General features: G+C 37.5%; 59 protein-coding genes (2 of these 59 cut by a window edge). 41 read left to right on the top strand and 18 right to left on the bottom strand.

Annotated elements, in window-relative coordinates:
* Window positions 1-790 carry the 5' portion of a sensor histidine kinase gene (locus BQ6100_RS08655; RefSeq protein WP_075981287.1) on the bottom strand. Its footprint begins 716 nt before the window's first position, so the window shows 790 of its 1,506 coding nt (coding positions 1-790); it begins with the start codon at window positions 788-790; the stop codon falls past the left edge of the window.
* On the bottom strand, window positions 787-1,488 hold the full coding sequence (locus tag BQ6100_RS08650; RefSeq protein WP_075981286.1) for a response regulator transcription factor: 702 nt from the start codon (window positions 1,486-1,488) through the stop codon (window positions 787-789). Before BQ6100_RS08650 ends, BQ6100_RS08655 begins: the two co-directional genes overlap by 4 nt.
* Before the next feature lie 254 nt (window positions 1,489-1,742).
* On the opposite strand from BQ6100_RS08650, the gene BQ6100_RS08645 reads away from it, so the two are divergent.
* Window positions 1,743-2,252, top strand: a complete 510-nt coding sequence (locus BQ6100_RS08645; RefSeq protein WP_173719820.1) for a DUF1648 domain-containing protein — start codon at window positions 1,743-1,745, stop codon at window positions 2,250-2,252.
* A 40-nt stretch (window positions 2,253-2,292) separates the two neighbouring features.
* Here BQ6100_RS08645 and BQ6100_RS08640 read toward each other — a convergent pair whose 3' ends face one another.
* A complete protein-coding gene (locus tag BQ6100_RS08640; protein WP_075981285.1) occupies window positions 2,293-2,769 on the bottom strand; it encodes a PaaI family thioesterase in 477 nt (158 codons plus the stop codon).
* A gap of 288 nt (window positions 2,770-3,057) precedes the next feature.
* On the opposite strand from BQ6100_RS08640, the gene BQ6100_RS08635 reads away from it, so the two are divergent.
* On the top strand, window positions 3,058-3,816 hold the full coding sequence (locus BQ6100_RS08635; protein WP_075981284.1) for an SDR family oxidoreductase: 759 nt from the start codon (window positions 3,058-3,060) through the stop codon (window positions 3,814-3,816).
* 102 nt (window positions 3,817-3,918) lie between these two features.
* On the opposite strand, the gene BQ6100_RS08630 is transcribed toward BQ6100_RS08635, so the two are convergent.
* Window positions 3,919-4,677: an SH3 domain-containing protein gene (locus tag BQ6100_RS08630; RefSeq protein WP_075981283.1), complete on the bottom strand. Its 759-nt coding sequence runs from the start codon at window positions 4,675-4,677 to the stop codon at window positions 3,919-3,921.
* A gap of 245 nt (window positions 4,678-4,922) precedes the next feature.
* Here BQ6100_RS08630 and BQ6100_RS08625 point away from each other — a divergent pair, with 245 nt between their 5' ends.
* Window positions 4,923-6,272, top strand: a complete 1,350-nt coding sequence (locus BQ6100_RS08625; protein WP_084780557.1) for an MATE family efflux transporter — start codon at window positions 4,923-4,925, stop codon at window positions 6,270-6,272.
* 70 nt (window positions 6,273-6,342) lie between these two features.
* Here BQ6100_RS08625 and BQ6100_RS08620 read toward each other — a convergent pair whose 3' ends face one another.
* On the bottom strand, window positions 6,343-7,041 hold the full coding sequence (locus tag BQ6100_RS08620) for a pirin family protein (protein ID WP_075981282.1): 699 nt from the start codon (window positions 7,039-7,041) through the stop codon (window positions 6,343-6,345).
* A 305-nt stretch (window positions 7,042-7,346) separates the two neighbouring features.
* On the opposite strand from BQ6100_RS08620, the gene eutL reads away from it, so the two are divergent.
* The 21 genes from eutL (at window position 7,347) to BQ6100_RS08515 (ending at window position 33,760) form a co-directional block, all read left to right on the top strand.
* Window positions 7,347-8,003, top strand: coding sequence for an ethanolamine utilization microcompartment protein EutL (gene eutL, locus BQ6100_RS08615; RefSeq protein WP_075981281.1), 657 nt, complete (start codon window positions 7,347-7,349; stop codon window positions 8,001-8,003).
* Window positions 8,004-8,109: 106 nt separating this feature from the next.
* A complete protein-coding gene (locus BQ6100_RS08610; RefSeq protein WP_075981280.1) occupies window positions 8,110-9,579 on the top strand; it encodes an acetaldehyde dehydrogenase (acetylating) in 1,470 nt (489 codons plus the stop codon).
* A gap of 18 nt (window positions 9,580-9,597) precedes the next feature.
* Complete coding sequence (locus tag BQ6100_RS08605) at window positions 9,598-9,888, top strand: BMC domain-containing protein (protein ID WP_075981279.1); 291 nt, start codon at window positions 9,598-9,600, stop codon at window positions 9,886-9,888.
* Window positions 9,889-10,677, top strand: a complete 789-nt coding sequence (pduL, locus tag BQ6100_RS08600) for a phosphate propanoyltransferase (RefSeq protein WP_075981278.1) — start codon at window positions 9,889-9,891, stop codon at window positions 10,675-10,677.
* Window positions 10,670-11,455: a hypothetical protein gene (locus BQ6100_RS08595; RefSeq protein ID WP_075981277.1), complete on the top strand. Its 786-nt coding sequence runs from the start codon at window positions 10,670-10,672 to the stop codon at window positions 11,453-11,455. Before pduL ends, BQ6100_RS08595 begins: the two co-directional genes overlap by 8 nt.
* The gene (locus tag BQ6100_RS08590) at window positions 11,452-11,727 is read left to right on the top strand and encodes a EutN/CcmL family microcompartment protein (RefSeq protein WP_075981276.1); all 276 of its coding nucleotides are present in this window, start codon (window positions 11,452-11,454) and stop codon (window positions 11,725-11,727) included. The genes BQ6100_RS08595 and BQ6100_RS08590 overlap by 4 nt, the downstream gene beginning before the upstream one ends.
* A 36-nt stretch (window positions 11,728-11,763) precedes the next feature.
* Window positions 11,764-12,105: an ethanolamine utilization microcompartment protein EutS gene (gene eutS / locus BQ6100_RS08585; RefSeq protein WP_075981275.1), complete on the top strand. Its 342-nt coding sequence runs from the start codon at window positions 11,764-11,766 to the stop codon at window positions 12,103-12,105.
* On the top strand, window positions 12,102-12,545 hold the full coding sequence (locus tag BQ6100_RS08580; RefSeq protein WP_075981274.1) for a EutP/PduV family microcompartment system protein: 444 nt from the start codon (window positions 12,102-12,104) through the stop codon (window positions 12,543-12,545). The genes eutS and BQ6100_RS08580 overlap by 4 nt, the downstream gene beginning before the upstream one ends.
* A 148-nt stretch (window positions 12,546-12,693) precedes the next feature.
* Window positions 12,694-14,127: a sensor histidine kinase gene (locus BQ6100_RS08575; RefSeq protein ID WP_075981273.1), complete on the top strand. Its 1,434-nt coding sequence runs from the start codon at window positions 12,694-12,696 to the stop codon at window positions 14,125-14,127.
* Window positions 14,114-14,692 (top strand): ANTAR domain-containing response regulator, encoded by a 579-nt coding sequence (locus tag BQ6100_RS08570; protein WP_084780294.1) that lies wholly within the window; start codon window positions 14,114-14,116, stop codon window positions 14,690-14,692. The genes BQ6100_RS08575 and BQ6100_RS08570 overlap by 14 nt, the downstream gene beginning before the upstream one ends.
* A gap of 32 nt (window positions 14,693-14,724) precedes the next feature.
* Window positions 14,725-16,143: an ethanolamine ammonia-lyase reactivating factor EutA gene (locus BQ6100_RS08565; RefSeq protein WP_075981272.1), complete on the top strand. Its 1,419-nt coding sequence runs from the start codon at window positions 14,725-14,727 to the stop codon at window positions 16,141-16,143.
* 39 nt (window positions 16,144-16,182) lie between these two features.
* On the top strand, window positions 16,183-17,544 hold the full coding sequence (locus BQ6100_RS08560) for an ethanolamine ammonia-lyase subunit EutB (RefSeq protein WP_075981271.1): 1,362 nt from the start codon (window positions 16,183-16,185) through the stop codon (window positions 17,542-17,544).
* 58 nt (window positions 17,545-17,602) lie between these two features.
* Window positions 17,603-18,430, top strand: a complete 828-nt coding sequence (gene eutC, locus BQ6100_RS08555; RefSeq protein ID WP_075983492.1) for an ethanolamine ammonia-lyase subunit EutC — start codon at window positions 17,603-17,605, stop codon at window positions 18,428-18,430.
* A gap of 229 nt (window positions 18,431-18,659) precedes the next feature.
* A complete protein-coding gene (locus BQ6100_RS21225; protein WP_159433140.1) occupies window positions 18,660-18,800 on the top strand; it encodes a hypothetical protein in 141 nt (46 codons plus the stop codon).
* 20 nt (window positions 18,801-18,820) lie between these two features.
* The gene (locus BQ6100_RS08550) at window positions 18,821-20,359 is read left to right on the top strand and encodes an amino acid permease (RefSeq protein WP_075981270.1); all 1,539 of its coding nucleotides are present in this window, start codon (window positions 18,821-18,823) and stop codon (window positions 20,357-20,359) included.
* Window positions 20,360-20,649: 290 nt separating this feature from the next.
* Complete coding sequence (brxF, locus tag BQ6100_RS08545) at window positions 20,650-21,093, top strand: BREX-3 system P-loop-containing protein BrxF (RefSeq protein WP_075981269.1); 444 nt, start codon at window positions 20,650-20,652, stop codon at window positions 21,091-21,093.
* A 13-nt stretch (window positions 21,094-21,106) separates the two neighbouring features.
* Window positions 21,107-24,814: a DUF6079 family protein gene (locus BQ6100_RS08540; protein WP_084780292.1), complete on the top strand. Its 3,708-nt coding sequence runs from the start codon at window positions 21,107-21,109 to the stop codon at window positions 24,812-24,814.
* A 16-nt stretch (window positions 24,815-24,830) separates the two neighbouring features.
* On the top strand, window positions 24,831-27,629 hold the full coding sequence (locus BQ6100_RS08535) for a DNA methyltransferase (protein ID WP_075981268.1): 2,799 nt from the start codon (window positions 24,831-24,833) through the stop codon (window positions 27,627-27,629).
* Window positions 27,630-27,689: 60 nt separating this feature from the next.
* Complete coding sequence (locus BQ6100_RS08530) at window positions 27,690-30,560, top strand: DNA methyltransferase (protein WP_075981267.1); 2,871 nt, start codon at window positions 27,690-27,692, stop codon at window positions 30,558-30,560.
* A 522-nt stretch (window positions 30,561-31,082) separates the two neighbouring features.
* Entirely contained in the window at window positions 31,083-33,026 is a 1,944-nt protein-coding gene (gene pglZ / locus BQ6100_RS08520; RefSeq protein WP_075981266.1) for a BREX-3 system phosphatase PglZ, read from the top strand.
* Between the two features lie 20 nt (window positions 33,027-33,046).
* A complete protein-coding gene (locus BQ6100_RS08515; RefSeq protein ID WP_075981265.1) occupies window positions 33,047-33,760 on the top strand; it encodes a hypothetical protein in 714 nt (237 codons plus the stop codon).
* Between the two features lie 48 nt (window positions 33,761-33,808).
* Here BQ6100_RS08515 and BQ6100_RS08510 read toward each other — a convergent pair whose 3' ends face one another.
* Window positions 33,809-34,210, bottom strand: coding sequence for a YkvA family protein (locus tag BQ6100_RS08510; protein WP_075981264.1), 402 nt, complete (start codon window positions 34,208-34,210; stop codon window positions 33,809-33,811).
* A 143-nt stretch (window positions 34,211-34,353) separates the two neighbouring features.
* On the opposite strand from BQ6100_RS08510, the gene BQ6100_RS08505 reads away from it, so the two are divergent.
* The 3 genes from BQ6100_RS08505 (at window position 34,354) to BQ6100_RS08495 (ending at window position 37,557) form a co-directional block, all read left to right on the top strand.
* Window positions 34,354-35,355, top strand: a complete 1,002-nt coding sequence (locus tag BQ6100_RS08505; protein ID WP_075981263.1) for an LLM class flavin-dependent oxidoreductase — start codon at window positions 34,354-34,356, stop codon at window positions 35,353-35,355.
* Between the two features lie 153 nt (window positions 35,356-35,508).
* Window positions 35,509-36,357 carry a GNAT family N-acetyltransferase gene (locus BQ6100_RS08500; RefSeq protein ID WP_075981262.1) on the top strand — a complete coding sequence of 283 codons (849 nt, stop codon included), beginning with the start codon at window positions 35,509-35,511 and terminating at the stop codon, window positions 36,355-36,357.
* A gap of 408 nt (window positions 36,358-36,765) precedes the next feature.
* On the top strand, window positions 36,766-37,557 hold the full coding sequence (locus BQ6100_RS08495) for a histidinol-phosphatase HisJ family protein (RefSeq protein ID WP_075981261.1): 792 nt from the start codon (window positions 36,766-36,768) through the stop codon (window positions 37,555-37,557).
* Between the two features lie 43 nt (window positions 37,558-37,600).
* On the opposite strand, the gene BQ6100_RS08490 is transcribed toward BQ6100_RS08495, so the two are convergent.
* From BQ6100_RS08490 to BQ6100_RS08480, 3 genes are read right to left on the bottom strand one after another with little or no spacing between them, the layout of a single operon-like run.
* The gene (locus tag BQ6100_RS08490; RefSeq protein ID WP_075981260.1) at window positions 37,601-38,737 is read right to left on the bottom strand and encodes a zinc-dependent alcohol dehydrogenase; all 1,137 of its coding nucleotides are present in this window, start codon (window positions 38,735-38,737) and stop codon (window positions 37,601-37,603) included.
* 16 nt (window positions 38,738-38,753) lie between these two features.
* Window positions 38,754-39,113 carry a spore coat protein gene (locus tag BQ6100_RS08485; protein ID WP_075981259.1) on the bottom strand — a complete coding sequence of 120 codons (360 nt, stop codon included), beginning with the start codon at window positions 39,111-39,113 and terminating at the stop codon, window positions 38,754-38,756.
* A 15-nt stretch (window positions 39,114-39,128) separates the two neighbouring features.
* Window positions 39,129-39,338, bottom strand: coding sequence for a spore coat protein (locus BQ6100_RS08480; RefSeq protein WP_075981258.1), 210 nt, complete (start codon window positions 39,336-39,338; stop codon window positions 39,129-39,131).
* A 152-nt stretch (window positions 39,339-39,490) separates the two neighbouring features.
* On the opposite strand from BQ6100_RS08480, the gene BQ6100_RS08475 reads away from it, so the two are divergent.
* The 3 genes from BQ6100_RS08475 (at window position 39,491) to BQ6100_RS08465 (ending at window position 40,819) form a co-directional block, all read left to right on the top strand.
* Window positions 39,491-39,697, top strand: coding sequence for a hypothetical protein (locus BQ6100_RS08475; protein ID WP_075981257.1), 207 nt, complete (start codon window positions 39,491-39,493; stop codon window positions 39,695-39,697).
* Entirely contained in the window at window positions 39,694-40,002 is a 309-nt protein-coding gene (locus tag BQ6100_RS08470) for a spore coat protein (protein ID WP_075981256.1), read from the top strand. The genes BQ6100_RS08475 and BQ6100_RS08470 overlap by 4 nt, the downstream gene beginning before the upstream one ends.
* Before the next feature lie 295 nt (window positions 40,003-40,297).
* Entirely contained in the window at window positions 40,298-40,819 is a 522-nt protein-coding gene (locus BQ6100_RS08465) for a methylated-DNA--[protein]-cysteine S-methyltransferase (RefSeq protein ID WP_075981255.1), read from the top strand.
* A 66-nt stretch (window positions 40,820-40,885) separates the two neighbouring features.
* Here BQ6100_RS08465 and BQ6100_RS08460 read toward each other — a convergent pair whose 3' ends face one another.
* The gene (locus BQ6100_RS08460) at window positions 40,886-42,616 is read right to left on the bottom strand and encodes a DUF2207 domain-containing protein (RefSeq protein ID WP_075981254.1); all 1,731 of its coding nucleotides are present in this window, start codon (window positions 42,614-42,616) and stop codon (window positions 40,886-40,888) included.
* Window positions 42,617-42,743: 127 nt separating this feature from the next.
* Window positions 42,744-43,682 (bottom strand): DMT family transporter, encoded by a 939-nt coding sequence (locus BQ6100_RS08455; RefSeq protein ID WP_075981253.1) that lies wholly within the window; start codon window positions 43,680-43,682, stop codon window positions 42,744-42,746.
* A 315-nt stretch (window positions 43,683-43,997) separates the two neighbouring features.
* On the opposite strand from BQ6100_RS08455, the gene BQ6100_RS08450 reads away from it, so the two are divergent.
* Window positions 43,998-44,858, top strand: coding sequence for an AraC family transcriptional regulator (locus BQ6100_RS08450; RefSeq protein ID WP_075981252.1), 861 nt, complete (start codon window positions 43,998-44,000; stop codon window positions 44,856-44,858).
* A gap of 371 nt (window positions 44,859-45,229) precedes the next feature.
* Complete coding sequence (locus BQ6100_RS08445; protein WP_075981251.1) at window positions 45,230-45,613, top strand: MGMT family protein; 384 nt, start codon at window positions 45,230-45,232, stop codon at window positions 45,611-45,613.
* An 83-nt stretch (window positions 45,614-45,696) separates the two neighbouring features.
* Here BQ6100_RS08445 and BQ6100_RS08440 read toward each other — a convergent pair whose 3' ends face one another.
* Window positions 45,697-46,062, bottom strand: a complete 366-nt coding sequence (locus BQ6100_RS08440) for a carboxymuconolactone decarboxylase family protein (protein ID WP_075981250.1) — start codon at window positions 46,060-46,062, stop codon at window positions 45,697-45,699.
* A 259-nt stretch (window positions 46,063-46,321) separates the two neighbouring features.
* Here BQ6100_RS08440 and BQ6100_RS21220 point away from each other — a divergent pair, with 259 nt between their 5' ends.
* The 3 genes from BQ6100_RS21220 to splB all read left to right on the top strand — a co-directional run bounded on the left by BQ6100_RS21220 (window position 46,322) and on the right by splB (window position 47,851).
* Window positions 46,322-46,492, top strand: coding sequence for a hypothetical protein (locus BQ6100_RS21220; RefSeq protein WP_159433138.1), 171 nt, complete (start codon window positions 46,322-46,324; stop codon window positions 46,490-46,492).
* Window positions 46,493-46,568: 76 nt separating this feature from the next.
* Window positions 46,569-46,811: a transcriptional regulator SplA domain-containing protein gene (locus tag BQ6100_RS08435; RefSeq protein ID WP_075981249.1), complete on the top strand. Its 243-nt coding sequence runs from the start codon at window positions 46,569-46,571 to the stop codon at window positions 46,809-46,811.
* 11 nt (window positions 46,812-46,822) lie between these two features.
* Complete coding sequence (splB, locus tag BQ6100_RS08430; protein ID WP_075981248.1) at window positions 46,823-47,851, top strand: spore photoproduct lyase; 1,029 nt, start codon at window positions 46,823-46,825, stop codon at window positions 47,849-47,851.
* 96 nt (window positions 47,852-47,947) lie between these two features.
* Here splB and BQ6100_RS08425 read toward each other — a convergent pair whose 3' ends face one another.
* Window positions 47,948-48,514, bottom strand: a complete 567-nt coding sequence (locus BQ6100_RS08425) for an FAD-dependent oxidoreductase (protein WP_075981247.1) — start codon at window positions 48,512-48,514, stop codon at window positions 47,948-47,950.
* A gap of 694 nt (window positions 48,515-49,208) precedes the next feature.
* Here BQ6100_RS08425 and galE point away from each other — a divergent pair.
* The gene (gene galE / locus BQ6100_RS08420; protein WP_075981246.1) at window positions 49,209-50,198 is read left to right on the top strand and encodes a UDP-glucose 4-epimerase GalE; all 990 of its coding nucleotides are present in this window, start codon (window positions 49,209-49,211) and stop codon (window positions 50,196-50,198) included.
* A 119-nt stretch (window positions 50,199-50,317) separates the two neighbouring features.
* Here galE and BQ6100_RS08415 read toward each other — a convergent pair whose 3' ends face one another.
* Window positions 50,318-50,608 (bottom strand): hypothetical protein, encoded by a 291-nt coding sequence (locus BQ6100_RS08415; protein ID WP_075981245.1) that lies wholly within the window; start codon window positions 50,606-50,608, stop codon window positions 50,318-50,320.
* A gap of 194 nt (window positions 50,609-50,802) precedes the next feature.
* Between BQ6100_RS08415 and BQ6100_RS08410 the strand changes: the two genes are divergently transcribed.
* Window positions 50,803-52,470, top strand: a complete 1,668-nt coding sequence (locus tag BQ6100_RS08410) for a ribonuclease J (RefSeq protein WP_075981244.1) — start codon at window positions 50,803-50,805, stop codon at window positions 52,468-52,470.
* 38 nt (window positions 52,471-52,508) lie between these two features.
* Window positions 52,509-52,730 (top strand): DUF2187 family protein, encoded by a 222-nt coding sequence (locus BQ6100_RS08405; protein WP_173719819.1) that lies wholly within the window; start codon window positions 52,509-52,511, stop codon window positions 52,728-52,730.
* Between the two features lie 152 nt (window positions 52,731-52,882).
* On the opposite strand, the gene BQ6100_RS08400 is transcribed toward BQ6100_RS08405, so the two are convergent.
* Window positions 52,883-53,377: a L,D-transpeptidase family protein gene (locus BQ6100_RS08400; protein ID WP_075981243.1), complete on the bottom strand. Its 495-nt coding sequence runs from the start codon at window positions 53,375-53,377 to the stop codon at window positions 52,883-52,885.
* Between the two features lie 114 nt (window positions 53,378-53,491).
* Between BQ6100_RS08400 and BQ6100_RS08395 the strand changes: the two genes are divergently transcribed.
* Entirely contained in the window at window positions 53,492-54,346 is an 855-nt protein-coding gene (locus BQ6100_RS08395; protein ID WP_075983488.1) for a manganese catalase family protein, read from the top strand.
* A gap of 196 nt (window positions 54,347-54,542) precedes the next feature.
* On the opposite strand, the gene BQ6100_RS08390 is transcribed toward BQ6100_RS08395, so the two are convergent.
* The 3 genes from BQ6100_RS08390 to BQ6100_RS08380 all read right to left on the bottom strand — a co-directional run bounded on the left by BQ6100_RS08390 (window position 54,543) and on the right by BQ6100_RS08380 (window position 56,632).
* Window positions 54,543-55,403 carry a manganese catalase gene (locus BQ6100_RS08390; protein ID WP_075981242.1) on the bottom strand — a complete coding sequence of 287 codons (861 nt, stop codon included), beginning with the start codon at window positions 55,401-55,403 and terminating at the stop codon, window positions 54,543-54,545.
* 199 nt (window positions 55,404-55,602) lie between these two features.
* Window positions 55,603-56,115, bottom strand: coding sequence for a DUF3231 family protein (locus BQ6100_RS08385; RefSeq protein WP_075983487.1), 513 nt, complete (start codon window positions 56,113-56,115; stop codon window positions 55,603-55,605).
* A gap of 181 nt (window positions 56,116-56,296) precedes the next feature.
* Window positions 56,297-56,632 carry a hypothetical protein gene (locus tag BQ6100_RS08380; protein ID WP_075981241.1) on the bottom strand — a complete coding sequence of 112 codons (336 nt, stop codon included), beginning with the start codon at window positions 56,630-56,632 and terminating at the stop codon, window positions 56,297-56,299.
* Window positions 56,633-56,829: 197 nt separating this feature from the next.
* Between BQ6100_RS08380 and BQ6100_RS08375 the strand changes: the two genes are divergently transcribed.
* Window positions 56,830-57,453 carry a TetR/AcrR family transcriptional regulator gene (locus tag BQ6100_RS08375; protein WP_075981240.1) on the top strand — a complete coding sequence of 208 codons (624 nt, stop codon included), beginning with the start codon at window positions 56,830-56,832 and terminating at the stop codon, window positions 57,451-57,453.
* Window positions 57,454-57,552: 99 nt separating this feature from the next.
* Window positions 57,553-57,671, top strand: partial view of an acyl-CoA dehydrogenase gene (locus BQ6100_RS08370; protein ID WP_075981239.1) — the start only. 1,024 nt of this gene lie beyond the right edge of the window; only the first 119 of its 1,143 coding nucleotides appear in the window; the start codon lies at window positions 57,553-57,555; its stop codon lies off the right edge, out of view.

Below are 57,671 nucleotides of genomic sequence, written 5' to 3'. Positions count from 1 at the left end.
CTGCAGATGTACGAATTGCTGTTAAAGGAGTTTTAATATCATGTGAAATAGATGCAATCATGTATTGCTTTTGTTCCTGCATGGTTAAAATAGCTGCTTCTTTTTCCTTAATCTCTGCTTGCATCTTCTCAAAATGAGTGATTAAATCACCTATTTCATCCTTTTTTCTTGGCACACTTACGTTTTCTTCACCTTTTGCAAATGCACTCATTGCATTCATTAAGAAACGTAAGGGGGTAAACAGCTTCTTTTTAAGTAGGTAAATAGCGAGTAAATACACGATGATAAAAAAAGCAATGTAAAGGGTAATAGCATAACTTTGTCTCTTCTCCACCCCTCTTAGCCAATCCACACGAAGAAAGGTAATTTCATAGAATCCGACTAATTTTTCATTAGAAAAAACTGGCCTTTTGTATTCAAAAGATTTATAGCTGGGCTTGAGCTCGTAAAGTCCTTGATACACTTCATCCTTCTTTTTCTTCATCTTAATTTCTGAATTGGGACCTGTAGAGAAAAGTATAAATCCATCATTGTCATACAAAGTAAATGTTGTTTGTTCCAATGTATAGCTATTTAATCGATCATATTCAAAATGTTTTCTTCCAGAATAAAGTTCAGGATTATTTAAGAGACGATCATATAAATCCAGTTTTTCTTGAACTTCCATGTAATCCAGCATTTCTTGTTTATTGTCATAGGATTGAACCATAGAAATCAGTAGGAAAAGGAATATAATAGGGAGAAGCATGACGATTAAATAAGAACACATGAGCCAGTATTTAATTTTCATATTGGTTCTCCGATAAATCGATATCCTGTACCCCATACTGTTTGAATAAACTTTGGTTGCTTTAATGAATCGCCGAGCTTTGTTCTAAGGCTTTTCATATGAACGGTGACAGTGTTATTCCCATCCAAATCATTTGCATCCCAAATATGCTCGTAAATTTCCTTTTTAGTAAAGGGGCGCCCAGGATTTTTAGCCAATAGATAAACGATTGAAAATTCCTTAGTTGTTAGAGCAACCTCGTTTCCATGAATCTTAATGATTCTTTTTTCAGAGAAAATGGTTAGCCCGCCTTTAAAGGAGAGTTTTTTTTCAGGAATGTCATCACTATGGTAACGATTAAACCGTCTTAAATGAGACTCTATTCTTGCTTCAAGCTCTCGTAAGCTAAAGGGCTTTGTCAAATAATCATCTGCACCTAATTTAAGACCTCGAACCTTATCATCCTCTTCACTCCGTGCACTGAGGATAAGTAAGGGGATATCGCTCTCCCAACGAATGTTTTGACATAGAGTAAACCCATCCATTTCAGGCAGCATCAAATCGATAATCGCAAGGCTGTAACTTCCATTTCGGAAATCATCCCAGCCCTCTAAACCAGTTGAAGCCCATGTAACTTGAAAATTTCTTTTTAGTAAATATTCGCGAATATTCAAGGCAATTTCTTGATCATCTTCGACAAGTAAAATTGAGTATTCCATTTGTTTCCTCTCCCCAAAAACATCATAGTCTATAAAAAACAAATAGATGGAAATTTAATAAAAACTTTATTTTTAGATAAATTCGAATAAATATATAGTTGGCTAAAGCATTTTATTTTCCTTTTAATATCTTGAAAATTCATCCCAATCTCTCAAAAAGAATGAAATTTATGGTCAATACAAACGTGTGTTAAAATAAACTATACATGGAGTAGTTGGGAATAAACGACCTTTTAAAAGGAGATGGTGGAGAAATGACATCCAATTCTTTGAATCGACCAAAATTAAAAATACCTAAAACAAAGAGTGAACAGGTTTGGGATATTATTGGATATATTTTTTATTTTGGGTCCATCATTCTTTTAATCTATGTATGGAGGATGTTACCTGAAGAAGTCCCAGCTCATTATAATGGATACGGAGAGGTAGACCGACTGGGTTCCAAATTTGAATTAATTATTTTGCCTGTAATAAGTGTAATCATATTGATTACCATGCAACTTTTAGAGAAAAATCCTCATGTCCATAATTATCCTGATAGATTGAATGAATCGAATGCCAGGGAGTTTTACATAAATAGCCGAAAGCAATTAAATCAATTAAAGAATATTTGTGTGATCATCTTTTCCATAATCTTGTTTGATTCGGTGATCGTTGCCTTAGGCTGGGGAGAGGGATTCAATCGGTGGATACTACCAATAATAATTGTTGGAACCATTCTTCCAATTGTCATTGGATTAATAAAACAGAGGAAAATAAAATAAAGCCAAAAGGTTGGGACTTTAGTTAGTCCCAACCTTTTGGCTACTTTGCAAAGTTTTCTGGCATAACAACGGCAATAACCTCTCCGCTAGCTACTTGTATGTCGCCGGCGTAAACAATTGTTTCTACTTTATATTTCTTTGGATGAATTTCGGAAACATTTCCAATTGCCTTTAATGGAAGATTGCTAGGTGTAGGCTTAATAAAATCGACTCTTAATGAACCAGTTACAAATCTTGGAGGCTCAGTTCCATCTCCAATTTCATGTCCATTTTTTCGATGCAAAAATAACGCTGCTGAACCTGTTCCATGACAATCAATTAAGGAAGCAATAGCTCCTCCATAAACAAATCCAGGAACAGCCATATGTTCAGGCTTTGGCTGGAAAAAAGTAACCGTTTTATCGCCATCCCAACCCGTTCGGAAATGATGTCCCCCTTCATTTAAACGACCACATCCATAACACCAAGCAACATCCTCTGGATAAATATCTTGAATCGCATGCAACACTTGCTCCATTCCCAATCCCCTTTCAAAACGATATTTCCTATATAATACCATAATAGGATTCTATTGGAGAGTATCTGCGGATTTTTTGATAGCAAATAGGTGGGCTTTGAGCAAGAAAAATACGTGTGCAAATACTAAATTATCGTATGTTTTCTTCAAAAATGTGAAATATATGGAAAAACAGTTTATATTTATAAACCAATCAAGTATAGTGGAAATTGGAATTAATAGTTATTCTTATGAAAAATTCATTACATGAAATAACGAATTCCAAAATAATGCAACGGAGGAATTACTATGAGATTAGAAGGAAAAGTAGCAATTGTTACAGGGGCAGCTTCTGGTATGGGAAAAGCTATTGCTGAGCTTTATGCCAAAGAAGGAGCAAAGGTTGTTGCTTCAGATTTGAATTTCGAAGGTGTTAAAGCTGTGGTTGAAGGGATAGAAGCAAATGGTGGGACTGCGATTGCAGTTGAGGCCAATGTGGCATCTGAAGAAAGTGTGAATGCTTTAGTAGATAAAACTGTTGAAGTTTATGGAACAGTGGATATATTAGTAAATAATGCTGGAATCATGGATGGAATGGAACCAATCGGGGAAATCAGCACAGAGAGATTTGATAGAGTTCTTGCAGTGAATACAAAGTCAATCATGCTTTCATCTCGTAAAGTTATGCCGCTCTTTTTAGAGAAAGGCTATGGCGTGATTGTAAATAATGTGTCAGTTGCAGGTATTCGTGGGGCACGTGGTGGAGCAGCTTATACTGCTTCCAAACATGCGGCTATCGGTCTTACTAAAAATACTGCCTTTATGTATGCTGATAAAGGAATTCGTGCGAATGCCATTGCTACTGGTGGCGTGGAAACCAATATTGGTTCAACGATGACCAATTTGAGTGAATACGGAATGGGTAGAACAGGCGTTGGTATGCAAACAAATCCACGTATGGGAAAACCAGAAGATATTGCAAGAGTTGCTCTGTTCCTTGCTTCTGATGAATCAAGCTTTGTTAATGGAGCTGTAATTGCTGCAGATTCTGGTTGGACAGCCTATTAATATAATTAAGTTCGACGATTCAAACTTAAGAAGAGCTTGGGATCTCCCAAGCTCTTCTTCCTACCATTCAATTAATCCATTACTAACCTCTAAAGGGATCATTTACTTTTTAATCTTCTTTAAATCTTTCATTGTTAAAGGAGTTTGAAGGTCCCCTACATAAACAAGGCCGTATCCTTTGGCAAAATAATAGCTTAGGATAGTTGATAAAGAATCATATTTGGTATCCACTCTTACAACATTTTTGAATTTTCCTGCTCCCGTTTCAACTGTCGTACCAATTTTCTTAATGGTAAAGGTCATGTCACCGGATTTCCATGTTTTCCCTTCTTTTAGGGGATAGGACAAAAACTTTCTTCCGTCTAAATATAGACCAGACTTGGTCTCTTTTTCTCTTTCAACGGTTACCCATTTGTTTGTATCCGACCAGACATTGTAGCCATCTTTATCTTTTTTTGTGAACTTCGTGGTGTAGTCAATATAATTACTTGGGTAGGAGAAGTACATCTGATAAGTATAGAGATATTTTGTGTTTCGTAGATAACTTCCTGTTGAACTGCTTTGACTTGATGCAAATTTTAAGGATTTGGTTGGAACATAAGCTTTCTTACTCTTGTATCTTATTTCCGACCATCCACTCTTGGTTTTTGCATAAACGGTTACTTTGGTGCCTTTTTTTAATGTCCCAACCGTCTTAGCTTTAGATGACGCCTTATCTTTCACTTTAACACTACTAGAAATAACACTCGCTGAATATTTCTTACTAGCTGCTTCTGCTTCGTTTGACAAGATTGGGGTGAAGACACTAAGGATGAGTGCAATGACTAAGACGATTTTTGTATAAAAAAGCTTCCTATTCAAACGAAACTCCCCCTCTCATAGTAAATTTATCCTAAGTAATGATAACATAATTTTCTGAAAATAAATAGGTGGCAGCTGGTTTTCAAGGGAAACATTCACGAAAAAGACACTTTCACTAAAATGGTATGGTGGTATAATAAATCCTGTTATTTTAAAAAACAGCGTCTCGAAGGCGAAATACACCAAAGAAGTGTCGTAAAGTGAGTAGTATTGAACTAAAATTAAAGACTAAAACAGTTTCATTAATGGACAAATATCTTACTGGGGATTCCATTAATTACAAGCAAATATTTTCGATTATTATTCCGATATTTGTTGATCAGGCTTTCTTAATATTAATGAGTTTATTAAACACAGCGATGATTAGTTCATCAGGGGTCGCCGCAGTGAGTGCGGTGAGTATGGTAGATTCATTGAATATTTTTTTGGTCAATGTATTTATTGCTGTTGCAACGGGTGGAACGGTTATTGTGGCACAATATCAGGGGAAACGGAATGCCCAAATGGTCTCAAAAACAGCAACCCAAGCAATTTCTGCAGTTACCATTTTTTCTTTGCTGATTAGTGTTTTCGTATTAAGTTTTCATGTGCCGGTGTTAAATCTGCTTTTCGGGAAAGTGGAAGTGGATGTATTTCAGAATGCGAAGTTATATTTAATTGGAAGTAGCCTTTCCTACCCATTAATAGCCATCTTTCAAGCTGTTACTGGGTCATTAAGGGGAGTAGGGGAGACGAAGCCTTGCCTGAATTTATCCCTAGTAATGAATTTAACCAATACCGTCTTGAATGTTATTTTCATAACGATGCTTGATATGGGAATCGTTGGTCTTGTCATTTCTACAATTGTAGCCAGATTATTAGGAGTTACAGCTTCAGTCATTTACATAAAAAAATATAATCGTACCATCCAATTTAAATTTAGAAATGCGCTTAAGTTTGATTTCTCCATTTTAAAGAAAATTATGTTTATCGGTCTTCCGTTTGCTGCCGAGCAGCTATTTTTCAATGGAGGGAAGCTATTAACTCAAACCTTTATTGTACAATTAGGTACTTTAGCATTAACGGCAAACGCAATTAGCAATTCCATTACATTATTATTTCAAATGGGGCCTAACGCATTAAGTATTTCTATATTAACGGTTGTTGGCCAGTGTATGGGGCGAAGAAATATCAAGGATGCAAGGAAATTTATTAAATCGTTTATAGGTTTTTCTTCCATCCTTTATGTCATCACCTCAGCCATTTTATTGCCGCTTTTTCCGATGATGATGAGATTATTTTCGGCTCCAGAAACCATAACCCATACAATATTTATCCTAGTACTCATCACGGCAATTGCCCAACCAATCCTATGGTCACCAGCCTTTTTATTGCCATCTGCGTTGCGGGCTGCTGGAGATTCAAACTTTACTTCAATCACATCCCTGTTATCCATGTGGTTGTTCCGGGTAGTAGCTGGATATGTTTTAGGTATTACCTTTGGATTTGGAATTACAGGCGTATGGATCGCTATGATTGGTGAATGGGCTGTTCGAGGATTCATCTTTGAATGGAGATTTAAGGGAAAGAAATGGTATGCCCATAAACTAGTTTAATAATATGAGATTACTATCTAAATGTGTAAATAGAAAAGCCAATTCGATTGAATTGGCTTTTGGTTTTATATTATTGTTTCATCATTTCGACGATTAATATGTGTGATGCATCATCCGCTTTTATATATATTTTCTCCTCAATAATTTCCAAAGCGTCTCTTGCCTCTAATTCAATAGAATTAATCGTAGTGTTTCCTTCGATTTGTACAAGGTAGGCCTGTCTACCATCTTTCACAGGGAATTCAATTTCTTTTCCCTGATCTAGCTCCAATGAGTAAATGTTGGCGTCTTGATTAATTTTTATTGGTGCATTTCCCTCCACACTTGATACTATATGCAACCACTGATTATGGCGGTCATCAAAGTTAAAAAGGTAATCCCCGTAATTAGGAGTGTGCCCGATTTTGTCCGGAAGAATCCAAATTTGTAAGAAGCGCAAGGTTTCATTTCCATGATTAAACTCACTATGAAAAACTCCTGTTCCTGCACTCATATATTGGACATGACCGCGGGTAATTGTGTTATTATTCCCCATACTATCCCCGTGGGTGAGCTGCCCATTGACTACATAAGAAATAATTTCCATGTTTTGATGTGGGTGCTTACTAAATCCAGTATGTGCCTCAACTAAATCGTCATTAATGACCCTTAAAACACCGAAGTTCATATTATCTGGATTATAGTATTCTGCAAAGGAAAAATGAAATTTACTTCTTAGCCAACCAAGATTGCTACTCCCCATATTTTTACTATCAATTTTTCTTAACATATTTTACCTCTCCTTTATTCGCAAAAAGAATCATTCTCTTATTATTAACTATCCCTGTTGTTCTAATTAATTTGAAAAGAAATATCTTGAATTCGAGATAATTATATATCGATTAATAAGAACGTGTCAATTTAATAACTTTACCAATACGTTAGGTTAGTCAATATGTCATAAAAATAAGACAAATACCATAAAGTAATAATAAATAAAAAGTGAATACAAATAGGCAATGGTGCCTTGTCTGCAGGTATTTTACTGTATACAGGGCACCTTTTGCTTTTTTAAAAGCAGGAGGAGGTGACTGGATGAATGTCAAACGGGTACAGGCTCTTGCATTAGCAAGCAGAATCATACCTAATGTGGATGCTGGTCTAAAGGAGAAGCTGAACCTATCCAATCAGATAAAAAGCCTTGCTTTAGTCACAAGTACGAGTGATGATGTCGGATACACTGCATTAGATGAAGCAACTAAAAATGCGGCAGTAGAGGTAGTTTATGCTAAATCATTTTATGCAGGTGCTGCACATTCCTCGGGCCCATTATCAGGTGAGTTTTTAGGAATTCTAGGTGGAGCCACTCCGTCAGAGGTAAAGAGTGGTTTAGAGGTTGCTGTAAGGATGATTAATGAGGGACCATCCTTTTACTCAGTAGATGAAAAAGGGGAACATGCTTATTATGCTCATACAATTTCTAGAACTGGAACCTATTTGTCGAAGATAGCTGGAATTAAAGCTGGGGAGCCGCTAGCGTATTTAATTGCTCCTCCCCTTGAGGCTGTGGTTGGACTGGATGCTGCATTAAAAGCAGCAGATGTTCGGCTATGTGTATTTTATGGACCTCCTACTGAAACCAACTTTGGAGGGGGACTTTTAACAGGAAGCCAATCTGCATGCTCCGCAGCGGCTGAGGCTTTTGCAGAAACTGTTAAGAAGATAGCGTCTTTTCCACATTATACATTTTAGAAAGAGCATCGATAGAATTGGAAAGATAATGAAAAAATCAACTCTATTCGACAAAGAGAGAAACTACTTGGAGACTTGAAAAATTTAAGTCGAGAGGGGGATACGGATGAACATGGATGCTGACCTGTTATCAATTCAAGAGGTTCGCGACAAACTGTCTCTTGCAAAGTTGGCTCAAAGCACGTTGGAGGAAATGACTCAATCAGAAATAGATGACATTGTCTGGAGTATGAGTAACTCGGCAGAGAAGGCAGCAGAGGAATTAGCCAGGATGGCCGTTCGAGAAACTGGATTTGGCAATATACAAGATAAGATTACTAAAAACCTTTTTGCCGCAAAGCAAGTGTATGAAGCAATAAAAGAATTAAAGACGGTCGGGATTATTCAAGAAGATGTGGAAAAAAGGATATGGGAGGTTGCAGAACCAGTAGGTGTTATTGCGGGAATTGTACCTTCTACGAATCCGACCTCCACCATCATCTTCAAGGCCTTAATCGCAATAAAGGCAAGAAATGCAATCGTGTTTAGTCCACATCCAAATGCGCAAAATTGTTCTTTTCATGCAGCCAAGATCATTCATTACGCGGCTGTTATGGCTGGAGCTCCTAAGGGAGTCATTCAATGCTTAGAGCATTCCTCACTTGAGGCATCAAAGGAATTAATGTCCCATTCTCAAACGGACCTCATTCTTGCAACTGGGGGTCCAGGGATGGTCAAGGCGGCCTATAGCTCAGGGAAGCCTGCATATGGAGTTGGACCGGGAAATGTACCTGTATATGTGCATAAAAGTGCTGATATTCAAGAAGCTGCTAGGAGAATCATAGAAAGCAAGGCATTCGACTTTGGCACGATTTGTGCATCTGAACAAGCAATCGTTGTAGATGAAGAGGTTAAATCAGAGCTTTTGAAAGAGCTGGAGCGGCATTATGCCTATATTCTTAATGCTAGTGAAAAAGAAAAGGTTGCAGGGATTATTTTAAAAAATAATAGCTTGAATCCTCAAATAGTAGGGAGGTCCCCTCAGAGGTTGGCAGAAATGGCTGGAATAGAAATTCCTAGAAACATCAAAATTCTTGTTGGAGAGGAAAAGGAAGTGGGAAAAAACATTCCCTTTTCACTAGAAAAGCTCTCACCAATATTAACTCTATATATCGTAAAGGATTGGCAAGAAGGCTGCAATATTTGTATGAAGCTTTTAGAGCTTGGAGGACTCGGACACACTCTGGGCATTCATGCAATGGATGAAGAAGTGATTCGTGCCTTTGCATTAAAGAAACCAGCATCAAGAATTATTGTCAATTCTGGAACGACCTTTGGAGCAATAGGCTCAACCACAGGTATTTTTCCTTCTTTAACATTGGGATGTGGAACATATGGGAATAACATCACTTCAGATAACATCGGTCCAGAACATCTCATGAATATTAAAAGGGTTGCCTTTGGGATTAGAGAAATGAAAAGAGATACAAGTAAGGAAATGAATAATCTCAGAGATGAAGAAGCAGTAGAGCAGCGGGTTAGCGAGGAGGAAATTAGAAAGATTGTCATAGATATTATTCAGCAATTAAAAGACTAAATCTAGGGGGTCAAAAAAATGGCAAGAGAAACTTCTGCATTAGGAATGATTGAAACAAAAGGCTTAGTTGGTGCGGTTGAGGCGGCAGACTCTATGGTAAAAGCAGCAGATGTCCGTTTAGTTGGAAAGGTGCAGGTCGGAGGAGGTCTTGTTACGGTCATGGTTCGTGGGGATGTTGGTGCGGTTAAGGCCGCAACAGATGCGGGGGCAGCGGCGGCAGCTAATGTTGGAGAACTTGTTTCTGTCCATGTGATTCCACGCCCACACTCCGATATAGAGCTGATTCTTCCAAAATTGGATGCAGAGTAGATGGTACTTATTACCGAAAAGAGCTTACGTCAATTATATTTGAAACAAAAGCTGCCCAAAGAGTATCCCTTGAAGGATGGAGATCGACTGACCCCTTCGGCAAGAGATTTCTTATTAGAACACAAAATTCGAATCACCCACATTCCCAAAGGATTGGAGGAGAAGAATCATTCCTCTATATTGATTCCAGTGGGAGTCTCCAATCGCCATGTTCATTTAAGTGTAGAGCATTTTCAAGTTCTCTTCGGAGACACAGCTGATTTAACCGAAGAACGCCATCTCTCACAGCCTGGACAGTTTGCGGCAAGAGAGGCAGTGACGATTGTAGGTTCAAAGGGTGTACTTCAAAATGTACGTATTTTAGGACCATTTCGAGAGCAAACCCAGGTTGAGGTATCAAGAACGGACGGCTTTAAGCTTGGAATTCATCCCCCCATCCGGCTTTCCGGGTCGATTGATGGAACTCCAGGTATCACGATTGTGGGTCCAAAAGGGTGTGTGACCATCGACAAGGGGTTAATCGTTGCAAAAAATCATGTCCATATGTCACTTAAGGAGGCAAAGGAGCTTGACGTTCAGAACGGCGATTCTATAATACTTCTCTCTGAAGAAAGGTCAATCATCTTTTATGATGTCATTGCTAGAGTAAAAGAATCATATGTATTAGATTTTCATCTTGATCAGGATGAAGCCAATGCCGCTCAATTAACAACTAGAGATAAGGTGAGAATGATTGGGAAAAATCATCGCTTATTTTCAACTTTTGTAGGGGTTGAACGTCATGGATAACGAAAAGCTTCATAGCTTGGTGGAAAGAATTACACGAGAACTGGTGACTAATTTGGGAAAGGAGGATAGAAAAAAAGTACTATACATCTTTTGTGACAGTTCTGCTCACGAACCTTATTCAGATCAATTTATTGAATTGGCTAAGCATTCAATCGATTACGACCTGTTGTTTCTTGATGGAGAAACCTCCGCTTGGTTAGGAATAAACGAGATACAATCCACAGGCGCAAGGCAAATGATTGCTGCTGATGAATATGCCAAGGCTCCTATCGAACTACCAAAGGATTATGATGCCATTATCATCCCAGAAATTGATATAGATAATGCAGCAAGAATCTGTCACGGGCTTAAAGGTACTGTTAAAGCTGAGATTGCCTTTTCTGCACTTGTTATGAATAAACCAGTCATTATCGGTGAGGATTCACCTGGAATTAAGCGCTCTGATCGAAGAACCCTTCAGACAATTGAATTGCCATTATCTTTAACAAGAAGGTTTGAGAGATATCTTTTAGAGCTTAAGGATATGGGATTTCACTTATGCAAGCAAGCCCACCTTTACAAAAATATAATAAGTCTACTTCTTCAAATGGAAGAAAATTGTGATGGAGATACATTTGTATTTAATGACAAAGTACTTACCACCGATTGGCTTTCAAAAAATGGATTAAAACGAAATACTCTGGTTGTAAGTAAAAATACGATTATTTCTCCAATGGCAATGGACTTTATAAAGGATAAAAAGATGAAGCTCGTGATTGAAGGGAGATCCATCCTATGATTCTCGGAAAGGTGATTGGAAGTATATGGGCTACACACAAGGAAGTTGGGATGAGCCACCTCAAGCTATTAATGATTGAACCTATTAACATGAGGGATGAAGTCGTCGGACAGCCAATTATTGCAGCTGATCGGATTGGAGCTGGCCAAGGAGAAGTCGTAATTATCTCACGTGGAAGTCCTGCAAGAACCATTTTTGATAAAAATACTCCTGTTGATGCAGTTGTAGTTGGAATTGTGGATTCACTTGAGGTTCGAGATGAGTTTGATTAGCCATGAAGTTTAATTTTGCAAAGGGTGTTGAATAATTTGAATGAGAAAAAGCAGCGTGTTATACAAGAATACGTTCCTGGGAAACAGCTGACGTTAGCACATATTATTGCGAATCCCGATGAAGCATTATATTCAAGGCTTGGAATAAATGAGGCAGGGGCAATTGGAATACTAACCTTAACTCCAACAGAAACGGCCATCATTGCAGCGGACATCGCAACGAAGGCTGCAGATGTGGAAATAGGCTATTTAGACCGCTTTACTGGCTCTTTAGTTATTTGTGGCACTGTTTCCAATGTGGAGATGGCCATTCATTCGATTAATCACTATTTAAGTAGCCATCTTAAATTTGAACCAGCAGAGGTTACTAGATCATGAGGAAGCGAAAAGTGATGCTGATTGGCTCCGTTGGGTCCGGAAAGTCGACCTTGACGAAAGCCCTGCTTAATCAATCCTCGCAGGTTACGAAGACTCAAAGCTTACATTATGTAGATTGGATTATTGATACACCTGGTGAATACAGCGAAAATCCAATGTATTACCGTTCTTTAATGGCCACTTCCTTAGAGGCAAAAGTATTGCTCGTCATTCAAGATGCGACCAAATCCCATCAATCACTACCACCAAATTTTTCACAAGGTTTTCCTTTAACCCCCATAGGAGTCATTACCAAAATGGATCACGCTGATGCAAATATAGCATTGGCTACAAAACTATTGAAACAGGTTGTTCCAAATAGCAGGATTTTTCAAGTGTCAGCCATTACAAATGAAGGGATTGCAGAATTAAGAGAGGCTGTTTTACAGCATCTTGGATAATAGAAGAATTACTTGAACAAATGTAATTTAAGAAGATTAATCATTTTAACCATCTGCTTACAGTATCCTTTGTCCCTCAGTAGTGAATATTGCAGGGAAATTCCGAATAACATTGTACAAAACTTGGCCATTCGGAAAGGGGAAAAAAATGAGCGAAGTGGGATTATTCATGCCCTCCTTATTAGAGGAGGATGTCCGAATCATTCAAGGTGTTTCAAGGCAACTACAATTATGGGCAAATGTTTCTCAAGCTGATGTATTTATTGATTGCTTTACCCCTATGAAGGATACTGCAATCGTAGTTGCTGAAGCTCATCCGGAAAACGGGAAATCGTTATACAAGCGTCCAGTAATCGGGGAAATTGCGTTAAAGGAAAATGAGCCTGGCGTATTTTTCTGTCTGCAAACAGGAGAACCCGTCTACGGTTCACGTGGAATTTCTCAAGAACAAGTCAGTATCCAGCAAAATATTACCCCTATCAAAAATAGTAAAAATGAGACGATTGCTGCATTAATAATGGAGCGAGATATTACGGAAATGGTCGAGCAGGAAAAACATGTAGAAATGCTAATAGAAACTACCGAGCAGCTAGGGGAGACTTTATTCCAGCAGGCAATGAAAGAAAATACACTGCCCTCTCTTATCCATGAAGGATTAATTATATTCAATGATTGCGGGCTGATTACTTTTGCTAATGAACGGGCACATGCCATCTTGGAGGAATTTGGGGAAGCACAAAAACTGGTTGGAACCAATGTTCAGAGGCTTTGCTTTGGGCGCTTTTCGATGATGGAGCTCGAAAGGCATGGTGGTGTTTTATCAGAGGATTTTCAGCAGGGTAAGCTTTATGTTCAAATCAAAGTAGTCTGCATTCACAGAGGCAAGAAAATAGTTGGCGGAATTCTTCTTTTAAGGGATTTGACAGAAATGAAGCAAAAGGATCGTGAAATCATGATTAAGTCTGCCGTTATCAAGGAAATTCATCACCGTGTAAAGAACAATCTCCAAACCATTGCAAGCCTTCTTCGATTGCAAATGAGGAGGTCACAATCTGCTGAAGTAGAGCGCATTTTTCGTGAGAGCATTAATCGGATTATGAGCATCTCAATTATTCACGAGGTGTTATCTCAGGATGGGTTGGATGAAGTGGACTGTAAAGAAATATTCGAATTCATGACAAAGGGAATTGTTCATTCGATGAGATTTCAGGAACAAATCATTCGAGTAAATGTACATGGTGACTCTTTGTTCTTAAATCCTCGGAATGCAAGTACTCTTGCATTGGTTGTAAATGAGCTGGTCCAAAACGCGATGAATCATGCCTTTCAGGAGAAATCCCATGGAAAGATACGAATTCATATTAAAAGAAATAAAGATGAGGTAACCATTCTCGTAGCTGATAATGGAGTTGGATTTCAATATGAACCCCAGAAGAGAGGAAATTTAGGTCTGGAAATATGTCACACCTTAGTCCAAGAGGATCTAAATGGTACCATTCAATTTTTCAATACAGGAAAGGGAATGAAAGTAAGAATAGCATTTCCAATTCCAGAAGGGGAGCTGGAGCATGATGAATTATAGAATCATGATTGTTGATGATGATCCAATTATCCGGATGGATTTACGAGAAATGCTAAAGGAAGAAGGCTGTGAAATTGTTAAGGAATGTAGAAATGGAGAGGAAGCAGTAGAGCAATGCATAAAGTTAAACCCTGATTTAGTCCTAATGGATATCAAAATGCCTGTGTTAAATGGATTAAAAGCGTCAAAAATCATTCAAGAAAAATGCAACACGGCCATTCTCCTATTAACCGCCTATAGTCAGCGTGAGCTCATCGAAAAAGCAAAGGATTCAGGTGTAACAGCTTACCTTGTAAAACCAGTAACAGAAGCTGATTTATTTCCAGCAATTGAGATGGCTATGAATCAAAAGAGAAAATTTGATTCCTTAACAGAGGATATTCGTTCCTTGAAGAAAAAAATGGAGGAGAGGAGGATTATAGAAAAAGCAAAGGGGAAGGTCATGGCAAAAAAGAAGCTATCTGAAGAAGAAGCCTATCAATGGCTAAGAGAACAGAGCATGAAGAAAAGAATTTCTCTAAAGTCATTATCAGAGCAAATATTAAAAAAACAATCTAATACTTAAAGGGGGTGATTCCTTTTTCAAAACCAAATACTGTGATCAAAAGTGTTGGAATCGATATTGGCACAAGCACAACTAAACTAATCATTAGTCACTTAACGATAGGCAGGGTATCAAGTCATTTTGCTCTACCACATTTCGATATTGTGGATCGGAAAATTGCCTATATGAGCGAGATTATCTCTACCCCGCTTATTGATGAAAACGAAATTGACCTGGGTTTATTAGTATCCTGGCTTGAAAAAGAATACCAGATGGCAGGGTTCACATTTTCGGATATTGGATCGGGTGCTGTAATCATCACTGGGGAAACAGCCATAAAAAAGAATGCAGATGCCCTCGTCCATTATTTGGCTGAACGCTCAGGGGACTTTGTTGTTGCCATTGCAGGAGCAAGCTTAGAGGGGGTTCTAGCTGGGCGTGGTTCAGGAGCCTCGGAGTATTCCAAGAAAACGAAGGGAATTGTGGCAAACATCGATATTGGTGGAGGAACGGCAAATGTTGCCCTTTTTAAACAAGGAGGGGTACTTGAGACAATCACCTTTCATATTGGAGGAAAATTGATTCAACTTAATCGAATTGGTGAGGTTTTATCCGTGTCCCCTCCACTAGAAAAATGGTTGCTTAAAAATAATTTCAAGATTCAACAAGGGCAGACCATCACATTTTTCTTTCTAAAAGAGATTGTTTCAACGCTTTGCTGTGAATTACTTGATGTCTTATCAGGAAAAAAATCCATAACAGATTTGGAACCCATAATCCACAGTACTTCCTGTTCTGAAATTCCTAAAATTGATTATTTAATGATATCTGGTGGCATTGGAAGTCTTCAGCATGAACGGCCACCAACTTCTTTAGAAGAGGTCACAGCTTATAACGATATTGGACCAATCCTTGCTTCAGAGCTAACAAAGGCCTTAAACAATTATCCTTTTCAACAGGTTGAGGCTTTGCAAACCTCAAGGGCAACGGTCATCGGAGCAGGGATGCAAACGACAAAAATTAGTGGTTCAACAATTTCTATCCAATCAAGAATTTTGCCATTACGAAATATTCCTGTGGTAAAAATAATTTTATCGGATTTGGATTTTAAAAGAAGTGTCGAAAATGCTATTCAAATCGGTAGGGAATTATTTCAACACAATGACCAATTACCCTTTGCTTTTGGTATAAGCGGTTTAAACTACCTATCTTACTTAGAATTGAAGGAATTAGCTTCCAATCTGAGAGAACAGTATGAAAAGTATGTTCCAACCTCCAATATTCTCGTGATTATTTGTGAGAATGACATGGCAAAGGCGTTGGGACAGCTGCTCAGGTTGGAAAGCAAAGGTGACTTTGTGGTGATTTGTATTGATCAAGTAATGATTGAACATGGTGATTACATTGATATTGGTGAACCACTCAATGATTCTATGGTCCCTGTGGTGGTTAAGACATTGGCTTTTTCTTAATAGTGATAAGGTGTAGTTTAAGCCAGGGAGGTGAGGAAGTTGAAGTCAAAAATTTCATTGCTTAATAAAACATATCAGTTTAATAGCTTAAGAGAGATTCTGGCAAAGGCGAATGAAGAAAAATCTGGGGACCAATTGGCTGGGATTGCAGCAGAGGACGCACAGGAGAGATTAGCTGCGAGGCATCTTTTATCAGAATTAACTCTTAGTGATATTCGTAATAACCCAGTACTCCCACCTGAGGGGGACGAGGTTTCAAGGGTGATAGAGGAAGCAATCAATGAAAAAATCTATCAATCAATCGCTAATTGGACCATTAGTGAGCTTCGGGAATATTTATTATCTGAAAACACAACGAATATTGAAATAAGCAGAATTAGGAGAGGTTTAACAAGTGAAATGGTTGCAGCTGTTACCAAAATTATGTCCAATATGGACCTAATTCAAGCTGCTTCAAAAATAGAAGTCGTTACCCAATGTAATTATCCAATAGGGTTTAAAGGGACCCTTGCCGGAAGAGCCCAACCGAACCATCCCACCGACAATATACAAGGAATTAGAGCCTCCCTTTATGAAGCATTAAGCTATGGTATTGGGGATGCAGTGGTTGGAATCAACCCGGTAATCGATACGATCGAAAGTGTAAAACAAATCCTTGAAATGACAAAGGAAGAAATCGATCGATTTAGTATTCCTACACAAAACTGTGTCCTTGCCCATGTAACTACTCAAATGCGGGCAATCAAAAATGGGGCACCATCTGACCTTTTGTTTCAAAGCTTGGCAGGAACAGAGGAAGGAAATAAGGCATTTGGAATTAGCGTTGACCTCCTAAATGAAGCAAATGATTTGATTCAGAAGGAAAGTACCTCACAGGGCCCTAATCTCTGGTACTTCGAAACTGGTCAGGGCTCTGAGCTTTCATCTGATGCACACCATAAGATTGACCAGGTTACATTAGAATCGAGATGCTATGGCTTAGCGAGAAAATATAAACCATTTATTGTGAATACTGTGGTTGGATTTATTGGACCAGAGTATTTGTACAATAGTAAGCAAGTCATCCGTGCCGGTTTAGAGGACCATTTCATGGGAAAATTGCAGGGACTTCCAATGGGGGTAGACGTTTGTTATACCAACCATATGAATGCAGACCAAAACGATATGGAAAACCTAGCTATCCTGCTTGGCTCGGCAGGGGTGAATTTTCTTATTGGTGTACCAATGGCTGATGATTGTATGTTGAACTATCAATCTACCAGCTTTCATGATATTGCATCAGTCAGACGCGTTCTTAGTTTACGTCCGGCACCATTTTTCGAAAAATGGCTTGAGAAAATGGGATTAATGGAGAATGGGATTCTAACCGAGCGTGCAGGAGACCCAACGATTTTTATATAGAAAGGGGGAGTGAATGTAATTGAAGGAAAGGGAAATTGAGGTCATTATTCAAAAAGTAATGGAGCAATTAAAAAAGGAACTAAAAACTAGACCAGTGGAAGAAGTGAAGACAGCTAACATCAATATTGAGTCACGAGAAATGACATTCTCAGAAAAATATTGGAAGACAACAGTCCCTTCCCCAGCATATAAGGAGGGAATAAGCGATTTAGTTTCTTCAACCCCGGCACGAATTGGCGTATGGAGAACTGGAACACGACCTTTAACGAAAACGATGTTAAAGCTGCAATTTGATCATGCCGCAGCCATTGATGCCGTAGGCGGTGAGGTATTTGAAAAGTCCTTAGAGGAATTTGACTTATTTACGGTTGAAACCTGTTATCAAAATAAGGAGACCTATTTAAAAAGGCCTGATAAGGGGCGAGTGTTGACAGAGGAAGCGGAAAATATCATAAAGAAACGGTGCCAAATGAGGCCACAAATTCAAATTGTCGTTTCAGACGGTCTAAGTGCCAGTGCTGTAGAAACAAACCTAAAGGATGTTTATCCAGCATTGCTAGATTCATTGGCAGTAAATGATCTTTCATGGGGGACTCCTTTTTTTGTAAAAGGAGGGCGGGTAGCTTGTATGGATCATATTGGGGAAATCCTGCAGCCAGAAGCGCTCGTTCTATTAATTGGTGAACGTCCAGGTCTTGTTTCAGCCAGTTCGATGAGTGCCTATATGTGCTACCGACCAAGAAAGGGGATGATTGAATCAGAACGAACCGTTATATCTAATATCCATCCACAAGGGACACCGCCTGTAGAGGCAGGGGCACATATTGGATCAGTTCTTCGAAAAATGATTGACCAAAAAACAAGTGGGGTAAAGCTCGAATTATAGGGGAATCGCGGATATCTTGTGATAATCGCGGATATATTGGAAAAATCGCGGATAAATCAAAATAATCGCGGATATATTGGAATTTCCGCGGATATATCGAAATAATCGCGGATAAATCAATAAGAAAACATAAATTCCCGCGGAGATTTCAAAAATCCCCCAAAAGATGAATCATTTTTACCCCAAATATTAGATTTAACCAAAACTAAAAAAAAGGTGGGATAAGAAAGTGGAGGTTTTCATTGGGTTTGGTTTAGTGCTTTTCACTCTTATTGTAGGAACCGCCATTGGTGTAAATGCGAACAAAAATGTAAGAGCATTTAAAGAAGAAGATCACGAAATCTTCGTTGGAAATCATACGAAAGAATAACAGCAAGGGGGAGAGATAAGATGAAATCAAAAGATCAACAAATGCTAGAGGATAGAAAACAGCTCAATCGCTATGGTTATGCTCAGGAGCTACTCCGTGATATGGGAGGTTTTTCAAACTTTGCGATCTCATTTTCGATTATTTCCATTTTAACTGGTGCTGTTTCTCTCTATGGACATGGGTTACTATATGGTGGGCCTGGGATGATGGGCTTTGGCTGGACGATTGTTGCCTTTTTTGTACTACTTGTTGCAGCCTCACTCGCTGAACTTGCCTCTGCCATTCCAACTGCAGGGGCATTGTATCACTGGGCAGCAGCCTTAAAAGGAACACGAATAGGCTGGTATACTGCCTGGATTAATTTGATTGGTCAAATTGGAATCGTGGCAGGAATTGATTACTCTTGTGCCTTATTTGCAGATCCACTCCTATCAACTATCTTCTCCTATACCTCTACTGATACGACCACTTTAATTGTATTTGGCGTTATTCTCCTATTACATGGAATCCTTAATCATGTTGGAATCAGAATTGTTGCTAAACTAAATGACTTTTCTGCCTGGTATCATATGATTGTGGTAGCTGTCTTAGTTGTCACTTTAGCGTTTTTTACAAAAAATGGGCTTCAACCGATTGATTATTTATTCAAAATCGGAGAGACTTATTCTGACAAACCTTATTTTCTAGCCTTTTTAATCGGTTTATTGCAGGCGCAATGGACGTTTACAGGGTATGATGCTTCTGCACACACAATCGAAGAAACTGTACATCCAAGGGTTCGTGCACCATGGGGTATTTTCAATTCAGTAGCTTTCTCCTTCGTATTTGGATTTATCATGCTCTCATTTGTAACCTTGTCCATCCATGATGCGAATGGTGCGGTTAATTCAGATAATGCCTTTATTTACGTTATCAGTCAGGCATTGGGTGGAACGTTCGGTAATGTCGTTCTATGGCTTGTTACCTTTGCGATGTTTTTCTGTGGATTATCTTCCATTACATCGTTTTCCCGTATGATGTATGCTTTTTCAAGGGATAAGGGGATGCCATTTAGCAGTCAATGGGCAGAAATCAGCCGTAAATATCGTACTCCTGCAAAAGCGATTTGGCTTGCGGTAATTTTATCTTTTGTCTTGGCTTTAATTGATTATATTACCAAGCTTGTCAATCCTGATGCTGGTTACTCCACCATTGCCTTTTTGACGGCAGTTAGTGTAGTCGGATTATATGTAGCATATGGTATCCCTATTTTTCTCAAGCTCACAGCGGAATCAAAAGGAATCTTCCTACCAAAGCATTATGGGCCTTGGAGCCTGGGGAAATGGAGTAAGCCAATCAATGTGATTAGTCTCATTTGGATTGTGTTTATTTGTATTATGATGGTTGTTCCACCAAATCAAATGGCCGCTTATGCGCTTGCGGGGATGTTCGTCATATTGCTCATCATGGATTTTGGATATTATAAAAATAATTTCAAGGGTCCACAAGCTGCTCTTGAAAAATCAGTCGAGGAAATTAAGCGTTTGGAGGAAGAATTTGATAAAGGGAAATTGAGTTAGAAAATGCTGAGGCTGACATTTTTATTAGATGTCAGCCTTTAATATTTTAGCATCGCTAAGTAATTAGATAATATGTTACCGATAATAACAAAAGTATTGAAAATTTAGCGACATATAGCCGTTTTTTCCTTTAAGAAAGCACCATACCTATATAACCATGCTGGTATGTGGAAATAACCACAAAAAAAACAGTATAATAATACTTATTGAAAGCATCTTTGGTCATTTGAATTCAATAATGTTAAAAATCATGCCTAAACCTACTTAAATAAAGGAGGCATCGTATTATCATGAGTTTACAGCAAATAAAATCAGAAATTGAAACCCTTGATTCAAGGTGGTACAAACTTCTGATTATATGTGGGTTAAAACCTTACCAGGATAAGGATATGGCTAATCAGCTAGATATTCCCTTTATAAATATTAATCTGAAACTGAGCGAAAAACTGAAAGATATCTCCAAAGCAAAATATGCTCTAAAGGTACCAGAAATCCTTCAAAGTATATTAGAACAATATGAAGAGAGCTATTATTGGTTGGGGGATATTGAAATTTTATTCGATAAACAGTTACAACAAAACCCGGTTCGTTTACTAGAGAACCTTGGAAAAAGGTATTCAATCATAGTAACTTGGCCAGGACAATATGCTAACGGGCAATTAACCTATGCAACACCAGAGCACCCAGAATTTTTTTCGTGTCATGAAACAGATGGGAAAATTTTAGAACTGTAGAGGAGGAAAACGGATGTTGCGTTACAATGATTTAATTCAATTTGAACCAGTAGAAACGGTCGTACAACTAAGAGATGCGGATGATTTAGAACGAGCCTTTCATTTACTCGATACATATGTCATTTCAGAGGGAATGGCTGAAAAGCTAGATGAATTTATTCTTGAGCAAATCCAATTTAATCGGACAGTCGATAATAAGGGCCTTTTAATTGTCGGGAATTATGGAACAGGTAAATCTCACTTAATGAGTGTAATTTCAACGATTGCTGAACAACCAGGTTCAAGCAAGTATCTGAAAAACAAACGCGTTGCAGAAAAAGCAAAGGAAATTGAAGGGAAATTTAAAGTAATTCGCACGGAAATCGGCGCAGTTGAAATGAGCTTACGGGATATTATATGTAAAGTCTTACAGGATGGGCTTGAAAAAATAGGGATTGATTATACCTTTCCAGCCGCTTCTGAAGTGACGAACAACAAGGATATGCTCTATGAAATGATGGATTTATTTGATGAAGAATATCCTGAATCAGGGTTATTGTTAGTTGTAGATGAGCTTCTTGATTACCTACGCAGTCGTAAGGAGCAAGAATTGACACTTGACTTAGGCTTTTTACGTGAAGTAGGGGAGGTTTGTGGAAAATCACGGTTCCGGATTATTGCCGGAATCCAGGAAATGCTTTTCGATAATCCTAAGTTTCAATTTGTGGCAGAATCCCTTCGCAGGGTAAAGGAACGCTTTCAGGAGGTTCGAATTGTACGTGAAGATATAGCTTTTGTTGTATCCGAACGATTATTAAAAAAGGATGAGAAGCAAAAAGCTCTTATTAGAGAACACCTGGCAAAATTCACTCCATTGTATCATCGTCTCGGAGAAGATATCGATACCTATGTGGATCTTTATCCAATTCATCCAGCATACTTAGAAACCTTTGAAAAGGTGAACATTGCCGAAAAACGCGTGGTTTTGCAAACCATTAGCCGGGAGATTCGTAATCTTTTAACTGAAAGTGTTCCTGAGGATTCGACAGGAATGATTTCATTTGATCGTTATTGGCAATACATAGAGGCGGATTCATCCTTAAGAAGTAATCCAAACGTGAAGGAAGTCATGGGTAAGGTAGCAACCTTAAAGGATCGCGTTCAAAGTGGATTAAAACGTCCAGCCTATAAACAACCTGCAATTCGTATCGTAAATGCCTTAGCCGTCTACCGACTAGCAACGGATGACATTAATGCTCCAGTAGGCTTAACCTCAGAAGAACTGAGGGATAAGTTGTTTTTAAATGTCGGAATGCTTCTTGATATGGATGACGATGCAGCGGACTTTTTGAAAACAACAATCGAGGCTGTATTAAAAGAAATTTTAACAGCTGTAAGTTTTCAATACATATCGACTAATCAAGAAAACGGCCAATATTATTTGGATGTAAAAAAGGATATCGCCGTCGATGATTTAATTGAAAAGCGTGGAGATGATTTAGTTGAGCATCAATTAGATCGGTACTATTTTGAAATTTTAAAGCAAGCGACAGAGGTCATAAATACTCCTGAATACGTTGGAGGATATAAGATTTGGCTTCATGAAATCCCTTGGAATGATCGAAGAGTAAAAAGACAAGGATATTTATTCTTTGGAGCACCAAATGAGCGCTCAACCGCTCAGCCAGAACGTGATTTCTATATATACATGCTCCAGCCATTTGAAGAACCGAAATTCAAGGATGAACAAAAGGCAGATGAAGTCTTTTTTCGCTTAAAGAAAACGGATAACACCTTTATTCGACTATTAAGGCTGTATGGCGGTGCCCGTGAAATGAGTAATGACGCTGCAGCAACAACGAAAAGACTATACAACGATAAGGCAGATAATTACCGAAAAAGCTTAGTTGGCTGGTTAAAAGAGCATTTTGTCGACGCCTTTGAAATTAAATATCGTGGAAAAACCGGGTCTGTATTTGAATTTGGTATGTTCTTACCAGCGAATGAAACATTGATAAACATTATTGACTCTGTTTCAGAAGGATTATTGAGTCAGTGGTTTGAAGAAAAATATGAATGGTATCCATCCTTCAGGAAACTAGACCGTTCCTACTTAACAAAGGATAACCTCAATACGTATATCAATGATGCTCTATCCTATCTAAACGGAAAGAAAACAAATGCAGGTTTGGCTATTTTAGATGGTCTTGTGCTGCTTGATTCGCAAACGGGCAAATTGAATGTTCGAGGATCAGGCTTTGCAAGATGGGTGATTGAAAAATTAGAAGCGGAAGGTCATGGTCAAGTTTTGAATCAAGATAAGCTTATCGAGACCATTCGAACCGTTCAAGGTACAGAGGATTTACGCTTGACAAAAGAGTTTAAAATGGAGCCAGAATTACTTGTCGTCATCCTTGCAGCTCTCATTCAATCCGGTGAAGTCGTTGTATCAATAGAAAATAAAATATATGAATCAATGAATTTCGACGAATTTATTAAGCTTCCGATAAAATCTTTGACATACTTTAGCTATATTAAAAAGCCAAGTGGCCTACCTATTCCAGTTATTCATGCCATAGTGGATCTTTTCGATATTGGAAAAGGAAATATACATGACCAAAGCTGGCTTGATTTTGCGATTAGCCAAATGATAAGCCAATCTCGTCAATGGATTGAAAGAACGGTCACCATGATCAATGATATTCGATACAAGTTTCAAATATGGGATGGGCCTCTTTTTTCTACCGAAGAAAAGAATGACTTTATTAATAAGCTTGAGAGTTTGAAAACCTTCTTAGAGAGTTTACAGGTATATAATACTCGTGCCAAAATGACCAATCTAAAGTATTCGGTTTCGGATATTGAAACTCAAGAACGACATATAGAGGTCCTTAAAGGTCTAGAATCCTTGCAGCAAAGGATTAATGAGTACACAAAAGTAGCCGATTATTTATCCAAAGCTAAATTAGTCATGAGTTCAAGTAAGGAATGGCTAGAAAAGGTAGATAGTAGACTTGATCGGTTGGCAATAGCCTTAAAAAATCATGAGGATTGTTCGAATGAAATACAGAGTCTAGAACAGTTAAAGGAAGCTTATATTCAAGAATATTTGCATTCACATCAAAAAGCTAGACTGAACGCGACAGATGAAAATAGAAAGAATACTTTGTTGAACGATCATCGTTATAGGGCATTAGTGGATTTATCTTCCAAAATCGAGCTATTACCAAAACAATCCTTAGAGGATTGGAAAAGAAATATTCAATCCCTAAAGAGCTGTTATCAATTGACGAGAGTGCATTTGCAGCATTCGCCAATTTGTCCGCACTGTAAATACAATCCGCGGGAGGAAATGGTACCTCAGCAGCATCAGCTTGAATCCTTAGAGGATCAATTAGGAGAAATGCTGCATACTTGGACAGAAACATTGCTAACAAATCTAGACGAAACTTCGATTCAAGAGAGTATTGCTTTGTTATCAGTAGGACAACAGCAGCTAATTCAAGATTTTATAGCAAAAAGGAGCTTTGATTTACCAATCGATAGTCAATTGCTTGTTACTATCAATGACCTTTTAAAAGGTATTCATAAAGAGTTAATCGATATGGAACAACTCTTTCAAATGATGGGGAATGGAAACCCTGTAACAGTGGATGAAGTACGGAGAAACTTTGATATGTTCATGAATGCAATTGTCGGGAAATCTTCTTCCAACCGAATCCGAATTATGGTGAAGAAGTAAATAGGAGGAGACAGCCTTGAAGGATCAAGAACAATTATCCCTCTTAAGCGGGTATTCTCAAACAGACAACGGACCTGTTGTCTGTTTGGGCATGAAGTTTAAAAACCATGAAGAGCGAAGAGAATATTTTCGTAATGAATTAAGAAACAAACTGCCTGAACTAAGAAATTTAGAAGGATTTCCAATTGGGGAGGATAAAGACATCATCGCCTTATCGGATCCCCCCTACTATACGGCTTGCCCAAACCCTTGGATGAATGATTTCATTAAAGAGTCTGAACGAGATAAAGTAGATATCTTTGGAAGGGATTCCTCAGAAGAGTATCAGCGTGAACCCTTTGCCTCAGATGTAAGTGAAGGAAAAAATGATCCTATTTATTACGCGCATAGTTACCATACAAAAGTTCCCCACAAGGCGATTATGAGATATATGCTCCATTACACAAGTCCAGGAGATATCGTGTTAGACGGGTTTTCAGGGACAGGCATGACTGGGGTTGCCTCCCAATTATGTGGGGATAAAAAGGCGATTACAGAATTAGGACTTTCCGTTGATGAAAATAATCGAATCTATGATCAAAACCAGCAATTAATTTCTCAGGTAGGAAGCAGAAAAGCAATCCTTAATGACTTATCTACTAATGCAAGCTTTATCAGTAAAAATTATAATTTAAACATGAAAAACTTCGATATTGTTGAAAACGAAATGAAGAGAATCATGGATGAGGTTTTTGCTGAATTAAAAAAGTACTATGAAACAGACCATATAGACGATAATGCGCCAAATACAATGGGAACCATCAACTATATTATTTGGAGTGATGTATTTCTCTGCTCAAATTGTCAATCAGAGCTTGTATTTTATGATGTTGCCGTTGATGAAAATAACGGGAAGGTAATGGACCATTTTGCCTGCCCGCATTGCAAGGTCAATTTATCCAAAAGAAATCTGGACCGTGTTTATGAAAGTACCTTTGATAGTAAAGTCAATAAGGTGGTTAACCTTGCCAAACAAGTACCCGTACTAATAAATTATACGATTAATAAGAAAAGGTTTAATAAAAAGCCTGACAAAAGAGATTTAGGCCTTATTGAAGAATTAAACAATAGGCAGTCATCCTATTGGTATCCGACTAACTTAATTCCAAATGGCTATAATACGGCACAGCCAATTAGAAGTCATGGGTTTACGAATGTACATCACTTTTATACGAAGCGGAATCTAATTACATTAGCTGCTTTTTTTGAGAAAATTAATCACTCAAAGCTTTATGCAGAGCTATTGTTTATCCTGTCATCGATTCATATTCACATTAATAAAATGAGGAGATATCAGCCTGTTAAGCCTGGTGGTACACCTGGATTACCTGGGACGTTATTTGTTTCTTCGCTAAATGTTGAGTTATCAATATTCGATGTTTTACCAAGGAAGCTTAGAGATATTAAGAAGGCCTCTTACAATTGCGATTATCTCACGATGATCAGCTGCGGTACTGCTACTTCCTTACCATTGGATGAACAAAGCATTGATTATATTTTCACAGATCCTCCATTTGGTAGTAATTTAATGTACTCAGAGCTTAATTTTGTATGGGAGTCATGGCTGAAGGTCCTAACCAACAATCAGCCTGAAGCGATTGTGAATAATGTGCAAGAAAAGGAATTACAGGACTATCAGCAATTAATGGAAAGGGCTTTTAAAGAATATTACCGAGTTTTAAAACCGGGTCGCTGGATGACAGTGGAGTTCAGTAATTCCCAAGCCAGTGTTTGGAATTCCATTCAAGAAGCGATTCAAAAGGCTGGATTTGTCATTGCTAATGTATCAGCTTTAGATAAGAAGTTCGGAAGCTTTAAGGCAGTTACAACAACAACAGCTGTCAAACAGGATTTAGTTATTTCAGCTTATAAACCAAGACAAGAAGATATTGAAAAAATGAAAAAAGAACAGAATACACAGGATTCAGCATGGACCTTTGTAAATCAACACTTAGAGCAGCTTCCAGTGTTCCTTGGAATCAAAGGAGAGGCTCAAATAATCACAGAGCGAACACCAAGAATTTTATTTGACCGGATGATTGCTTATCATGTACAGAATGGCTTAGCTGTTCCTATTTCATCTGCTGATTTCCAAGCGGGAGTGGCTCAACGCTTTCCTATGCGCGATGGAATGGCTTTCTTAGAAAATCAAGTAGCAGAGTACGATAGGAAGAGAACCCTTGTGAAGGAATTTACCCAAATGAGCTTGTTTGTCTCTGATGAAAGCAGTGCCATTGAGTGGATCCGCCAGCAGCTACTTAAAAAGCCACAGACTCGTCAGGATATCCACCCACAATATATGAAAGAAATCCAGCATATTGCAAAACATGAGATGCTACCTGAACTTGATGATCTCTTGCAGCAAAACTTTTTGCGTTATGATGGGGAAGGGAACGTTCCAGATCAAATCCTCTCTTATTTAAGACGATCCTATAAAGAATTAAGAGGATTAGAGCCAAGTGATCCGACTTTAATGAATAAAGCCATGGGTCGCTGGTATGTTCCAGATCCAAAAAAATTAGCTGACCTTGAAAAGCTTCGGGAAAAATCACTGTTAAGAGAGTTTGATGGGTATTTAGAGGATCTTGAGAAAAACAAAAAGAAGCTCAAACAATTCCGAACGGAAGCCATCCGTGCTGGTTTCAAGAAGGCGTGGAGTGATAAAGAATTTGATAAGATTGTAAAAGTAGGTGAGCGGTTACCTGAAAGTATTATTCAGGAGGATGATAAATTGCTTATGTATTTTGATAATGCTCAAATTCGATTAGGATTGTAAGGTGCTTGTATGTAATATGCATCGTTTAGAGGTGCCTGACACCATTAGGAGGAAATAAACTTGAAAGATCAGGAACAGCTATCCTTTCAAAGCGAATACACTCAAAAAAGCAGTGGTCCAGTCATCTGCTTAGGGATGACTTTTACTACTGAAGAGGAAAGAAGAGAATATTTTCGTCAGGAATTAAGAAACAAACTTCCTGAATTGAAGTCATTTGAAGGTTTTCCTATTGGGGAGGATGAGGATATTATCGCCTTATCAGATCCTCCTTACTATACTGCTTGTCCCAATCCCTGGATTAATGAGTTTATTCAGGAATGGGAAAGGGAAAAAGTGGATAGGGATGAAGGCGATGGTCAAGGGGATTACCATCGTGAACCATTTGTAGGGGATGTTTCTGAAGGGAAAAATGACCCGATTTATAATGTCCATACGTATCACACAAAAGTACCTTATAAGGCGATTATGAGGTATATCCTGCATTATACAAATCCAGGGGATATTGTGTTTGACGGTTTTTCCGGCACAGGAATGACAGGTGTAGCAGGATATATGTGTAATGATGATAAATCCATCCAATCACTTCAATTTAGAATAGATGACAATCATGTAATTAGCCCAATAGACAAGGAAAAATCCTTTTATCATGAGATGCATAAGGGAAAAAGAAATGTCATTATGAATGATTTATCAACTGCAGCCACCTTCATTTCATATAATTACAATACCCCAGTTGATATTGAGAAATATCAACAAATAACCAAGGATGTATTTAATAATGTGAAAAACGAGTTTGGATTTCTATTTCAAACAATTTCTGTTGAAGATGAGAAAGTTGAGAGGGCTCTAACGGATGAACTTCAACCTATTAGTTCCTTGTCTCAACTAAAGGAGTTTTTTGAAAGAAACTCTGAGTTTATGAGTGAAATAAACTACGTTGTTCATAGTGATGTATTTGTATGTCCTGAATGTACCAATGAGGTTATCTATTATGATTCAGCAGTGGACTATGCTCAAAAAACAGTGCTAAAGGATTTTGATTGTCCAAGCTGTGGCGTTAAGATTCAAAAAAGAAAAGCAGAAAAAGCCTGGGCTACAAGGTTTGATCCGTATTTAAACCAGACGGTTAACCAGGCCAAACAAGTACCCGTAAAAATAAATTATTCATGTAATGGAAAACGATATGATAAGAGACCAGGTATTTTTGATATGAAGCTTCTAGATGTAATCAATAATTTAGTAAGTGAATATAAGGTACCAACTAATCCTTTACCAGAAGGATATAATACAAGACAACCGATGGAATCCCATGGTTTAACGAATGTCCACCATTTTTATACGAATCGAAATTTATTGATCACATCTGCATTTTGGCATAGGCTTCCTAATAAAATGAAGTGGTTAGTGACCTCTTTTCTTTCACGAAATCTTACGAAAATGAATCGCTTTGTGATTAATAAGCATAACCCGAACGGAAGAATTAATGGTCCACTCTCTGGAACCTTATACATTCCTAGCCTTGTTGTGGAACAATCCGCTTTTCAATTATATTTAGATAAAATTTTAAATGTTGGCTGGGGTACAGAAGGGAATATTGTTCAAACAGGTAGTACGACTCAATTAAATATTCAATCAAATTCGATTGACTACATTTTCCTTGATCCACCTTTTGGGGCGAATATCATGTATTCCGAAGTGAATTTTATCTGGGAGTCATGGTTAAATGTATTGACGAATAATAAAAATGAAGCGATACAAAATTCAATACAAGAAAAGGGGATAACAGAGTATCGAAATTTAATGTCTCAATGCTTTAAGGAGGCTTACAGAATATTAAAGCCTGGAAAATGGATGACGGTTGAATTTTCGAATACACAAGCAAGTGTATGGAATGCAATTCAAACGGCCCTACAAGAGGCGAAATTTGTTGTTGCCAATGTATCAGTACTTGATAAAAAGCACGGTGGAATCAAAGCGATGACAAATCCAACGAGCGTGAAACAGGATTTAGTTATTTCTGCCTATAAGCCGACAGAAATAATCACCATTAGTGAAAAAATAATCGAAAATCCAGAGGAATTCCTCTGGTCATTTATTGAGAATCATCTTGACTTCTTACCTGTCTTTATTGGGCGCAATGGAGAGGGTGCTTTTATTGCCGAAAGAGATCCTAGAATTCTTTACGACAGAACAATTGCCTATTTTGTCACAAATGGCATCAACATCCCTCTATCTTCTGGAGAATTTCAAGCAAAAATCATTCAAAAATATCCAATAAGAGATGGAATGGTTTTTCTTAATAAACAAGTAGCAGAGTATGATAAAAAGCGTACCTTAGTAAAAGAATTTGTGCAGATGAATCTCTTTGTGTCAGATGAGACGAGCGCCATTGAATGGATTCGCCAGCAATTAATAAAAAAACCGCAGACCCGTCAGGACATTCAACCATTATTTATGAAAGAGATTCAACATATTGCAAAACATGAAATGCTCCCAGAATTGGACGATTTATTGCAGCAAAACTTTTTAATTTACGATGGAGAAGAGCCTGTACCAAATCAAATTATGACCTATTTAAAGAGAACTTATAAAGATATAAGAGGGCTTGAATCCAATCATCCTTCATTAATAGAAAAGGCAATAAATCGTTGGTATGTACCGGATCCAAATAAGCAAGCAGATCTGGAGAAACTCCGTGAAAGATCTCTATTACGTGAATTCGATGGCTATTTAGAGGAGCTTGAAAATAATAAAAAAGATTTAAAACAATTTCGTACAGAAGCGATTCGTGCTGGCTTTAAAAAGGCTTGGAGTAACAAAGAGTTTGACAAAATCGTCAAATTAGGGGAACGCTTACCTGAAGCTGTCATTCAAGAGGATGAAAAATTGTTAATGTATTATGATAATGCTCAAATTCGTCTTGGCTTTTAATAATATTTCACGTTGCCTGATTTCGTTATGGAGTCAGGCTTTTTATCCCGCCTTTACGGGCAGTAAGACCCCCACTTCAAGACTTAGAGAATTCGAAGAAGGTAAGAGGGGGTCAACTGCCCGTAAACGCCCGATCGGTTCAACTAACCATCAGTGGGGGATGAAGTCGACTAGAACCGCCACGTCATGTGGCAACGACACCAGTACATTCTGTTCGTAGAAAAACCCCCACAGATGGAAGTTTCACTTTATCTCATTGATGTATAATACATGTATAGAATCTGAAAAAATTCTTTTTTTAATTTAGGGTGAACATAATGACAAATTGGAGAGCAGAGGTAACAAAGCTATTTGATTATCAACAGGATTCTTTTTTTCTAGTAAACGATTCCGATTATCTGTTAAACNGTACATTCTGTTCGTAGAAAAACCCCCACAGATGGAAGTTTCACTTTATCTCATTGATGTATAATACATGTATAGAATCTGAAAAAATTCTTTTTTTAATTTAGGGTGAACATAATGACAAATTGGAGAGCAGAGGTAACAAAGCTATTTGATTATCAACAGGATTCTTTTTTTCTAGTAAACGATTCCGATTATCTGTTAAACGATGAAGAAATATTAAAGTTTTTTGATCAACATGGCTTTCAAGTTATTCGCTTTGAAGATAGCATTTCCTTTCGATATTATTACGAATCCCAGTATCGTTATCTATTAGAAAATAATGAAGTGAAAATCATCTTGTATTCTAATGAGAGTGATTCAGATATATTTCCATATGATTTTCTGTCAAAGGGTCAATCCATCTATTTAAGCATAAATCAGATATTCCCAAGATTTTCACCAACAATCATAAAACAGCTTGATAAGGAAGATTTAGATGTATTATATTCCGTTCAAAATCAGTTTCAGGGAACAACCTCTGATAAGGACACGACGGAATTTATTCTTAAATCTGTCTTTAAGATTGCCCACGAATTAATTGACTCCAATGTAGATTTGTATAAGTTACTTTTTACTATGCATTATGGAAAAAAAGATATACCTTTATCGTTTAGAGAATACTTAATTAATCAATTATTGAATAAACCGGGTTTGACAGGAATGGTCTTTGCTGATTTAATTCGTTCCACTCAATACTTTTATCAGCATATTGATAAGGAGTGGGAGCGATTTGTTAAGGAATTAGAGTCTAATAATGAAAATATCCCGATTGAGGAGACACAAATTTATAAAAGTCACCCATTTGCAAATTCGGATATTCGCCGCTTAATGAATGATCTATTTATAGAAGGGGTTCTTCATAAAATAAAGGTTGGCAAGAATATTGATTATCCTTCATGGATGAAATTTGGAATAGAATATGATAAAGGTGAATTTTCAAAAGAAGTTATTGAATCATTACAAAATAGAATTTTAGAACGGTTGCAAAAGGTTTCTCGCTATAAGGATTGGATAGCAATTATGGATAACCTCGGGGAATACAAATCCCTTGCATTGCAAACCAAACAGGATAATTATTTAAAGGATGCAAGCCAGCTTTCACAAACAGTCAATGAGAAATTTGAGCATTGGATGATTAATAATTATCATTCTTTAGCTAGTTTACCACCTTTTCCTAAACCAAAGATGGTCCACCAGATCGTCCATAATCTAGCTTCTTCAGGAAGAGATGATCAACTCGACAAGATTGCTTTAATTGTAATGGATGGAATGAGCTTCACTCAATGGAAGGTAATAAAACAATATCTCTCACGTAGTGGGCTTCATTTCGAGGAAAATGGAGTTTTTGCTTGGGTGCCCACCTTAACTTCGATTTCCAGGCAGTCGATTTTTTCTGGACAAATTCCAGTTATGTTTTCTGATTTTATTCGTACAACTGTAAAGGAGGAAAACCATTGGAAGTTATTTTGGGGGGATCACGGCTATTTAAAGCAATATGTTCAATATCAAAAAGGATTAGGGAAAGAGAATTATCGCAAAGAACAAATTTCTGCCTTTAAACGACCAAATATTAGGATATATGGAGCAGTCGTCGATGTGATTGATGGATTTGTTCATGGGGCATCCCAAGGTGAGAAAAGTATAATGGCAGAGTTGGAAATTTGGTTGAAAACGAATTATCTACAATACTTATTAAGTGATTTATTGAAAGCAAAATATACCGTATATATGACCTCAGATCATGGCAACACAGAGAGTGTAGGAATTGGACGAATTTCGGAGGGTGTTTTGGTCAATCAAAAAGGGGAGAGGGTACGAGTTTATACAGATAAGAGAATTTACGAGGATTCAGCTAAAGAAATTGATTCCATTTCGTGGAGTCGTGTGGGATTGCCTGAGGATTACCATGTCCTGCTTGCGAAATATGGACAAGCTTTTGTTAACCAAAATGAGCGAATTGTTAGTCATGGTGGAATCAGCATGGAGGAAGTAATCGTGCCATTTATTAAGGTAACCTAAAGGTGTTGAGGAGGATGAATATGGTAAAACCTGTTGGCTTTGATCAAAAGGTGATGCTTCACCATCTGGATTGTGCGGCAAATGAAACTAGAAAGCTGACAAGAAAGGAAATGTATGAAGCTCTAGATTTCTATTTAAGGGATGACATAAAAGGGGCAAAATCCAGAAAAAATGCAATTACGATGTTAATGAAAATTTGGTACCTCATACAGGATGATCAAATGGAACTTCGAAACCGTGTGTTAAAAGAATTTCCAGAATACAGTCGTGAGGAGCGATTATTACTTCATTGGGGGATGACCCTACTTGCCTACCCATTCTTTAAAGATGTTGTCCTGGAGATGGGAAAACTGTTCAGACTACAGGATGAGGTACCGAGTATGGTAGTTGGAAAAAAAATTAAGGAGCTATATGGGGATCGCCGCCGAGTAGAAGTAGCGACAAGTGCTGTTCTTATGAGTATTCGGCAATGGGGAGCAGTGGAGATGCTAAAGAATCGCTCATATCAGCTTCCAAGAAAGGTTCAAATTACAAACCCTGATTTGATTCCTTTTATTGCTGAAATAGTGTTGAGAACGTCTGAAGTCCATGCTATACCGTTGGAGCTCATACATAATCATCCCTTATTCTTTCCATTTGGATTTGACGTGAGTGCAACAGCTCTAAAAAACAGCCCCGCTCTTAGAGTCGATCGTCAAGGGGTAGAAATGCTGACCGTAGAACTCTCTTCATAAGTAATGGTGCCTGGGTGGGTGACAGGCACCATCCATAATATGGGAATTTTATCCTTGGTTATTTGTTTCCTTCCAAACCTTAAATTTTTCCAGGTCGCCGGATATTTGTTTGATGGCGAAGCCTATTACTGCTGCATCATCAAGTAATCCTAAACCGGCGATAAAGTCAGGAACGAGGTCTACGGGAGAAACAAAGTAGATGATGGTTGCTATAATCATGATAATTGAACCTTTGGGAATTTCCTTGTACTCACCCTTTATCCAGGCTCGGAATATTTCAAATAGGAGCTGAAGCTTTTCCCACACCTCGCCTAATGCTGATTTTTTATCCTTTGCCTTTCCCATTGCTTTTTTTAGTAGGTCATCTGCTTTTTCTTTGTCATCCATGTACTCCTTTGCCTTTGACTCGTATTTTTTGTAGCCTTGTTCAAAATTCTCCTTATCCTTCATTTCATAAGCCCCCTCAAATATTAGTTATTACATAAATAGATAATATCATTCCTTTTTGAAAAGCAATAAATTTTGTTTCTTATATATTGATTGTTACTATAATATTAAAACCTAAAAACAATTTTTAGAAAGGATATGTGCAAATGGTAAATATTCAAATACCAGTGTCAGTTTTAAATCTTGTCCCTATTCGAGAAGGGGAGGGCACCTCTGAAGCAATTGATGCGATGGTTGAATTAGCACAAGCTACGGAAAAAATGGGCTATAAGAGATATTGGATTGCAGAGCATCATAATACAAAAACACTTGTGAGCTCTGCAACATCCATTTTGATTAAACATACTTTAGAGCATACAGAGCATATTCGAGTTGGGTCAGGTGGGGTGATGCTGCCAAACCATGCCCCACTAGTCGTTGCTGAACAATTTGGAACGATGGAAACAATCTATCCCAATCGATTAGATTTAGGACTGGGGCGTGCTCCTGGCACAGATATGATGACAGCTAGTGCACTTAGAAGGTCTAAACATGAAACCGTTTATACATTTCCAGAGGATGTAGAAACCCTACTAACCTATTTTGGGCCAGAGGACCAACAGGGGTATGTGAAAGCCCATCCAGGAGTGGGTACTAATATTCCAATTTATATTCTTGGGTCTTCAACTGACTCTGCCTATTTAGCAGCAAAATTAGGCTTGCCGTATGTTTTTGCTTCACATTTTGCTCCAACGCATATGGAGGAAGCCATTGCGATATATCGTGCACGTTTTCAGCCTTCCAAATATCTAAGTTCACCCTACATGATGGTATGTTTAAATGTTATTGCAGCTGAAAGTAATGAAGAGGCAGAATTCGAATCGACAACCATGCAGCAATTTTTCCTAAATGTTGTTCGTGGAACACAAACCAAGCTTCAGGCTCCTGTTGAGAATATGGATCTTATCTGGACTCCAGCAGAAAAGGGAATGGCTTCTTCAATGACTAGAATGATCTTTATGGGAGATAAAGAATCCATTCGGAACCAATTAATCAGCTTTCAGGAGAAATATCATGTGGATGAGATTATGGCTGTTTCTTATATTTTTGACAAGGCTAAACAAAGACGGTCATTTGAGATATTAAAAGAAGTGGTGGAGGGGAGATAAAAGGGATCCTCTGTCTATCCCTCCCTCCAAGGGGAATTTGTTTACCTAATTGGGAAGATTATTATAAAATATATAAGAACCATTTTATTCCTTAATTAGGAATATTTTTCTTTCTTTGGTTTGAATAATTTTCATAGAAATGAGGGTAAATTGATGATTATTAAGAGATTAACTGAATGCTCGATTGACACAATGGTTGAAGCATGGAATAAGGGGTTTGAGGGTTACTTTGTTCCAATGAATATGACTCCTGATACCTTTTTGAACCGACTTGTTTCAGAAGGATTGTCCCCCGAATTATCATTAGTTGCATTTGCAAAAGAAGAACCTGTTGGTATAGTATTAAATGGCTTTCGAACGGTAAATGGAAAAAAGACTGCATGGAATGGCGGGACGGGGGTCTCTCCGAATTTCCGCGGGAAGGGAGTCTCAAAACTTCTAATGGAGGAAAATCTAAGACTCTATGAAAATGAAAATGTCGAGATAGCCACTCTTGAGGCAATTAAGGAGAATGAAAGGGCCATTCGACTTTATCAAAAAAATCATTACAAAATTAGCGATGAATTGTTGTTCTTAAATGGAAATATTCAACTTGAGCCTGCGGATTCAGATGTGATCAAGTCCGTGTCTGTTCGGCCAGAGCTCCTTCCTCATTATTCTTTCTATAAAGAGGATGCCCCATGGCAATGTCAATGGCAAAGTTTATCTAAGGGTGAAGCAAAGATCTTTTACGGTAATAATAATTTACCAGTAGGATACGCTTTATATCGAAGAGTTTGGAATATGGATGGACAGTTAAATCAGGTATTATTATATCAATTAGAAATTCTTGAGGAATCCCATCTAGATTACTTACCATTCATTTTTTCGCAGATTTCCGATGGGGAAGTGGTCGATTTCCGAACGATTAACTTCTCATCAATAAACCCAGTGACGAAATATTTGCTTGAAAATGGATTTAAGATTAGTACTGAACAGGTCCAGATGATTAGAATAATGTAATAATAATAAATTCATTCTCACCATTATGGCAAATATCGTTTATATTGATTGATGAACTAAATACATAACACATTTATATTGGCTTGGTTCATTGGATTTTATCCATTGAGACCAAGCCAATTACTATTTTATTAGATTTGATACAAGGCTCGACAATTTCATATAAATCCAAATCCATCTAACCCTAGGAACACCCCCCTTATATTGCATTTTTTACCTGAGAATATGTGAATAGTTTGTATACATTTAAAATCTCTCCTTTAAGTCGTTCGGTCATTCTTATATAATCAAAAGGATGTCTTCTATTATGAGAATAAAATTTCATCAAGGAGATGGGTTCGGCTTCAATTTCAAAAAATATAAGCTTGGAAACTGTTGAAACTTAAAATCGAGGAGGATAATACATAAATGTATTTAATGGACTATCATCATCACACAAATTATTCCCATGATTCTAATGCCATAATGGAGGATGTGTGTAAGAACGCAATTGAGAGAGGGATTAAGGAGATTTGTTTTACAGAGCATTTTTCTTTGAACCCATTGGTGAACACCTATGATTATTTGGATTTTGGCCAATATCTAAAGAATATTAAGGAGTGCCAAATCCAATTCGGACACCAATTAATCATAAAAGCTGGCGTAGAAATTTGTGAACCGCATCAGCTAGTTGAAGAATATCGAAATCTACTAGACCCACTGAAACTGGATTTTATTTTAGGATCGGTCCACAATATTGAAAACAATAAACTTAGAATTTTTATGGAAAATAAAGAGAAGGAAGAGGTTTACCGAGGCTATTTTACAGAGTTATATGAGATGGTTAGTCTAGCAGAAATTGATGTGATTGCCCATTTAGACCTAATGAAGCGCTATGCATTATCTTCCTATGGAAACTATGAATTTATCGATTATAAAGATTTGCTGCAAGCGATATTAAAAAAAGCAATCGATCGTCATATCGGCATCGAGATTAACACATCAGGCCTAAGAGGAGAATTGAACGAGACTCTCCCAACCTTTTCTATACTTAAGTTATATAAAGAGCTTGGTGGCGAGATTTTAACGATTGGGTCTGATTCCCATGAGGCTGAAAATGTAGGGGCTGGGTTAATCGAAGCCTATCAAATGGCAAAAGAGGCGGGATTTAAATATATTTTTCATTTTGAAAAAAGGCAGCCAATCGCAGTAGCTCTTTAGAGTTAATTGGGAAGGCGGGACAGGGGTTCTGTCTCGTGTCCCGCTATGGCTTTAAGACTACCTTAATGCAGCCTTCTGTTTTTGTATCAAATACCTCGTATCCTTGCTTTGCTTGATCAAGAGGTATGACATGTGTAATAATATCCCCCATATCAACCTTTCCCTCATTTGCTAGCTGATAAAGATAAGGCATATAAGGGATGACCGGTGCTTGTCCTGTTTTTATATCTACATTTCTTTGAAAGATATCCCCAAGAGGAAAGGCATTATACCTACCTCCATAGGCACCTGTTACTTGAATGGTCCCACCTTTTCTTACTGCCTGTGTGGCCATCACCAATGCCCCCATGGAACCTCCCTGAAGCTTCATACCTGTAGCAAGAAACTCAAGTGGTGTAAACTTTCCATCCATTCCAACGCAATCAATAATTATATCAGCTCCACCTTGGGTCAATTCTTTCAAATATTCGCCTGTGTTCTCATGTTGTTCAAAATTGATAATTTCTACCTTATTCGTCTGTTTGGCATGCTGGAGGCGATAATCAATATAATCTACCGCAATCACACGTTTTGCGCCCTTTAACCAAGCAAATTTCTGTGCTAACAAGCCAATCGGCCCACAACCTAGGATAACAACCGTGTCTCCTTCCTTAACTCCTGCGTGGTCTACACTCCAATAAGAGGTTGTAGCAGCATCAGCAATCAATACAAGTTTTTCATCCTCTACCTGACAATCCTCTGGAATAACAAAGGGAGTAAAATTCCCAAAAGGAACTCTCAAAAACTCCGCCTGGCCTCCAGCAATTCCACCGGTTAATTCTGAATAACCGAAGAATCCCCCCATCTCGCCATGAGGATTGGAGTTATCACATTGACTTGTTAAATCGTGAGAACAATACCAGCAATGCCCGCAAGCTGCTTGAAACGGAATAATTACTCGATCCCCTTTTTTCACCTTCGTTACATCTGGACCTATTTCCTCGACAATTCCTAGCGGTTCGTGACCAATCACATAATCTGTAGGGAAGTTAGGAATCATCCCATGTATTAAATGTAAATCAGAACCACAAATAGCAGAAGTGGTAACTTTAACGATAATATCATCTCTATTTTTTATTTCCGGATCTTTTACTTCTCTCACTTCAACATTTTTGATCCCTTGGTATGTTACAGCTTTCATGAATTGTATCTCTCCTTTATTTATTCGGGGTTGCAAACATACCTAATCGGTCAGTATCTTGAGGAAACAATTTCATTTGAGCAATTTGAACAGCCGTTTCTGCTGATTTCAAATCAACTTTATATTGTTCCTTAAAATTAGTAGGATTTAGCCACCCTTTTTCAATCATGAAATCAGAGATTTCTCCATGCAAATCAATCGCTGCTTCCATTTGCTTCAATAATATATTCCGTAGTTCCGGGCTTGCAGTCTCAGTTATTGCAAATCCATAGTTTCGAATACCATTTTTTACTGATAAGAGAAAATCCATAGCAAATGCTGAATCAGCTAAATGAGGCATTCCTTCTGCATTCCTAGGATCTAAGTAATCCTGCATTTTATCACCTCAATTTTAATGAAGTACTTCGCTTTTCTTGTAGTAACCAATTAATTCGTTTATATCCTTAATGGATTGTTGAACATCTTTTTCCATCAAAGCTTTCAACTCGTTATTAAAGCAAACCCCTTGCATAAACTTTGACTTGAGTAAGCAAACGGTTTTATAATTTAGGATTTCGTGTGTTTCGAGTGTTTCATGAATTCCTAGTGTTTCTTTTTCCATTTGAACGCCTCCAATTTTGAATAGACAAAGCTATTTTCCCCAATTAAGTAGAAATATTATTCCAAAAGGAGAAATCAATGTAACTCAACATGCATAAACAGGTTGAAACAATGAAAACTAACAATGAAAATGGATGAGGATGGAGTGAGATAATGATAAAGTATTTAGGTTTTCATGAAACGTTGGAAGTACATGAATTAATCACAGCAAAAAATCTTTCGTTAACCAAATCCGCCACGATGAGTAAGTTAGCCCAGGATCCTGAGCTGAAATCCATCCTAGAAGAGGAGGTAACCAAAGCAACAAACCATATTCAACAATTGCAAAATTTCATAACGAATAGGGAGGAGCAGCAATGAATCAACTTATACAAAATATGATGGGCATGGGAGGGATGACAGACCAAGTAATTGCAACAGATTTCCTTATATCTTCAAAAGCAACCGTGAGAAATTATGCCCTAGCGATTACTGAGGCTGGTACTCCGGAACTTAGGTTAACCCTGAAGGAACAGTTAAGGGATGCTGTTCGGTCACACGAGAGGATTACGAATTTTATGATTGCAAAAGGCTATTATCAGCCACATGAATTAAAGGGACAGTTGTTAGTCGATTTAAGGGCCTCAGATACAGCGGTCAATCTTGCACAGAATTTGGGGGACTAATTCTATTCAATGAATGAATCAAAAACAAAAAGAGCTGTCATCTTACAGCTCTTTTTGTTTTTGAGGAAAAATGATTCATTCTATTGGCAAAGAATTGAGAAATCAGGTCCGTTTTTACATGTAGTCCATTTTCTCGTATTTCAGTATTACTTTATCAAATAATTTCCTGTACTATGTATTTAGGAATCATTCACCTGTCATATTTTGATGTGAACGTTCTTTTGGAATGCTGGTATCAATGGTACTATATCGAAAGGCAATGTATATAAAAAGAATTACGTGGAGGAAGGCTGAAATGGAACCCAATAATCATCCTGTTATTCATTGGACTTTATTAAAATATAAGGATTGGGAAATAACTGTAGCTTCAACCTCAAAGGGGCTATGTTATGTCGGTTCATTAAACAAATCAATCGAAGAGTTAACTGAATGGGCTAATAAACGTTATCCTAAGAGGATTCTTGTAGAGGATAGCGAGACATTAAAGATCTATGTCGATGAAATTATTGAGTATTTGGAGGGGAAACGGAAAATCTTCTCTGTTCCAATGGATTTTGATGGGACTTCCTTTCAGCTAGCTGTTTGGAATGCCCTTTGTGAGATTCCCTATGGAGAGACAAAATCTTACTCTGACATAGCTGATATGATTCATAAGCCAGCCGCGGTTCGTGCGGTTGGAACAGCCATTGGAGCAAATCCAGTTTTAATCGCTGTTCCTTGTCACAGGGTAGTAGGAAAGAATGGAAGGTTAACTGGGTATCGTGGCGGACTAGATATGAAAAAACAGCTTTTGGAACTCGAGGGTATTTCAATGTAATAAGGAAATAGCAAGCAAATGGCTTTTGTCTTTAGCTCATTTGCTTGCTATTTTTATGCTAGTACCTTAGAAGGCTCCAGAGCCACCCCCGCCGCCTCCTACACCTCCACCGGTAGAAGAGGAGGTGGAGCTGCTTACAGTTGCTTCTGTAGTTTTATGAGCGGAATGGAAGTTAATAGATGCCAAAGGACCAATCAGAAGCATGGTATTTACATTCACGGTTGATGAATCCCAATGATAATCCTTTTGTTTTGGTTGGCTGTTAGGCCGTTTGAAAGACTGAATTAGTTCTTCATTTTTCTTCATTATCTTTTTATCTTGAATACCAATTCCATAAATATAGGCACGCATTTGGTCATCATTGGATAATGTTTCCCAATCCTTGGTTGAAATTCCTTTGATACGTTCTTTCATTAGCTGCCATTCATGGATGATCATTAATCCTTTTGAATTTTTGGGGTTATAGAATATTGCTATACCTAAATAGATCATACTTAAAACAAGGGAAGCAAATAACCAGCCAAGTAAATCATTCAAAAGGAAAGGGATAACAAAAGTAAATAATAGAATACTTGTGATGGCAAAAGACCATCGGAGCTTCTGGTTATTTTCATGTAAACCTTTTTCCTTCACTTCATTCATAATGGCTTGTTGCCATTTTGTAATGGCCGATTGGTATTTTTCGTGATTCTTTTTTCTTTTTGTGTATTCCTTTAAATTCTCAAAGGTAAATTCCCCATTGGAACCAATTTCTTCAAACAGGAAGGTAATTAATATTTTTTCATGCTTAAGGATATTGGAAGGATAGTTTATTAATTTAAAATGATTCTCCTCTGCTTTCAACACATAGCCCTTTCTAACTAAATCCATCAGGGCGGCTGCGACTGCTTCAGAAGGAATTTGTCCAGCTGTAAAATAAATGGTTGCTGGAATACTTAATGCTTCCTTTGGAACGAAAAAGGATTGTTCTGATCTTCTTTCCACATCGAGCTTCTTTAGTCGAGCTCTCATGATGCTTCCAATAAGAAAGAGTAAGATAATTATTGAAAAAATCGGAATGATGACTAAGGCGATTTTGGAAAATAACTCCTGCCTTTCAGCCTTAGCATCAGCTTCTTGGTAGAGGACTTGTTTATCTTTTATTATTTCTTTCTTCATGGGTTTATCTGTCACTATACTCGCAGATGGAAAAATGGCTGCATCATAGGCTACTCGAATATCGCCATTTGTCTCTGAAGGAACCTCGCCTAGTTGAAAAAGAACAGACCCATCTGTATATATTTTTTCTTTATCAAAAGCTTCATCGTAACCAAAAGCTATGACCTCTTTTGTCTCTTTTGGTGGATGAACAACGATATTCATTTTCTCATAGGTGGACTCATTACGCTCATCAAAAAATGGCCAATAAAACTCTCCTACATCTGAATATACGTCGACACCGTTTTTGATAAAATAAGAAATGTCGACGGTGATGGATTCGTCATCACCTTTTCGATAAATCTTGTATAGATCCTCCTCTCTCTTTACCTTTAGCTGTTTGCCATTTTCAGTTGCTTTCAGATTAATAATACTAGTACCCTCTTTTGGAACAATCTCTCTTGTAATTCCATTAAACTCTCCATCAAAGGAATAGGTATGGGATTCATTTACCTTTACCTGTCCATTTTCCTGTAGATATGCATCGATTTTCACCTTTGTAATAGAAAAATCAACGGCAAATCCAACACTAGGAAAAAGGAACGAAACAGCTAAAACACTCATGAAAATAGTTAAAATTATTTTTCTTCTCCAATTCATGATGAACACCTGCCTTGTTTATCTATACGTAGAACAGGGGTAAGAGTTTCAATAAGTAATCCACTTATATATATTATCTTAGCATAATTTGTTTAAAGAGAAGATTTCTAGTATTTTTAAAGGTAATTTAGCTAATGGTAAGCTCTTTCTTTTCTGAAGTGGAAGGAGATTCCTTATTTACTGCTAATAAAAGTAGCATTCCAATAATACAAGCCGTACCAATCCATTGAGAATAACCAAAAGGTTCTTTTAACCAAATGACCGTTGTAATGACGGATGAAAGAGGCTCTAAGCTTGCTAAAAGACTCGTTTCTTTAGGTGAAAGACTTTGTAGGCTCTCAATATAAAACCAAAAGGCAAGCATGGTACCGAAAATAATGACGAAGAATAAGTATAAATACACTTCGGTTGAGAAGCTTGCAAGTTTTATTTGCCAAGGGGGATGGACAAAGCTTAAACCAGTACCTCCAATGAGCATAGCCCACCCAACAATAACGATAGAATCGTAATTCTTCAGCAAAGGTACAGCGTATAAGGTATAAAATGCTAAGGCAACTCCAGATAAAATCCCCCAAATAATTGCGCCGGTCGGAACAGAGAGCTGGGAAATAGAGCCGTTTGTTAATAAGAAAAAACAGCCAACTAAAGCAAGAGATACTGTTATTAAATCTTGTCGTGTAAAAACAGATTTTTTCCTCAATACCAGGTAGATAATAATCATGACGGGAGCTAAATATTGTAATAGAGTTGCAACAGCCGCATTTCCGAGGTTGATGGCAACCATGTATGTGTATTGAACTGAAAGCATACCGACAAGGCCAAAGATGAAAAGATGAATCGCTGTCTTATAATTCTTCCAAACTCCTATTATTTGCGAACGATCTTTAATAAAGAACTGGACGGATAACAGCAATACACCTGCTAGAAGTAATCGAGTCGTAACAAGCCAATTCACATGAATTCCATATTCCTGAAAGAGCTTTTGCGCAACTGTCCCACCAACACCCCAAAAGATAGCCCCTGTCGTAACGAGCATGAATCCTGTTTTTCTATTAGATTTGTTCATATTATTTCTCCATAATAGTAGGTTTATAATAAAAGAAAAATTATTTTTATTATACTTTAGATTATATGGAAAAGTTAAAAAATTTTGTAAAATATTTATTGATATTTTTGTTCTTTACCAAAACTAATATTCCTTAATAATGACCCCATACTTTAAAACATGTAATCTAAGATATATACAATTCCAGATAAACTACTTGGTCATATCCAATATTATCTATTGTTCATTTCGGGAGAAGAACTGTTCCAGAGAGAGCATAAATTGACAGGATACTATAAAAAAGAGTTGTTAATATAAATGAGAGGAGTGAGCGATATGGGCTGGGTTGAATCCTTGCAAAGGGCAATCGACTATATGGAAACACATTTATTGGAGGATATGACAATTGAGGAAATTGCCAAGGAAGCAAATGCCTCAGAATTTCATTTTCAAAGAACATTTGCGATTTTGACAGATTCCTCAGTGGGAGAATATCTACGTCAAAGGCGATTAACCTTGGCAGCGCAAGAACTATCAAATACGAATATAAAAATAATCGACCTAGCTTATAAGTATGGCTATGAAACTCCTGAAGCTTTCTCAAAAGCGTTCAGAAAGCAACATGGAATTACACCAAGAGAAGCTAGAGGGAATAAGGGAAAGCTCAAAGCATATAACCGCCTGGTTATTCAGGTGAGTTTGAAAGGAGTAGAACCAATGAGATACAAGATTGTTAAAAGAGAGAGTTTTCAAATTGTTGGGGTTAAAAGAGAATTTTCTTTGATTAATGAAGAGAATTTAAAAGGGATACCGCTCATGTGGAATGATGTTCATACTAACGGGACCGTAGAAGCTTTAGTTCCCTTTAACAATGGAGAAATAAAAGGTTTGTTAGGTGTATGTGTGGATAAAAGAGAGCAATCCGCTGATAAAATAGATTATTGGATAGGAACAGAACATTTAGGAGAAAAACCAGATGGATTTGAGAGTTTAACTATACCTGCATCTAAGTGGGGAGTTTTTGAAGTTCACGGTCCAATGCCTGAGGCTATGCAGAAAACTTGGAGACAAATCTTTTCAGAATGGTTTCCTTCTAATCATTATGAGCATGCAGGTACACCAGAATTAGAGGTTTATCCAGATGAAGATTCAGCTAGCCCAAATTACTATTCTGAGATATGGATTCCATTAAAATAATATAGAAAAATCAAAGTATGGGAGTTGTAGCGGTTTTTGCTACAGCTTTTCTCTTATTACAACCCTTTATTTATGGAAAAATCGCTGCTGTGAGAGTTGGAAGGTGTGGAAGATCTTTAAAGGACACAGAATCCTTTTTTCACGTAAAAATAACTCTAAAATAGAATTTATCGGACATGAAATCCTTTAATGGTACCAAAGGGTGAATAAATGGCATGATTTAAGGACGATAACGGAATCAGAATCTGATAAGATCCAAAAATGTACATTTTTAAATAAAAACTGAACCAATATCCACAAAGGAGTAGTAAAAAAGCCATTATTATGAACCAAAGGTCATTACATGATAAACTAAAAATCATAAAAGTCAAATGGTTGAGAGGGAGATTAATTTGAAGGGTTTCACCGAAAGGGTTATTAATATCATACAACAAATTCCTTCTGGAAAGGTGATGACCTACGGACAGATTGCTAAGCTTGCAGGGAGCCCAAGGGGGGCGAGACAGGTCGTTCGAATTCTACATTCTATGAGTGAGAAATACAGCCTACCTTGGCATCGTGTAGTTAATGCAAAAGGAGAAATTGGATTGAAGGGAGAGGTAGCCTTCTACCAAAGAAGTTTATTAGAGGCAGAAGGGATAGGCATTAGAAGAGAAAACTCTCTGGATCTTGAAAGGTACCGATATAATCCCTCAAATATGGAGTTTATTGAATATGAATTTTTTGAGAAAACATCCGAAAATACTGAAGGATGAATGGGAACTGTACCTTGTACCACAGGAGCGATATTTGACCATCCTGTGTAGTACAAGGTACCACACCAATGATACCAACAGTATTATTGTTTTTGCTGATTTAATTCCTGTATAGTTTCTTGGAGAAGGGTAACTGCTTGACTCATAGTTGCCCCGCCTCCAAATGCCGCTGTTACGCCGACTGCTTCGAAAATCTCTTGTTCTGTGCAGCCTTGATCGAGACAACCCTTTGTATGATAGATGATACAATATTCATCCTGAGAAAACAGGCTGATTCCAAGAGCAATCAGCTGTTTTTCCTTCTGAGATAATGAACCTTCTTTAAAACATTCTTCTGTAAAAGCATTAAACTGCTCTGCTAGTTTAGGCATCCTCTGAGTAAATACACCTAGTCCTGCTTTATAGTGATGAAGGGCTGCCTCAGTAGAGTTTCTTGCTTCATATTCCATTTTAAACTCAACTCCCTTGTATATGATTTATTTGATTCCAAAATTAGTATGAGTTAATAGAAAAGTAATTAGTCAAACACAAAAATATTATGGTGCAACTAATGGAAACATCCCATTGAAAGAACAGTAAGTGTCTTAAAATTGGATTTTGCTTAATGTCAGCATCTTATTAATTGTTTTTGCACGAAAGCATGATAGGTTCATCCTGAATAATCTCTTTATTTAGACGTATCCTATTACTGTTCAGGAGGTGAGAGAATTGACCAATCCACAATCTAACAAAAATCAAAGAGCAAATACAGGATCCAATCAGAATTCAGGCTCTGAATATCATATGGAACACGCTGGTCAAGTACCTGGTTACGGAGAAATGGATCCTAATGCTAAAGGATTAAATGATAAGGATGAAAAGACAGATCAATATTCATAAATTTGCGCCCTTATGTGGCGTATTTTTCTTTCGATTAGTAGGTTCTTATCTGAACAAACCGAGGGTGGTGTTTAAAATGGAACTGAATCAAACATACAATCCTGGGGATATCGTCTATGTTTTTTATCGAAACCCTCATACACAGGATGTAGCCAATATCCAAGAAGCGGCAGTAGTTAATAATCCGGACAATCCAAATGAGTTAGCGATATTTTTATATGAGACCTATTATCCTCTAACGAATGAAATGGCTGTGTATTCATCCGAGGAGGATGCCCTCCAAGCATATCAACATTATTTTGGTAATGATTATGAATAAGGAGGGTATAGATGAATAAGCCTTTTACTCCTCAGCTCGTCTATTTTGAGCCACAATCACTTGAATATCCGTTAGGGAAAGAGCTAAAGGATAAGTTTGAAAAGCTGAATGTAGAAATCAGATATACCACTTCTCATAATCAAGTTAGAAATCTACCAGGTGACAATGATTTTCAAAAATATAGAGTAGCCAAGTCAACACTTGTTGTCGGTATAAGAAAGACACTTAAGTTTGATACCTCCAAGCCATCTGCTGAATATGCCATTCCTTTTGCAACAGGCTGTATGGGACATTGTCATTATTGCTATTTACAAACGACGATGGGTACTAAACCATATATCCGAACATATGTAAATGTAGATGAAATTCTTGAAGCAGCAGATAATTATATGGCGGAACGGGCACCTGAAATTACAAGGTTTGAAGCCTCTTGTACCTCCGATATTGTTGGAATAGATCATTTGACACATACTTTAAAGAGAGCAATAGAGCACTTTGGTCAATCAGATTTAGGTAAACTGAGATTTGTGACTAAATTTCATCATGTTGACCATTTATTGGATGCAAAACATAATGGGAAAACTCGTTTTCGTTTTAGTGTTAATGCAGATTATGTCATCAAAAACTTTGAGCCTGGTACCTCGCCTTTAGCTAAGAGAATAGAAGCAGCTGGAAAAGTAGCAAGGGCTGGTTATCCATTAGGATTTATTGTTGCTCCTATCTATCTTCATGAGGGATGGGAGGAGGGCTATTATCATATGTTTGAGAGGCTTAATGAAGAATTACCTATGGATGCAAGAGAGGATTTGACATTTGAATTTATCCAGCATCGATTTACAAAGCCTGCCAAAAGAGTAATTGAAAAAAACTATCCTATGACTAAATTAGAGTTAGAGGAATCCAAAAGAAGGTATAAGTGGGGGAAATATGGGATTGGAAAATACATTTATCAAAAAGAAGAGGAAGAGGATATAAAAAACCATCTTTATTCTTATATGGAGAAATTTTTTCCAAATGCAAAGATTGAATACTTTACATGATACTGCAGGCGAGAACTCTAATCAGAAAACAATGCATTACCTGAGCAGGAGAATTCTCGCCATTTATATGGTAGGCAGTTTAGATTATGGCCATCATCATTTATCATGCCACATATATTTATCACCTGTTGCATCCTGTGTAATACGTACACCAACTGCAGCTCCTTGACCAGCAGCAATCATTACTTGACTAGGAATACCGGAGAGTAGTCCAGAAATATATAGATGGGGGATAGGGGTTATTCCTTCCCAGTTTACTCCAACTACTTTTTTGATCTTTCCACTTTTTATATTTTCATTTATTTCAATTTCAAGCCCTAGACTTTCAAGGAGATCATATTCAATATTTGTGGCAATCACAACATGAGTGGCTTCAAAGCTTTTACCGTTAGCATGAATAACAAAACCTTCGCCATTTCTTTCTAAAGCATCAACTTTAACTTGAAACAAATCTACGTAATCCTTAACCTGCTCCTGATATTGTTCAATCAATTGATTACCAGAAATCCCTGGTGCCCCCAGAATATTTCTAAATGAAGTAATACCTTTAACCTGTGATTTGCCCGTATCAAAAACAATCGTTTTTAGCCCTGCATGCCCAGTGAATAAAGCTGCTGAAAGTCCGCTAACCCCACCACCTATGACTGCAACATCTACCTTCATTTTATTGACACCCCTCTTCCATTGAATTTAAATACTCAATATTAGTATAAAATAGTATTTCTACATAGAGTAAAGAAGGATTTTACAGTCTGATGAAAGATAGAATGATTGTTTTTTCATAGAATATATAAAAAAGGTTGTTAGAAAAAATTTATAAATTTCATAAAAATTGGAAGGGGAAAAATGAAAAGGAGGCATTGATTTCTTTAAGTGATATGGGGTATGTTTTTTAATGAAGATACATTATACTTACCAATTATCTTGAAAAAAGGCTGTGTTTTCTTTTTTAAGAGAATAATTGTATGAGAGAGGATGATTGGGACTCTCCAAGGGAAGAATCCATTAATTTCATGAATCTGCATGGACTCTTTCTTCTGGAATAAATAAAACAGCAAAGCTTAGGGGATTTTGTCGACTAATAAATGCGCTTCACCTGTCTTTAGGATTTGAAGATGAGATGTGTCCAAGCCTTGATACATTAGTAGATGCTTATGGAAACAACAAGGAATCTAAGATGATTACCTAACAGGTGCAGGATTTAAAGGCGGTACAATAATAATTGTGGAGAAAGATTTTACATATACATTCATAAGGGAAGTCGGAATGACATCAAAGACAAAATTGAGATTGAGGCCCCACTCTTTATTGCAAGTTTTAAGGACAGAAGGATAGAGGTCTTGCAGGAGGAATAATAATGAGCATTTTAGTAACAGGTGGAGCCGGATATATCGGTTCCCATGCAGTCTATCAGTTAATTGAACAAAACTATGAAGTAGTAGTAATTGATAATTTACAAACAGGCCATAAAAGAGCCGTCCATCCAAAGGCTTCCTTTTTCAAAGGGGATATTCGGGATAAAAAGTTTTTACAAAGAGTTTTCCAGTTTGAGAGAATTGAAGGCGTTATCCATTTTGCTGCCAATTCATTAGTAGGGGAATCAATGGAGAAACCCCTTGAATATTTCAATAATAATGTTTATGGAACACAAGTGCTTTTAGAGGTCATGGAGGAATTTGGAGTAAAACATATCGTCTTTTCCTCTACTGCAGCTACTTATGGTGAACAAGATATTATGCCAATAACAGAAGATATGGAAACAAATCCTACTAATGCTTACGGTGAAACGAAGTTAGCTATGGAAAAGATGATGAAATGGTGTGATTCAGCTCATGGGATGAAATATGTTTCCTTACGCTATTTCAATGTTGCTGGAGCATTAGAGTCTGGTTTAATTGGGGAGGATCATCATCCAGAAACCCACCTCGTCCCAATTATTCTAGAGGCTGCTTTAGGTAAAAGGGAATTTATATCGATTTTTGGAGATGATTATGATACAGAAGATGGAACCTGTATTCGAGATTACATTCATGTAGAAGACTTAATCCAGGCCCATATACTCGCCCTTCGTTACTTACAAAGTGGTGGAAAGAGCAATATTTTTAATCTTGGAAGCAACAGAGGTTATTCAGTAAAGGAAATGATTGAGGCGGCACGTCGTGTCACAGGAAAGCCAATACCTGCAAAGATTACTGAAAGAAGAGCGGGAGATCCTGGCAGACTGGTTGCTTCTTCGGAAAAAGCGAAAGATATCCTTGGTTGGAATCCTCAGCATACCTCAATAGAGAAAATAATAAAGGATGCTTGGAATTGGCATCAGCTGAACCCAAATGGCTATACGAGATAAGTCTGAATTATTGAATGGTTAAGATCACTTGAATTAATAACGGGAATGGATTTTTTATTATCTTTGGTACCACAATAGTCTAATCTATTTGTGGTACCATTTTCATTTCATCAACAACTTTAAATTGGATCATTATCGGTCTCATTATATGACTCTATAGCCTGTTCGAGGGCATTATGAGCCTGACCAAACGCGATGGATGGTGAGAAGTCCTGGGCATTTTTCATCTGAGCCATGGAATGGTTGGCTTGAGTCACTGCAGTGATTAGATTTTGAATCATTGTCCCCTTGTCCCCATATTGCTTTAAGGCATTTTGGAGCTGTTGAATGCTTTCATCCAAATTGGTTGAATCCGGATGGCTGTATGCCCTTTCTAACTCTTCTTTCACCTGTTGTAAAATTTCCTTCACATATTTCCCTCATTTCTTAGGACTTTTTCCAAAGTATTTTGAACAGAGAAACAAGTTAATATTCATTTTTAGTAATTTCGTAATAATTAACTATGGATGGGGTAAAGGAACCGTCTTAGGTTCATGATAATAGAAAATGAATAGGGCAATAATATCTTTAACAACAAAGTTATCATCATAGGAGGGTTCAAGCTTTGAGCGAGGAAAAAGGGTTATTGTCCATTTTTGCCTTAGGTGGTTTATATGAAATTGGAAAAAATATGTATGCCATTCAATACTCAGATGAGATTCTTGTCATAGATTGCGGAAATAAATTCCCAGACGAGAGTCTATTGGGGATTGATTTAATCATTCCTGACCTTACATACTTAGTTGAGAATAAAGATAAGGTAAAGGCCCTAATTGTAACCCATGGTCATGAGGATCACATCGGTGGGATTCCTTATTTCCTAAAAGAATTAAATGTGCCAGTCTACGCAACACGTTTTACCCTTGGACTAATTGAGCTTAAGCTAGAGGAACATAAACTTTTAAGGGAAACAAAATTAATAGAAATTCATTCTAACTCTGAACTTGCCTTTGAACATATGAGTGTTAGCTTTTTTAAGGTTAACCATAGTATTCCTGATTGCCTTGGTGCCGTATTCAGCACACCAGAAGGGAACATTGTGCATACTGGTGATTTCAAATTTGATTTAACCCCTGCGAATCAAGAGTATTCAGATATTCACAAAATGGCGGAAATTGGGACAAAAGGGGTATTGCTTTTATTATCTGAAAGCACAAATGCTGAAAGACCTGGTGCCACTCCATCTGAGAAAATTGTTGGTGAAATGGTGATAGAGGCTTTCATGAAGGCTGAGAGAAAGGTAATTCTTTCGACGTTTGCCTCGAATATTAATCGAGTTCAACAGGTTGTGGAAGCCGCTCAAAAAACAAATCGAAAGCTTGCTTTACTTGGGCGCAGCATGGTAAATGTTGTGGATGTTGCGATGGAACGAGGATATTTAAATGTTCCTGATGGAATGATCATTGATGCTAATCAAATAAATGAGCTGGAACCCGAAAAAGTTGCTATACTTTGTACGGGAAGCCAAGGTGAGCCTTTAGCTGCATTAGCCCGTTTATCCACTGGTAATTTTCGCGGAGTGGAGATTCTACCAGAAGATACAGTTATCCTAGCAGCTGGACCTATACCAGGAAATGAAAAAAATATTTCTCGAATTATTGATAATTTATTTGCTCTTGGGGCAAAAGTGATTTATGGTTCTGGAAAAGGTTTACATGTTTCTGGACACGGTTACCAGGATGATTTAAAGTTGATGCTAACATTAATGAAGCCAAAGTATTTTATCCCCATACATGGAGAGTTGCGGATGCTCCATCTTCACCGTACACTAGCTGAATCCGTTGGAGTGGAGCGGGAAAACACGTTTATTATGAAAAACGGGGATGTTGTTGATATTGAAAACTCAGTCGCTCGAATGACCAGGAAAATTCCTGCAGGAGATACATATGTGGATGGAATTGGAGTTGGGGATATAGGTGAGATTGTACTTCGAGATAGAAAGCATTTATCAGAGGACGGAATTCTTGTGGTTGTCTTAACCATGAGCAAAACAGAAAAGAAATTGTTATCAGGTCCTGATACGATTTCTAGGGGTTTTGTGTATGTAAGGGATTCTGAAAAGCTGTTAAAGGAAATCAATGAACTGATCGAAAAAACGGTGAATGAACTATTAGAATCAAATAATACACAGTGGGGAGCAATCAAGCAAAGTCTAAAAAAATCTGTCGGACAATATCTATTCCAACGTACGAAGAGAAAGCCAATGATCTTACCTATTATTATTGAGGTTTAGGTTAAAAATTGAGTTTTCAAAGAAAGGGGTATATAAAAATGGAGGAAGAAATAATAAAGGAGTCAAAGGAAAGTAAAAAAGTGAAAAAAGCAAAAGAAGGCGATCAAATTGAAATAATTAAAGGGGTGGAGAAAGGGAAGAAAGGGAAAGTTGTAGTTGTTCGTGAAAATTCTGTTATTGTAGAAATAGGGAGAAATGTTAAGAAGGATGAACCGATAAAAACGGTGGTGAACCATCAAAATTATAAGTTTATTCGTTAAGCCTAATAAAAGTTTTACAATTCCTTATAAAATGGGTTGAAAGCTTTTCTGTTTTAAAAAGGAAAAATGGAGTGGGGAAGGATTGTTCGACGTAGGGAACAGTTAGCATTTGGTGGGGGATGAAGAAAACCCCCGCCGATGGAAGTTTCACTTTATCTTAGAATCTTTACACTTGTTCCATTTGGTACTTTCGCAGCAAGATCTAAGACATCCTTATTATGCATACGCACACACCCACTCGAAACCATTTTTCCGATAGAAGAAGGATTGTTCGTACCATGAATTCCGTAACCAGCCTTGGACAAGGAAAGCCATAAAACCCCATAGGGTCCTCCAGGGTTGGGCTCACGATTAACAATAACAAAATCCCCAGTTGGAGTTTGCGTTAACATTTTTCCTATACCCACGGGATAGGTTTTTATTAAACGGTTTTTATCAAATAAAGATAATGTCCTGTTTGTCAATGAAACCTGAATTCGGTAAGGGATTGATTCCGGTGAAGGAAGACCAGGAATTGTAATCAGCTGACCAGGGTAGATGATATTTGGATTGATACGCGGATTAGCCATCAATATTTGGTGTAAGCTTCTTCGATAGTTGATGGCAATAATCGATAACGTTTCTCCTCTTTTCACTTTATGTTGCATCTCTTTACGCCCCTTTTTAATCATTCTTTTATTTTATTAACTTAAGTAAAGGATAAGAACCCTTTGATTGGAGAAAATAATTATGTAAAAAAGGATATTAAGGGGGTTCTTTGTTTGTATTTTTATCGAGAAGATTTGATTAATATGATCGTTCCAGATAAGCCTGACCCTGAAGCTGCTAAGGTATTGCAGGAAACGTTAGGTGGAAGATTTGGTGAAATGAGAACTATGATGCAGTTTTTCTTTCAAAGTGCCAACTTTCGCGGAAATCAGAAGCAGTATCGCGATTTAATTAGAGGTGTTTTCCTTGAAGAGATAAGCCATGTTGAACTTGTTCAAACGACCATTAATCAACTATTAAATGGTTCAGGTGAAGAGGCAGTTGGTGCAGGAGGCGATACTGGTGCCCCTTTGGCAGATGCTATCAAGCATGCCAATCCACACCATTATATAATGGGTGCTCAAAGCTCCCTTCCTGTTGATGCAGCGGGAAATCCATGGATGGGGAATTATGTGTACAGTCATGGAAACCTAATCAGTGACTTATTAGATAATCTAGTATTGGAATCTACAGGGGTATTACAGAAATCAAGGATATATGAGATGAGTACGAATAAAACCTTTCGCGAAACGCTAGCTTTCTTAATCGTTCGAGATAATGCACATCAAAATGCATTTGCAAAAGCGCTTGAAACACTTGGAGTAAATTGGGGTAAGATTTTCCCTGTCCCGAATTATGATATTAACAAATATCCGGAATGTCGTAAGTATGTTGAGATGGGCTTCCATTCTGCCCAGTTCAATTTTAGATTAGATGATACATTGATTGGACAAATTTTTCAGGGCGAATCCCCTAGTAGAGATGATGGCAGTCTTCAAGTGGTACCTCCTCCAAAGGGTTATCCAGTTCCAGTGTTACCTGAAATGCCAAATGAACATAGCCCTGGGTTACATGATTTACAATCTTAATTTATTAAGTGAATATTGTTATTAATTAGGTTGCAACCCATAATTTGATGGGGTGCAACCTAGTATTTTCAGTTTTTTAAGTAAGAAGTAGAAGAGATATCTTTGTGAGTGAACTTGTATCTATTCCTTTAGCTTTATGGAAATTTGTGTTTGTCATACAAGGAATAAGGGGCTTTTTTGCATCAATAGTTTGAATCTAGAAGATTGGTGGAACGAGTCCAGCAGTATGATCTTGGAGTAATGAAGGGAGTGTGTTATGAATATATGGTGGGGCTGGTTTTAAGTGAGGCTTTTTAGCCAAAGGAAGTGGTTGTTGAACATATTGGAATACTCCTTCCCCATCCATGCTAGGACCATTAGCCCAACGGCCTGTCGAACTTTCATCTCCTTGTGAGAAATTAAATAAGACATGTGATACTTCTCTTTTTTCAAACTGTCTTGGGAACGAACTTGGAACTACGATATTTTCCTTCTCCTCCAATTCCTTAATAGCGGCTATCCACTGGTTTTGGTGCATGGTATCCCTAGCGATTAACCACGCAAGCATATCTTTCACTCCGCGATCGGTTGTTGCTTCATATAATCGTACTGCTTGGAGTCTACCTTGAGATTCAGCATTTAAATTCGCACGAAAATCAGCAAGTAAATTCCCGCTTGCAATAATATAATCAGCTGTCCACCTATTACCCACACTATCTGCAGGCATGGCTCCAAGTCCGGATACGATTGCATGCTGAGGATTCATCCCTCCCAGTATAGCCCCAATTACTGGATCTTGTGCAGCAACCATTTGGTCGCCAACAGGAGCACCATCTAGAAGTCGAGCAATCATAGTTGCTAACATTTCAATATGAGCTAATTCTTCAGCTCCAGTATCCATAAGGAGATCCTTATACTTTCCGTTCCCTCGAACACTCCATCCCTGGAAAAGGTATTGTAAAGCTACTGAGATTTCTCCGAATTGTCCGCCCAAAACCTCCTGTAATTGTTTGGCAAACAATGGATCGGGTCGTTCTGGCTTTGCATGATATTGTAATTCTTTAATATGATAGAACATACATCCACCTACCTCTAAAATAATACAATGATATTTTACTATTAAGACATCCACTAGGTGTCTGTCTTCTTTTTTTGATAGGTTAGTTTATGATGGTGATGACAAAATCCTTTTTTTTTTAAAATCAAAAAAACACGGCTTTGTTTTCCGTGTTTTTGATAGCGGGTTGGATTAATAATACAAAAATGTTTGATGAGTATTAACAGTCGTGATTTTTATTTAGATGTAATGGTGGAGGAATCAGCCACCCTTTTTCTTTATTTAATCGAAGAACCTTTCCTCCAAGTGTCATCTTTTGATTATGGAATTGTCCAAACATCATGGCTACATCTTCTCTTATCGCTTTACCGATTATTTGACTACATAGAACTAGACCAGCAGCAATATCTGCTGACAGTGTAGCTGCAATGGATTGATCCGGCATTCTTGCTCCGATGGGAATTTCCTCTAAGCATGCCTCTGGTGGTTCTGGTGGTGCAGGGGGCAGACCAATTCCATTTTCTTTTAACAATACTTCTAATTGTTCTCTTTGTTGCTTTCCTAAATCGATGGCTTCATTTAATAGTTTTTTTAAGTCATCATCTCCAGCGTGGTTTAGCATCATTTGATAGCCAGCAATCATGCTATTTCCAGCTAATTGTGCAGACCAAATATCAAAGACCTCACCATAGTGTAATGGTTCTTCCTTAGGGTTACCGCTTAAAATACCCATTGTAGCCCTCCTTAAAGCATAAGTAATTTTTTTCATAAAAGTGCCACCTTTCATGAAGTATAAAAATAGTTTGTCCAACGATTAACCATCTCATGTATATACGAATATTGAAATGCTAGCGAGTACACGATATTTGCTGTAACAGCAGGTATTTGAAAAAAATGTGAAAGAACAAAGTTTCTCAACTTTGTTTTTTCTTGGTTTTCCCTTCACTAATAGATCGAAATATTTGTGTATACATACTGCCTTGCTCGATATTTTCTAAGAAGAATTCACCAATTAACTTCACATACTCTTCATCCTCGAACATTTTCTTATTTTGTAATTCCATTTCAGCTAATCCTTCGTATGTACATAGTAAAGCATATGTATGGTCATGACCTGAAACAGGTGTAAGAATTTCAACGGTGTGGTCATAATTTTCAATGCGATGCATTTTGATTTCTCTAAGGTTTTCAATTCCTTCTTTAAATTTCTCTTGTTTAATCACAAATGTTTGATAAACAATGATAGGCATGATGAGCGCACTCCTTAGTAAGCGATATATATAAATTTTCCCAGTGAATCTGTAATTATTCCTGAAATATCATTTACATTCATTTGAATGGTAATTGTTAAATAAAAAAATAGTCTATAATCCTTGAGTTAACATTTTTTGAAAATATTTGAAATATTTACATGTTTTTGATACCATTATCTGTAAGGATGGTGAAAATGAAAAAAAATAGTCTCAAGGATCGACTTGTAGAAACAGCCATTAACTTGTTTGAGCGGAATGGCTATCATGGAACAACTATTGATCAGATAGTTGGGGAATCAAAGGCTTCGAAAGGGGGTTTTTATCACAACTTCAAATCAAAGGATGAACTGCTTTATTATATCCACGATATTTTTATCTCCTATGTACTCACTAAGGCACAGGAAGCATACGATAAGTATGATACGCCAATCTCTAGGCTTTGTGCCATAATTCAATCATTCACCAAGGTATTTGACTTATATAAACCACATATCACCGTTTTTTATCAGGAAAGCACCTATTTAACAGGAACATACAATCAGAAAATTAATGAAAAGCGCGATCATTATAGAAACCTATTAATTCAAGTGATTCGAGAAGGTCAACGAGCGGGAGACTTTCGTTCAGAGGTCCCTGCTGACATTACTGCCATGGCAATTATTGGGATGATTAACTGGACATACAAATGGTTTAACAAGGATGGACCCTTAACCATTGAATCCATTGCAATCATTTTTAACGATTTAATCATGCATTCCCTTGTAACTGAAAAGGGAATGGAAGAGGCAAAATCGCAGTCGTTTTTTATTAAAAATTAGCATTAATAAGTGTGTCTGCCTATTTCAATTTTTTGATCACAGACCGACTAGTCGGTATATAACAGACCGACCAGTCAGTAAAATAACGGAGGGGAACAAATGAATTTTGAGTTAACTAGTGAACAACTAATGCTTCAGGAAATGGTAAGGGATTTTGCAGATAAGGAAATCAGACCATATGCCAGAGAGGTAGACGAAACCTCGAAAATGCGCATAGA

This window comes from Bacillus massilinigeriensis (assembly GCF_900117315.1).
GTDB classification, from domain to species: domain Bacteria; phylum Bacillota; class Bacilli; order Bacillales; family Cytobacillaceae; genus Bacillus_BE; species Bacillus_BE massilionigeriensis.
The sequence above is the reverse complement of the archived record's forward strand: the minus strand, read 5'-3'. Positions and strand labels throughout refer to the sequence as shown.

Bases quoted from the DNA above. Each gene is read 5' to 3' on its own strand.
- BQ6100_RS08510 (WP_075981264.1), bottom strand. From the start codon at position 34,210: ATGAAGGATAAGGAGAATTTTGAACAAGGCTACAAAAAATACGAGTCA.
- BQ6100_RS08570 (WP_084780294.1), top strand. From the start codon at position 14,114: ATGATGAATTATAGAATCATGATTGTTGATGATGATCCAATTATCCGG.
- BQ6100_RS08380 (WP_075981241.1), bottom strand. From the start codon at position 56,632: ATGCCTATCATTGTTTATCAAACATTTGTGATTAAACAAGAGAAATTT.
- BQ6100_RS08385 (WP_075983487.1), bottom strand. From the start codon at position 56,115: ATGGGTATTTTAAGCGGTAACCCTAAGGAAGAACCATTACACTATGGT.
- pglZ (WP_075981266.1), top strand. From the start codon at position 31,083: ATGACAAATTGGAGAGCAGAGGTAACAAAGCTATTTGATTATCAACAG.
- BQ6100_RS08470 (WP_075981256.1), top strand. From the start codon at position 39,694: ATGAATCAACTTATACAAAATATGATGGGCATGGGAGGGATGACAGAC.
- BQ6100_RS08500 (WP_075981262.1), top strand. From the start codon at position 35,509: ATGATTATTAAGAGATTAACTGAATGCTCGATTGACACAATGGTTGAA.
- BQ6100_RS08400 (WP_075981243.1), bottom strand. From the start codon at position 53,377: ATGCAACATAAAGTGAAAAGAGGAGAAACGTTATCGATTATTGCCATC.
- BQ6100_RS08460 (WP_075981254.1), bottom strand. From the start codon at position 42,616: ATGAATTGGAGAAGAAAAATAATTTTAACTATTTTCATGAGTGTTTTA.
- BQ6100_RS08465 (WP_075981255.1), top strand. From the start codon at position 40,298: ATGGAACCCAATAATCATCCTGTTATTCATTGGACTTTATTAAAATAT.
- BQ6100_RS08390 (WP_075981242.1), bottom strand. From the start codon at position 55,403: ATGTTCTATCATATTAAAGAATTACAATATCATGCAAAGCCAGAACGA.
- BQ6100_RS08455 (WP_075981253.1), bottom strand. From the start codon at position 43,682: ATGAACAAATCTAATAGAAAAACAGGATTCATGCTCGTTACGACAGGG.
- pduL (WP_075981278.1), top strand. From the start codon at position 9,889: ATGGTACTTATTACCGAAAAGAGCTTACGTCAATTATATTTGAAACAA.
- BQ6100_RS08550 (WP_075981270.1), top strand. From the start codon at position 18,821: ATGAAATCAAAAGATCAACAAATGCTAGAGGATAGAAAACAGCTCAAT.
- eutC (WP_075983492.1), top strand. From the start codon at position 17,603: ATGGAGCAATTAAAAAAGGAACTAAAAACTAGACCAGTGGAAGAAGTG.
- BQ6100_RS08595 (WP_075981277.1), top strand. From the start codon at position 10,670: ATGGATAACGAAAAGCTTCATAGCTTGGTGGAAAGAATTACACGAGAA.
- BQ6100_RS08405 (WP_173719819.1), top strand. From the start codon at position 52,509: ATGGAGGAAGAAATAATAAAGGAGTCAAAGGAAAGTAAAAAAGTGAAA.
- BQ6100_RS08450 (WP_075981252.1), top strand. From the start codon at position 43,998: ATGGGCTGGGTTGAATCCTTGCAAAGGGCAATCGACTATATGGAAACA.
- brxF (WP_075981269.1), top strand. From the start codon at position 20,650: ATGAGTTTACAGCAAATAAAATCAGAAATTGAAACCCTTGATTCAAGG.
- BQ6100_RS08575 (WP_075981273.1), top strand. From the start codon at position 12,694: ATGAGCGAAGTGGGATTATTCATGCCCTCCTTATTAGAGGAGGATGTC.
- BQ6100_RS08635 (WP_075981284.1), top strand. From the start codon at position 3,058: ATGAGATTAGAAGGAAAAGTAGCAATTGTTACAGGGGCAGCTTCTGGT.
- BQ6100_RS08480 (WP_075981258.1), bottom strand. From the start codon at position 39,338: ATGGAAAAAGAAACACTAGGAATTCATGAAACACTCGAAACACACGAA.
- BQ6100_RS08440 (WP_075981250.1), bottom strand. From the start codon at position 46,062: ATGGAATATGAAGCAAGAAACTCTACTGAGGCAGCCCTTCATCACTAT.
- BQ6100_RS08540 (WP_084780292.1), top strand. From the start codon at position 21,107: ATGTTGCGTTACAATGATTTAATTCAATTTGAACCAGTAGAAACGGTC.
- galE (WP_075981246.1), top strand. From the start codon at position 49,209: ATGAGCATTTTAGTAACAGGTGGAGCCGGATATATCGGTTCCCATGCA.
- BQ6100_RS08640 (WP_075981285.1), bottom strand. From the start codon at position 2,769: ATGGAGCAAGTGTTGCATGCGATTCAAGATATTTATCCAGAGGATGTT.
- BQ6100_RS08435 (WP_075981249.1), top strand. From the start codon at position 46,569: ATGGAACTGAATCAAACATACAATCCTGGGGATATCGTCTATGTTTTT.
- BQ6100_RS08650 (WP_075981286.1), bottom strand. From the start codon at position 1,488: ATGGAATACTCAATTTTACTTGTCGAAGATGATCAAGAAATTGCCTTG.
- BQ6100_RS08375 (WP_075981240.1), top strand. From the start codon at position 56,830: ATGAAAAAAAATAGTCTCAAGGATCGACTTGTAGAAACAGCCATTAAC.
- BQ6100_RS08495 (WP_075981261.1), top strand. From the start codon at position 36,766: ATGTATTTAATGGACTATCATCATCACACAAATTATTCCCATGATTCT.
- BQ6100_RS08625 (WP_084780557.1), top strand. From the start codon at position 4,923: ATGGACAAATATCTTACTGGGGATTCCATTAATTACAAGCAAATATTT.
- BQ6100_RS08645 (WP_173719820.1), top strand. From the start codon at position 1,743: ATGACATCCAATTCTTTGAATCGACCAAAATTAAAAATACCTAAAACA.
- BQ6100_RS08590 (WP_075981276.1), top strand. From the start codon at position 11,452: ATGATTCTCGGAAAGGTGATTGGAAGTATATGGGCTACACACAAGGAA.
- BQ6100_RS08490 (WP_075981260.1), bottom strand. From the start codon at position 38,737: ATGAAAGCTGTAACATACCAAGGGATCAAAAATGTTGAAGTGAGAGAA.
- BQ6100_RS08620 (WP_075981282.1), bottom strand. From the start codon at position 7,041: ATGTTAAGAAAAATTGATAGTAAAAATATGGGGAGTAGCAATCTTGGT.
- BQ6100_RS08515 (WP_075981265.1), top strand. From the start codon at position 33,047: ATGGTAAAACCTGTTGGCTTTGATCAAAAGGTGATGCTTCACCATCTG.
- BQ6100_RS08445 (WP_075981251.1), top strand. From the start codon at position 45,230: ATGGTTGAGAGGGAGATTAATTTGAAGGGTTTCACCGAAAGGGTTATT.
- BQ6100_RS08610 (WP_075981280.1), top strand. From the start codon at position 8,110: ATGAACATGGATGCTGACCTGTTATCAATTCAAGAGGTTCGCGACAAA.
- splB (WP_075981248.1), top strand. From the start codon at position 46,823: ATGAATAAGCCTTTTACTCCTCAGCTCGTCTATTTTGAGCCACAATCA.
- BQ6100_RS08580 (WP_075981274.1), top strand. From the start codon at position 12,102: ATGAGGAAGCGAAAAGTGATGCTGATTGGCTCCGTTGGGTCCGGAAAG.
- BQ6100_RS08425 (WP_075981247.1), bottom strand. From the start codon at position 48,514: ATGAAGGTAGATGTTGCAGTCATAGGTGGTGGGGTTAGCGGACTTTCA.
- BQ6100_RS08475 (WP_075981257.1), top strand. From the start codon at position 39,491: ATGATAAAGTATTTAGGTTTTCATGAAACGTTGGAAGTACATGAATTA.
- BQ6100_RS08485 (WP_075981259.1), bottom strand. From the start codon at position 39,113: ATGCAGGATTACTTAGATCCTAGGAATGCAGAAGGAATGCCTCATTTA.
- BQ6100_RS08605 (WP_075981279.1), top strand. From the start codon at position 9,598: ATGGCAAGAGAAACTTCTGCATTAGGAATGATTGAAACAAAAGGCTTA.
- BQ6100_RS08505 (WP_075981263.1), top strand. From the start codon at position 34,354: ATGGTAAATATTCAAATACCAGTGTCAGTTTTAAATCTTGTCCCTATT.
- eutL (WP_075981281.1), top strand. From the start codon at position 7,347: ATGAATGTCAAACGGGTACAGGCTCTTGCATTAGCAAGCAGAATCATA.